Source organism: Mycobacterium riyadhense (assembly GCF_963853645.1).
Taxonomy (GTDB): domain Bacteria; phylum Actinomycetota; class Actinomycetes; order Mycobacteriales; family Mycobacteriaceae; genus Mycobacterium; species Mycobacterium riyadhense.
Window position 1 is genome coordinate 4,881,769 of record NZ_OY970456.1, and the last position, 57,671, is coordinate 4,939,439.

The following is a 57,671-nucleotide window of genomic DNA, read 5'->3' on the forward strand; positions in this document are numbered from 1 at the left end:
GGCGACACCCACACCATCGCTACTCTGAGTTGATTACATCGCAGTTGACGCGTGTTTGACGAATGTCAACGACGGGGACGTATACCCGACCGCCACCGCGTCTCGGCTTTTAGATGAGCATCGGCGATCGCGTCGGGTTGGGCGAAGATGGTGCGGACCGCAGCGGCGACCATCTCCGCAGACCCCTTGGGCACCTGGGCGAGCATGTTGGGCCGGAAATGAAACTTTTGCCGACGTTCGGATTATGCCGATCGACATTCGAGAAAGGCCCGCAACGCATCCGATGGGTCTGCGCTCGATCGCGTCGCGGCTCAAGGGTTTTCCGGTTCGCGTGAGAAGACTGGATCCGTTGGTTGCGGTGCAAGAAGCGAAAATTGGCCCCACCAACGACATTTCACACATCACAGCGCAGATCATCATCAGATGCGTCACAAACTTCCAGCTGCGCCGACTGTCGTAGGCGTGTCTCGTAGGACACCGAGATTTGTTTGGTGCATCCCGTGGGTCTGATGCGCCTACCGGGCACACCCGCAGCGGCAGTGTCGCCCTTGATCGGTAAGCCCTCCTGGCAGGAATCCCGAACGCCGGGCTTGTGGTTACCCGTGCGCGCCTGCTTTGCCGGCTGCGCCTTGAGCGCCGTGGGCGCCTTGGGCGCCGGCGGCCCCGGGGGCACCGGGGAGGGCCGTGCCGGAGGTGGCGCCCGCAGCTCCGGCGGCACCGCCTGCACCGCCGGTGCCGCCGGCCCCGGCGATTCCGGCGGCACCTCCGGCTCCGCCAACGCCCGTGGTGGGGCCAGCTCCGCCATGGCCGCCGTTACCGCCGTTGCCGGCTGCACCGCCGGCGGCGCCATAGCCGCCGTTGCCGCCATTGCCGCCGTTGCCGCTGTGGTTCGGGAAGATCGGATCCGTGGAGGTGCCGAAGCCGCCGTTGCCGCCGTTGCCGCCGGCGCCGCCGTCGGCGCCGTTGCCGCCGTTGCCGCCGACGCCACCGATGCCGCCGGCCCCGCCGGTGACGCCGGTCAAGTCACCGATCGTGCCCGCGGCCCCGCCCGCTCCACCGCCCCCGCCGTTGCCGCCGCCCCCGCCGGGGCCGAAGTCCGCCGTGGCGCTACCGCCGGCCCCTCCGTTGCCGCCGTGGCCGCCGCGACTACCCAAGTGGCTGTTGCCGACCCCCCCGGTGCCGCCGTTGCCGCCGACGCCGCCGGCACCGGCAGCACCGCCGTTACCGCCCGCGCCGCCGTCGCCCTGGGTAAACGACGTGTCTTGAATGCTGCCGCCGTTGCCGCCGTTGCCGCCATTCCCGCCGGAGCCCCCGGTGCCGCCGTCGCCGCCAGTACCCCCATGGCCGTTGGCGAAGTCACCGCCTCCTGCACTCTGAATGCCACCGCCGGTTCCGCCGAGGCCGCCATCGGCGCCGTTGCCGCCGGTTCCGCCTTGGCCGCCATTGCCACCAATCATGGTGCCTGAGGACCCAGGTGGTAGTGCTGCGGTGCCGCCGTGGCCGCCAGTGCCGCCGGTTGTCCCGGGCAAAATGCCGTTCACACCGGGCCCCCCGTTGCCGCCCTTGCTGACCCCGTCCGCGCCGGGGGTGCCGCTAGCTGCGGTGCCGTCCACATTGTGAACGGGGTTTGCACCGTTGGCGCCGTTGCCGCCGTTGCCGCCTTGGCCGCCTTGGCCGCCGTTACCGGCGGTGCCGAGGTGGCCGGCGGCGCCGCCGGCGCCGGCGGCGCCGCCTTGCCCGCCGTTGCCGCCGCTACCGCCGATACCGCCGGCGCCGCCGGCGCCGCCCCAGGAGCTGGGGAGGTTGGCAGGGGCGGATAAGCCGAGACCGCCTTGGCCGCCTTTGCCGCCGACGCCGCTGTTACCGCCGTTGCCGCCGTTGCCGCCTGTCCCGCCGGCCGCGCCGCCAACGCCCCCGTCGCCGGCAGCCCCGCCAGTGCCTCCGGCGCCCGCGTTGGGGTGGATGCCCTCACCGGCAGCACCCAGGCCACCAGTGCCGCCGTCCCCGCCGTTGCCGCCTTGGCCGCCGTTGCCGGCGTTGCCGCCGGCCCCGCCCGCGGCGCCGCCTTGACCGCCTTGGCCGCCAGCCCCGCCGGCGGTACCGGCGCCGCCGGTTCCGCCGGTGCCGAAGGTGCCGGTGGTGCCGGTGCCGCCGTTGCCGCCGGTGCCGCCGGTGCCGCCGAGTCCACCGTCACCGCCTTGGCCGGTGGCGCCGGTGACACCGCCCAAACCGCCGGAGGCACCGCCCTGGCCGGCTTGTCCGCCCTGTCCACCCTGCCCACCGGCCCCGCCGGTGGCGCCCGCCGCGGTGGCATCGCCAGCCACCCCGGAGCCACCGTGGCCACCGAGGCCGCCGGCACCGCCACGCCCACCCGCGCCGCCGTCGCCGGCGTTGTTGCCGCCGACGTCGAAGCCTCCTTGCCCGCCGGGTCCGCCCGCGCCGCCGGCGAATCCGGTGCCGCCCGTAGCGCCGCTGCCCGCCGAAGCGTCCATGCCGGCGCTGCCGGTCCCGCCGAGCCCGCCGGTGCCGCCGGTGCCGCCCGCCCCGGAATCCCCGCTGATACCGCCCTGGCCGCCGGTCCCCGCCGCGCCGCCGGCACCGGAGTTCCCGCCGGCACCACCGATACCGCCGGTGCCCCCGGCCGAGCCGGCCAGCGTGCCTGAGCCACCGGCACCGCCGTGGCCACCCTGACCACCCACGCCGCCGGCGCCGCCGGCGCCGTTGAAGCCGCCGGGTGCGCTGTCGCCGCCCTGCCCGCCCTGCCCGCCCGCACCGCCGGCGTAGCCGGTACCGCCTTGGGCGGCACTGTGGGCGAACCCATCCACGCCAGCGCTACCCACGCCGCCGGTGCCACCGCTACCACCGATGCCACCCCAACCGACACCGCCGTCACTGCCACCACTGCCGCCGGCGCCGGCCGCCCCGCCGATGCCCGCCGCACCACCTTGGCCGCCGTGTCCGCCGGTCCCACCGACCGAGCCGGCCAGGGTGCCCGAACCGCCAGTGCCGCCGTCGCCGCCGAAACCACCAACCCCACCCCGACCGCCGTCGCCGTTAACCCCGCCCGGGGCGGCATCCCCACCTCGGCCGCCGGTACCGCCCTGCCCACCGGCATACCCGGCGCCGCCCTGAGCACCGGTGGCCGCGGCCGCGTCAACCCCGGCGCTGCCGGCCCCGCCCTGGCCGCCCTGCCCTCCAGCACCACCGCTACCAGCCACACCGCTGATCCCCCCGACACCGCCGCTACCCGCCGCCCCACCGGCCCCGGCCGTCCCGCCCGTACCACCGATACCACCGACACCGCCAGCCGAACCCGCGACCGTGCCCGACCCACCGGTGCCGCCCTGTCCGCCGACACCCCCGCGGCCGCCGGACCCGCCATCGCCGTTGATCCCGCCGGCGTAGGTGCCACCACCTTGTCCGCCGGCCCCGCCGGTACCGCCGGTGTCGCCGGTGCCGCCCTGCGCGGCGCTACCCAGGCCGGCATCAAGACCCCCATCCCCAGCGCCGCCGGCACCGCCGGTACCACCGGTGCCGCCGACCCCGGCGCTACCGAGGCTGCCGCCGGCCCCGCCGGTACCGGCCTTACCGCCGGCCCCAGCGTGCCCACCGGTGCCACCGCTACCACCGGCCCCGGCGGGTCCGGTGTCACTGGACGCCCCAGCACCACCCACACCACCGGCGCCGCCCGCGCCGCCGAGCCCACCGGAACCGTTGATGCCGTCGGGGCCGGCGTCACCGCCCGCACCGCCGTCGCCGCCAGCCCCCCCGGCGAAACCGGTGCCGCCTTGATCACCACTGCCCACGACCGCGTCGACTCCCTGGCTGCCGGCCCCGCCCGCGCCGCCCTGCCCGCCAGTTCCTCCGGCGCCGGCCTTGCCCATCACACCGCCACTTCCGCCGGTGCCGGCCGCGCCGCCAGCGCCGGCCAACCCGCCTTGGCCGCCGGTGCCGCCGTGGCCGCCGACCGAACCCGCCAGGGTGCCCGAACCACCGGCCCCGCCGACACCACCGGCGCCGCCCGCACCGCCCAGGCCGCCGCTACCCCCGACCCCGCCGGCAAAACTGCTACCGCCCACACCGCCGACCCCACCGGCACCACCGGCGAAGCCGGCACCACCCACCTCGCCGGTGTTGGCCTGGGCGTCGAGGCCGTGGCTGCCGACCCCGCCATCCCCACCTTGTCCGCCGGTCCCGCCCGCACCCGCCGCCCCCGCCGCACCATCAAAACTCAACAATCCCCGTGCCCCACCGGCCCCACCGTGGCCGGCGTTTCCACCGGCACCTCCAGCACCGCCGGTGCCGCCGATACCACCCAAACCGGCCAGATCCCCGCTCACCCCGGTCCCGCCGGTGCCGCCGGCCCCACCGGCCCCACCCAGACCACCGGAACCACCAGCACCTAACAGCAGGGCGCCGGATCCGCCGGCCCCGCCGTCACCGCCGGACCCGCCCACACCACCGACCCCGCCCGGCGCCACAGCAGCCGCACCGGCACCACCCGCGCCACCGATACCGCCGGCACCGCCACCAGCCAACAAGCCGCCGGCACCACCAACACCACCCGCGCCACCCTCACCACCCGGGATCACCAGCGTGCCCGGGATCCCGGCCCCACCGGCACCCCCACTACCGCCCGCGCCGAACAACAACTCCGCACGCCCACCCGCCCCCCCGATGCCGCCACCGGCCCCGCCGGCGCCGCCGTCACCGCCGCCACCCCAGATCCAGCCACCGTTACCGCCAGCCCCACCCGTGCCACCCCCGACACCCCCGACACCGCCGACACCGCCCCGACCGAACAACCAGCCCCCGCCACCACCAGCCCCACCCATCGCACCCCCAGCACCACCAGCACCCCCGGTCCCGCCATTACCCCACAACCCCGCCGAACCACCAGCCCCACCAGCCTGCCCCGCAGCCCCCGCCGCCCCCGCCCCACCACTGCCCCACAACCACCCACCATCCCCACCCGCCCCACCCGGACTGCTCGCATTCGCCCCATCACCAATCAACGGACGCCCAAACAACCCCTGACTCGGCGCATTCACCAACCCCAACACCACCTGCGCCGCATTAGACGCCTCCGCCGACCCATACGCACCCGCCCCCGCACCCAACGCCTGCACAAACCGCTCATGAAACCCCGCCACCTGCACACTCAACGCCTGATACTCCACGCCATAGGCACCAAACAACGCCGCAATCGCCGCCGACACCTCATCACCGCCAGCGGCCACCACCGCCGTGGTCGACGACGCCGCCGCCACATTGGCCGCACTCACCGCCGCACCCACACCCGCCACCTCCCGGGCAGCCATCGCCAGCACATCCGGAGCAATCACCACATACGACATCAAGGACTCCTGCCATCTCACGGCGACACACACATCGCCACGCCACCATCCGCGGTGTCGACACACGCTCAACACATATATCGACGCGCGTAAACAATAAGAGCGTATTGCCCGCTCCCCCACCCTGTCCCCGTTTTCACCACAACAAGGAAAAGCCGGTGGTATTCGAACTTTCGCGGCGAAAACACGTGATATCGACGCGGGCGCGAGCATGGTGAGGCGGGGCCCGCGATCGAGCGCATGCGCCCCGCCGGGGCCAGGTTGTTCGCCGGCGCGGACGCCGCCGAGGGCGTGCAGGCGTTCGTTGCGCCGCCGCAGCCACACCACCAGGGCCGCTAGCCGTTTCCTGGCTCCCCGATACGCGACTGCATCGCAGTGTTCGGCCGAGACGTACTTCGCTGTCCACGGCGTAGCCCATCGACATCAGCACCCTCTACTGCCGGGTGAAGCGCTCGACGCCTTCTAGCCCATTCGCCCGGCCGACGCCGGAATTCTCGTAGCCGCCGAAGGGACAGCAGGGATCAAAAGCGCACCAAATTGTTCGAGCTAGTTACGGTTGCGGATCTTCTCCGCAATCTCGATGCCCTTGGGGATGCCGGTAGTCCAGACAGCGCCCGCCAGCCCGTACGCCGAATCGTTGGCGATGATCGCGTCCTCCTCGGTGTCGTAACCGATGGCGGCGAGCACCGTCCGACGATCTCCTCCGGCGCGATCGTCATCTTGGTGTCGGGGTCGGCGAAGACGGTGGGCTGCACGAAACAGCCGTTGTCCAGCCCTCGGGACGCCTGCCGCCGCATACCACCCGGCGCCCTCGTCGATGCCGTTGGCGGTGCAGCCCTCGACCGGGGCGCGCTGCCTCTGCCAGATCCGCGAGCCGATCTCCTCGTCGAGGATGCTGGCCGCCGATTTCCCGCCGAGCTCCAATGTGCACGGCTTAAGCAAGTCCGCGGCGCGCCGACGATCTCCGTGCCGACCGCCGAGCTGCCGGTTCACAGTCTGCGTTCAACGGTGTTTCGGCAGCCGACCTGAGCACCACCGTGCAGCTGGCCAGCAGCGCCGGGCCCAGCTTGTTGTTCACCAGCAACAGCGGCACATTCCAGGCCACGATCGCGCCCACCACACCGATCGGCTCGCGATGGACGATCGTCCGCACCGTCCATCACGGAGTTGTCGAAAACCAGCAGCGACCACGGCGCTACCACGTCGTCTACCAGGGGCACACCTTGGGCCTGCCGTCAGCGAAGCCGTGCCGCCGGAACTGGCCCGGGTCATCTCCGCTCCATACGCTGACGTTCTTCGACTGACCGCAGGACTGACTGCATCGGGCCGTTCGGCCCGTCAGACTCCGAAGCTGACGCCGGTGCTTTCGGAGACGATCCAGAGCCGGCGCCGCCGCTCCTCGTCGTGGGGCTGAGCGTTGGACTTGACGAGCTTGACGTGGCCCCGTCGCTCGTCGAAACCGGCGGGGCCGAAGCCACACCCCACCCGGGTTCTCCTCGCATACAGCTGATACGCCTGCTACCAACGTCTTGACCGGGTCTTGCTAGAGGATATGGCCGTCCTGCCCGTTGGCGCCCTGGTTACCGTCGTGGCCGCCGTCGTGGGCGAGCCCGGCGCTGCCGCCGGTGCCGCCGGGCCCGCCGGGCGCGGCCCTGCCGTCGCCGCCGTTGCCGCCATTGCCACCGTTGCCGCCGTTGCCGTCGATGACGCTGGCGCCAGTGCCGCCGATGATCCTGCCGCTGTTGCCGCCGCCTCCGCCGTTGCCACCGGCCCCGCCCGTACCGCCGGTACCGATGCCAGTCGGCGCGCCGCCGGCGCCGCCGAGGCCGCCGGTACCGCCGTTGCCGCCGGTGCCGCTCGTGCCCGACTTTCCGGAGCCCTCGCTGTCGAAGTTGCCGCCTTGGCCGCCCGCCCCGCCGGCGCCAGCAGCGCCGCCGTTGCCGGCGTTGCCGAAACTGGAAGCGCCTTTTCCTCCGCCGCCGCCGTTGCCGCCGCCCCCGCCAGCGCCGCCGTTGCCTTGTGCGAAGGCGGTGCCGCCCTGGCCACCGGCCCCACCCACGCCGCCCTGGCCGCCGCCCCCGCCGTTGCCTGCCTTGCCGGTGCCAGAGCCGGCAGCCCCGCCGTTACCCGCTAGACCGCCGGTGCCGCCGGCACCCCCGTGACCACCGTCCCCGCTGTTGTTGTCGCCGCCGACGCCGCCGTGGCCACCGGCTCCGCCGGCTCCGCCGGTGCCGCCGGCGCCGTTGGTTCCGCCAATAGCTGCCGCGCCGCCGGTGCCGCCGGTCCCGCCGACACCGCCGGTGCCGCCGTTGGCGCCGTTGCCGCCAGGGAGGTTGGTACCGTCGCCGCCGGTGCCGCCGCCGCCGGTCCCGCCTGCGCCGCCGGCGCCGCCGGCGCCGCCGGTACCGGTACCGCTGGCGTTGCCGCCCTGGCCACCCGCGCCTCCGTGGCCGCCGGCACCGGAGGTGCCCGGCGCTCCCCAGCCGATCCCGCCGTAACCAGCTTGTCCGCCGGCGCCGCCGGTGCCACCTTGACCACCGTTCCCGACGGAACCGACGCCCGCGGCGCCGGTACCGCCTTGACCGCCGACCCCGCCGCTGCCGCCGGCCCCGGAGGCACCGTTGGGTCCTCCATTGCCGTAGCCGCCGCCGCCGCCGCTGCCGCCGGTACCGCCGCTGCCGCCGGCGCCGCCGCTATGACCAGTGCCGGCCAGGCCGACCCCGCCGTTGCCGCCGTTGCCGCCGACACCGCCTGCGCCGCCTGCGCCGCCGCTGCCGAGGTGGCCACCGGTGCCGGCGTCGCCGCCTTGACCGCCGTGGCCCGCCGCGCCGCCGGCGCTCCCGGCGCCGGCGCCGCTCCCGTTGTCCGCGGCACCCGAGCTGCCGTTGCCGCCGTTTCCGCCAGTACCACCGACCCCGCCACTGCCGGCTGTGCCGTCTTTGACGGTGCCGGTGCTGGCATTGCCGCCCTTGCCGCCGTGGCCGCCGTGGCCACCCGCGCCGGCGGTAAACCCGTTGCCGCCGGCGCCGCCATTGCCGCCGTTGGCGCCCGCGCCGCCGTGGCCGCCCACGAGGGTCGACGGACCGCCGTTACCGCCATTGCCGCCGGTGCCGCCGTCTCCGCCGGCACCGGCGGTTCCGCCGACGCCGCCGGTGCCCGCGTTGCCGCCGGCACCGCCCTGGCCGCCGTCGCCACCACGGGTGCCGTTCCCACCGCTGAAGAAGTTGTCGCCGCCGTTGCCGCCTTGGCCGCCGACCCCGCCGTGGCCGCCCGCCCCGCCGTTGCCGTTGATTCCGCCAGCACTGGTCGCGCCGCCCGTGCCGCCGGTGCCGCCGGCTCCGGCCCTGCCGCCGTCTCCGCCGCCGTCGGAGCCTTTACCGGTACCACCGGTTCCGCCGTTCCCACCGACGCCAGCGTCGCCGCCGGCGCCGCCCGTCCCGGCCGTGCCTACCGTGCCGGTCGCTCCGCCGGTCCCGCCGTTACCGCCGTCACCACCATGACCGCCGGGTTGGGCGCCGAAGCCGTCGTCGTTGAAGCCCGAGCCGCCGTTGCCGCCGGTCCCGCCGTGGCCGCCGGCGCCGCCGTTGCCCCTAATACCGGCGGTGCCGCCGGCGTTGCCCCCGGTGCCGCCGTTGCCGCCGTGGCCACCTTGACGGCCGACATGACCAGAGCCAGCCTGGCCGGTGCCGCCCTGACCTCCGTTGCCGCCGGCGCCGGCGTTACCGCCGTTGCCCACGGTGCCGCCGCTGCCGCCCGCGCCGGTTGCTCCGCCGTTGCCGCCGTTGCCGCCCTGACCGCCGTTGCCGCCGTTGCCGGCGCCGCTGCCGGTGTCGGCGTGGCCGTTGCCGCCCTGTCCGCCTTTGCCGCCGTTGCCGGCGTTGCCGCCGTTGCCGCCGGTGCCGCCGCTGCCGATTGTTCCGGCTGCTCCGCCGGCGCCGCCGTCACCGCCGTTACCACCGGCGCCGCCGGCTGCGTCGATGCCCCCGGCGCCGCCGTTGCCGCCGTTGCCGCCGTGGCCCCCGGCCCCGCCGCTGCCGCTATTACCGGCCGCACCGCCGGCGTTTCCGCCGGTGCCGCCGGCACCGCCGTGGCCCGCGTTGCCGCCGGCGCCGCCGTTCGTGTTGTCGATGCCGTCACCGCCGGTGCCGCCGTTGCCGCCGACCCCGCCGTTGCCCACCTTTGCTCCGCTGCCGGCCGTGGCGGCGGTGCCGCCGGTGCCGCCGGTGCCGCCGGCGCCGCCGGCGCCTGCGCCGGCCGGGGCGTTGGGCAGGACGCTGCCGCCATGTCCGCCGTTGCCGCCGTTGCCGCCGTTGCTGCTGGTGCCTGCGATGCCGGTAGCGCCGCCGGCGTTGCCGCCTTGGCCGCCACGGCCGCCTTGGCCGCCGTTGCCGCCGGTGTGGCCGCTGCCAAGGGCGGCGTCGGCGCCTTGTCCGCCGTTACCGGCGGTGCCGGCGTTGCCGCCGCTGCCGACGGCGCCGCCGCTGCCGATGGTGCCGGCCGCGCCGCCGTTCCCGCCGCTGCCGGCGTTACCGCCAGCACCGCCGTTGCCGGCGCCGGTTCCGGTGTCGGCGTGGCCTGAACCGCCGTTACCGCCGGCGCCGCCGTGACCGCCGGCCCCTCCGTTGCCGCTGGTGCCGGTGGTACCGCCGGCGTTACCGCCAGTGCCACCGGCACCGCCCGCACCACCGTTACCGCCGGCCACGCCGGTGTGGTCGATGCCGTTGCCGCCATTGCCGCCGTTGCCGCCGACCCCGCCGTTGCCCACCTTTGCGCCGCTGCCGACCGTGGCGGCGGTGCCGCCGGCGCCGCCGTTGCCGCCAGCCCCACCGGCCCCACTACCGGCGAGCGCACCCCCCGTGCCGCCGGTGCCGCCGTTGCCCCCGGTGCCGCCATTGCTGCTGGTACCTGCGATGCCGGCAGCGCCGCCGGCGTTGCCGCCTTGGCCGCCGTGGCCGCCGGTGCCACCTTGGCCGCCGGCGTGACCGATGACGACGGCGCCGTCGGCGCCTTGTCCGCCGTTACCGGCGGTGCCGGCGTTGCCGCCGTTGCCGACGGTGCCGCCGCTGCCGATGGTGCCGGCCGCGCCGCCGCTGCCGCCATTGCCGGCGGTACCGCCGGCCCCGCCGTTACCGGCGCCGGTTCCGGTGTCGGTGCGGCCTGAGCCGCCAGTGCCGCCGTTGCCGCCTTGTCCGCCGTTGCTGCTGGTGCCCGCGGTGCCGGTAGCGCCGCCGGCGTTGCCGCCTTGGCCGCCGTGGCCGCCTTGGCCGCCGTTGCCGCCGGTGTGGCCGCTGCCAGGGGCGGCGTCGGCGCCTTGTCCACCGTTACCGGCGGTACCGGCATTACCACCGTTGCCGACGGCGCCGCCGCCGCCAATGCTGCCGGCCGCGCCACCGGTGCCGCCGCCACCGCCGGTGCCGCCGGCACCGCCGTTACCGGCGCCGGTTCCGGTGTCCGCGTGGCCCGAGCCGCCGTGGCCGCCGGCGCCGCCGTAGCCACCGTGTCCGCCGTTGCCGCTGGTGCCCGTGGCGCCACCGGCGCTTCCACCGGTGCCACCGGCACCGCCGGCCCCGCCATTACCGCCGGCCCCGCCGGTGTGGGCCCCACCATCGAGACCATTACCGCCGGCGCCGCCGTTGCCGCCGACCCCGCCGTTGCCCACCTTTGCCCCGCTGCCGACCGAGGCCGCGGTACCGCCGGTGCCACCGGCCCCGCCGGCACCACCGGCCCCAGCACCGCCCGGAGCACCCCCCGTGCCGCCGGTGCCGCCTTGTCCGCCGGTGCCGCCGTTGCTGCTGGTGCCCGCGATGCCAGCAGCGCCGCCGGCGTTGCCGCCTTGGCCGCCGTGACCGCCTTGTCCGCCTTGGCCGCCGGTGTGACCGCTGCCAACGGCGGCGTCGGCGCCCTGTCCACCGTTACCGGCGGTACCGGCATTACCACCGTTGCCGACGGCGCCGCCGCCGCCGATGCTGCCGGCCGCGCCGCCGCTGCCGCCGCCGCCGGCGTTGCCGCCGGCACCGCCGTTACCGGCGCCGGTTCCGGTGTCCGCGTGGCCCGAACCGCCGCTTCCGCCGGCACCGCCGGTGCCACCGTGTCCGCCGTTGCCGCTGGTGCCCGTGGCGCCACCGGCGCTTCCACCGGTGCCACCGGCACCGCCAGCCCCGCCATTACCGCCGGCCCCGCCGGTGTGGGCCCCACCATCGAGACCATTACCGCCGGCGCCGCCGTTGCCGCCGACCCCGCCGTTGCCCACCTTTGCCCCGCTGCCGACCGAGGCCGCGGCGCCGCCGGTGCCACCGGCCCCGCCGGCACCACCGGCCCCAGCACCGCCCGGAGCACCCCCCGTGCCGCCGGTGCCGCCTTGTCCGCCGGTGCCGCCGTTGCTGCTGGTGCCCGCGATGCCAGCAGCGCCGCCGGCGTTGCCGCCTTGGCCGCCGTGACCGCCTTGTCCGCCTTGGCCGCCGACGTGACCGCTACCAACGGCGGCGTCGGCGCCCTGTCCACCGCTACCCGCGGTGCCGGCGTTACCACCATTGCCGACAGTGCCGCCACCGCCGATGCTGCCCGCCGCGCCACCGCTGCCGCCGCCGCCGGCGTTACCGCCGGCACCGCCGTTACCCGCGCCGGCTCCGGTGTCCGCGTGGCCCGAACCGCCGTGGCCGCCGGCGCCACCGTGACCGCCGACCCCACCGCTGCCGCTGGTGCCAGAGGCGCCGCCAGCACTTCCACCGCTGCCACCGGCACCGCCGGCCCCGCCATTACCGCCGGCTACGCCGGTGTGGGCCCCACCATCGAGACCATTACCGCCGGCGCCACCGTTGCCGCCGACCCCACCGTTGCCCACCTTTGCCCCGCTGCCGACCGAGGCCGCGGCACCGCCGGTGCCACCGGCCCCGCCGGCCCCACCGGCCCCAGCACCGCCCGGAGCACCACCCGTGCCACCGATGCCGCCTTGTCCGCCGGTGCCGCCGTTGCTGCTGGTGCCCGCGATGCCAGCAGCGCCGCCGGCGCTGCCGCCTTGGCCGCCGTGACCGCCATGTCCGCCCTGGCCGCCGGTGTGACCGCTACCAACGGCGGCGTCGGCGCCCTGTCCACCGCTACCCGCGGCCCCGGCGCTACCACCATTGCCGACAGTGCCGCCGCCGCCAATGCTGCCCGCCGCGCCGCCGCTGCCGCCGCCGCCGGCGTTGCCGCCAGCACCGCCGTTACCCGCGCCGGTTCCGGTGTCCGCGCGGCCCGAGCCGCCGTGGCCGCCGGTACCACCGTGACCGCCGACCCCACCGCTGCCGCTGGTGCCAGAGGCGCCGCCAGCGTTACCACCGCTGCCACCGGCACCGCCGGCCCCGCCATTACCGCCGGCCGCGCCGGTGTGGGCCCCACCATCGAGACCATTACCGCCGGCGCCACCGGCCCCGCCGTTGCCGCCGTTGCCGGCAACCCCAGCTGCGCCGGTGCTGCCGCCGGTGCCGCCGGATGCTCCGCCGGCTCCCGCGAGCCCGCCTTTTCCGCCCGCGCCGCCTTGTCCGCCTTGTCCGCCGGCGGTGGTGGCGCTGCCGGTGGTGCCCGAGCCGCCGGCCCCGCCGTGTCCGCCGGTGCCGCCGGTCCCACCGGTGCCGCCGTCACCGTTGATGCCTCCGATGCCGGCGTGACCACCGGCGCCGCCGGCCCCGCCGGCCCCACCTGCAAACCCGGTGCCGCCGGTCGCGCCGGTACCCGCGGCGGCGTCGCTACCAACCGAACCGGCCCCGCCGTGACCACCGGTGCCGCCCTGACCGCCGGTGCCCGCATTGCCAGCCGTCCCGCCGATACCCCCGGTACCGACCGCACCACCCGCGCCAGCAGCCCCGCCGGTGCCGCCGATCCCGCCGACGCCACCGGCCGACCCACCGATGGTGCCGCTGCCGCCGGCCCCACCGGCACCGCCCGTCCCGCCGGTGCCGCCGGTCCCGCCGGTTCCGTTGATACCTCCAACCCCGGTGTTGCCACCGGCCCCACCGGCCCCGCCGGCACCGCCGGTATCACCGGTGCCGCCCTGTTCGGCGGAACCCGCAGCCGCGTCAAGACCGTGATCCCCGGTGCCACCGGTACCGCCCATCCCGCCAGTACCACCGGTGCCCGCGCGACCAGACGCCCCGCCCGAGCCGCCGACCCCGGCGGCGCCACCAGCTCCAGCGTCGCCGCCGACCCCGCCGACACCACCGACACCGGCCGGCCCGGTGACACTTGACCCGCCCGCTCCACCCGCTCCGCCAATGCCGCCGGCCCCGCCGAGACCACCAGAGCCGTTAATGCCCCCCACCGCGGCCTGACCGCCTTGACCGCCGGTACCGCCGGCCCCACCAGCAAACCCGGTGCCGCCGGTGGCGCCAGAGCCCGCGGCGGCATCCGAGCCTTGGCTGCCCGCCCCACCCTGACCGCCGACTCCCCCGACCCCGCCAGTGCCCGCACCACCGGCCGCGCCATTAGCGCTCAATAGCCCGCGAGCCCCGCCAGCCCCGCCATGACCGGCGCTGCCACCCGCACCGCCGGTGCCGCCGTCACCGCCGACGCCGCCCAGCCCAGCCACCGCGCCATCGGCGCCGGTCCCGCCGCCACCGCCGATCCCCCCGACTCCGCCGGTCCCGCCCTGTCCGCCGGCACCCAGCAGCAGCGCCCCGCCGCCCCCAACGCCGCCATTACCGCCGGCCCCGCCGACCCCGCCGGTCCCGCCGACCGCGGTGCTAGTAGTGCCGTTGCCGCCGACCCCGCCGGCCCCACCGGCCCCACCAGGGGCCAACAAGCCTCCAGCTCCGCCGGCCCCACCGTCCCCACCGGCCCCGCCGCTGGTGCCGGGAACAACCGCATCAAAACCCGCTCCGCCAGCCCCGCCGGCCCCGCCAGCACCGAACAGCCATTCCGCACGCCCACCAGCCCCTCCGGTCCCGCCACCGATCCCGCCGACACCGCCGACCCCGCCGCCGCCCCACACCAGCCCGCCGCTACCCCCGACACCGCCGGCCCCACCGCCGGCACCACCGGCACCACCGGCCCCACCAACCCCCAACAACCACCCGCCAGCCCCACCGGCCCCACCGGTCGCCCCACCAGCACCCCCAGCCCCGCCGGCCCCGCCATTACCCCACACCAGCCCGCCGTTACCCCCGATACCGCCGGTCCCGGCGCCGGTCCCGCCGGCCCCGCCTGTCGCACCGCCCGAACCACCGGCACCGCCGGCCCCCCCGTTACCCCACACCAGCCCGCCGCTACCCCCGATACCGCCGGTCCCGGCGCCGGTCCCGCCGGCACCACCGGCCCCACCAACCCCCAACAACCACCCGCCAGCCCCGCCGGCCCCACCGGTCGCCCCACCAGCACCCCCAGCCCCGCCGGCCCCGCCATTACCCCACAACCCCGCCGACCCGCCAGCCCCGCCGGCCTGCCCGACCGCCCCCGCCGCCCCGGCACCACCACTGCCCCACAACCACCCACCATCCCCACCCGCCCCACCCGGGGTGCTCGCATTCGCCCCATCACCAATCAACGGACGGCCGAACAACCCCTGACTCGGCGCATTAACCACACCCAGCACCACCTGCGCCGCGTTGGCTGCCTCCGCCGAACCATAAGCTGCGCCCCCAACCGCCAAAGTCTGCACAAACCGCTCATGAAACCCCGCCACCTGCACACTCAACGCCTGATACTCCACGCCATAGGCACCAAACAACGCCGCAATCGCCGCCGACACCTCATCACCAGCCGCAGCCACCAACACCGTGGTCGACGATGCCGCCGCCGCGTTCGCCGCACCCACCGACACACCAATACCCGCCACCTCCCGGGCAGCCATCGCCAGCACATCCGGAGCAATCACCACATACGACATCAAGGACTCCTGCCATCCCAGCGCGATACACACACCATTGCCACTCACCATCCGCGGTGTTGACACACGACTAACGCATATCTCGACATGCGTAAACAATAAGAGCGTATTGCCCGATCGCCCTTTACGTCACGGATTTCCAAATAACAAGGGAAAGTGCTAGTTGCTCGATCCTTCTGCAGCCGACACCGGTGGCGGGCGGCGCAAGCACGGGAGGTTCACTGCCAACGCCTCGAGCCAAGCGCTGCCCCCGGCCGCGAGTGATAGCTGGTGTTGTGAGTTGTCAGCGGCCAGGGGATTGGTAGGGAGCGTGACCGTGAAGCTAGAGGTTGCTCCCGTCCTGACCGTTGGCGCCCCGCTTACCGTCGTGGCCGCCTTGGTAGCCAGGCCCGCCGGTGCCGCCGGTGCCGCCGTGCCCGCCGGTCGCGCTCCTGCCGTTGCCGCCGTTGCCGCCGTGTCCGCCGTCGCCGCCGTCGCCGCCGTTGCCAGGGCCGCTAAGGACCTTGCCGCCGGCGCCGCCGCCGCCGCCGGAGCCGCCGGCGCCGCCGCTGCCGCCGGTACCGGTGCCAGTGGGCGCGCCGCCGGAGCCGCCGAGGCCGCCAGTACCGCCCGTGCCGCCGGTACCGGCCCTGCCCCCCTTTCCGGTGCCAAGGTCGTCGAGGTTGCCGCCGCTTCCGCCCGTTCCGCCGGCGCCGGCAGCGCCGCCGTTGCCGGCGTTGGCGTTGGTGCCCACACCGGCAGCGCCTTGCCCGCCGCCGCCGCCGGTGCCGCCGGTGCCGCCGGTGCCGGCGTTGCTGCCGCCATAGCCGTTGCCGCCGTGGCCGCCCGTCCCACCCATGCCGCCGTGACCGCCGGCACCGCCGCTGCCTGCTTTGCCGGCGCCGAAGCCAGCGGTCCCGCCGTTACCCGCTAGGCCGCCGGTACCGCCGGTGCCGCCTGCGGCGCTGTTGCCGCCGTCGCCGCCGGTGCCGCCGGTGCCGCCGGTGCCGCCGTTGCCGTTGGTGCCGCCACTAGCGGCTAGGCCGCCGGTGCCGCCGCGGCCGCCGGCACCGCCGGTGCCGCCGGAACTGCCCTGGTGGGAGTTGCCGAACGCGCCGTTGCCGCCGCCACCACCGGTGCCGCCGGTGCCGCCGGCACCGGCTGTGCCGGTACCGCTGGCGTTGCCGCCCTGGCCACCCGCGCCTCCGTGACCGCCAGTCCCGCTGGTGCCCGGCGCGCCGAAGTCGCCGCCGCCAATCGCGCCGTTACCCGCTTGTCCGCCGGTGCCGCCGGCGCCGCCGGCCCCGCCGTTACCAACGGATCCGATGCCTGCGGCGCCGGTACCGCCGGTGCCGCCGGCCCCGCCGTTGCCGCCGGTCCCGCCTTTGCCGTCGATTCCTCCATACCCGTCGCCGCCGACACCGCCGTGGCCGCCGGCGCCGCCGATGCCGCCGACACCGCCGCTGTGACCGGTGCCGGCCAAGCCGGCGGCGCCGTCGCCGCCGCTACCGCCCACACCGCCGGTGCCGCCGGCGCCGCCGCTGGCGGGGTGGCCGCCCTTGCCGGCGGTGCCGCCTCGGCCGCCGTTGCCGGCCGCGCCGCCGATGCCGCCGTTGCCGGCCCCGGCCCCGGTGTCCGCGGCGCCCGAGCTGCCGTTGCCGCCGTTGCCGCCGTTGCCGCCGGTGCCGCCGCTGCCAACGGTGCCGTCTTTGAGGACGCCGATATCGGCGTTGCCGCCGTTTCCGGCCGCGCCGCCGTTGCCACCCGCGCCCGCTATGAACCCGTTGCCGCCGTTGCCGCCGGAGCCGCCGGAGCCGCCATTGCCGGCGTCATAACCGTAACCAAGCAAGTTCGCAGTGCCGAGGCCACCGTTGCCGCCGTGGCCGCCGGTTCCGCCGGTCCCGCCGATTCCACCGGTCCCGCCGGTGCCCGCGTTGCCGCCGGCACCACCGTGGCCGCCGTCGCCACCACGGGCGCCCTGGCCGGCGTACGCAGCGTCGAATTCACCGGTGCCGCCGATCCCGCCTTGGCCGCCAGCCCCGCCGTTACCGTTGGTTCCACCAGCGTTGGCCGCGCCGCCCGCGCCGCCGGTGCCGCCGGCTCCGCCATTGCCACCGGCGGCAGTGGTTCCGTTAGCGCCGGCGCCTCCGCCGTTACCGCCAGCACCGGCGTTTCCGCCGGTACCGCCGGTCCCGGCCGTTCCTACCGTGCCGGCCGCTCCGCCGCTACCACCGTTACCGCCACTACCACCAGCGCCGCCGGGCTGGTCGTGGCTTCCAACGTCATAGCCAGCGGCGCCGTTGCCGCCGGCGCCGCCGTGGCCGCCGGCCCCACCGTTGCCCCTGGTACCGGCTGTGCCGCCGGCGTTACCGCCGGTGCCGCCTTGGCCGCCGTGACCACCTTGACCGCCGGCATGACTGAGGAAGTTGGTACCGCCGCCTTGGCCGCCGTTACCGGCGGCGCCGGCGTTGCCGCCGTTGCCGACGGTGCCGCCGCTGCCGATGGTGCCGGCCGCGCCGCCATTGCCACCGTTGCCGCCGTTACCCCCGACACCGCCGTTGCCGGCGCCGCTGCCGGTGTCGGTGCGGCCTGAGCCGCCAGTGCCGCCGTTGCCGCCTTGTCCGCCGTTGCTGCTGGTGCCCGCGGTGCCGGTAGCGCCGCCGGCGTTGCCGCCTTGGCCGCCGTGGCCGCCTTGGCCGCCGTTGCCGCCGGTGTGGCCGCTGCCAGGGGCGGCGTCGGCGCCTTGTCCGCCGTTACCGGCGGTGCCGGCGTTGCCGCCGTTGCCGACGGCGCCGCCGCCGCCAATGCTGCCGGCCGCGCCACCGGTGCCGCCGCCACCGCCGTTGCCGCCGGCACCGCCGTTACCGGCGCCGGTTCCGGTGTCCGCGTGGCCCGAACCGCCGTGGCCGCCGGCGCCGCCGTAGCCACCGTGTCCGCCGTTGCCGCTGGTGCCCGTGGCGCCGCCGGCGCTTCCACCTTGGCCGCCGGCACCGCCGGCCCCGCCATTACCGCCGGCTACGCCGGTGTGGGCCCCACCATCGAGACCATTACCGCCGGCGCCACCGTTGCCGCCGACCCCGCCGTTGCCCACCTTTGCCCCGCTGCCGACCGAGGCCGCGGCGCCGCCGGTGCCACCGGCCCCGCCGGCACCACCGGCCCCAGCACCGCCCGGAGCACCACCCGTGCCACCGGTGCCGCCATGTCCGCCGGTGCCGCCGTTGCTGCTGGTGCCCGCGATGCCAGCAGCGCCGCCGGCGCTGCCGCCTTGGCCGCCGTGGCCGCCTTGTCCGCCCTGGCCGCCGGTGCGCCCGCTGCCAGGGGCGGCGTCGGCGCCTTGTCCACCGTTACCGGCGGTACCGGCATTACCACCGTTGCCGACGGCGCCGCCGCTGCCGACGGCGCCGGCCTTTCCGCCGTTGCCGCCGCCACCGCCGGTGCCGCCGGCACCGCCGTTACCGGCGCCGGTTCCGGTGTCCGCGTGGCCCGAGCCGCCGTGGCCGCCGGCGCCGCCGTAGCCACCGTGTCCGCCGTTGCCGCTGGTGCCCGTGGCGCCACCGGCGCTTCCACCGGTGCCACCGGCACCGCCGGCCCCGCCATTACCGCCGGCCCCGCCGGTGTGGGCCCCACCATCGAGACCATTACCGCCGGCGCCGCCGTTGCCGCCGACCCCGCCGTTGCCCACCTTTGCCCCGCTGCCGACCGAGGCCGCGGTACCGCCGGTGCCACCGGCCCCGCCGGCACCACCGGCCCCAGCACCGCCCGGAGCACCCCCCGTGCCGCCGGTGCCGCCTTGTCCGCCGGTGCCGCCGTTGCTGCTGGTGCCCGCGATGCCAGCAGCGCCGCCGGCGTTGCCGCCTTGGCCGCCGTGACCGCCTTGTCCGCCTTGGCCGCCGGTGTGACCGCTGCCAACGGCGGCGTCGGCGCCCTGTCCACCGTTACCGGCGGTACCGGCATTACCACCGTTGCCGACGGCGCCGCCGCCGCCGATGCTGCCGGCCGCGCCGCCGCTGCCGCCGCCGCCGGCGTTGCCGCCGGCACCGCCGTTACCGGCGCCGGTTCCGGTGTCCGCGTGGCCCGAGCCGCCGTGGCCGCCGGCGCCGCCGTAGCCACCGTGTCCGCCGTTGCCGCTGGTGCCCGTGGCGCCACCGGCGCTTCCACCGGTGCCACCGGCACCGCCGGCCCCGCCATTACCGCCGGCCCCGCCGGTGTGGGCCCCACCATCGAGACCATTACCGCCGGCGCCGCCGTTGCCGCCGACCCCGCCGTTGCCCACCTTTGCCCCGCTGCCGACCGAGGCCGCGGTACCGCCGGTGCCACCGGCCCCGCCGGCACCACCGGCCCCAGCACCGCCCGGAGCACCCCCCGTGCCGCCGGTGCCGCCTTGTCCGCCGGTGCCGCCGTTGCTGCTGGTGCCCGCGATGCCAGCAGCGCCGCCGGCGTTGCCGCCTTGGCCGCCGTGACCGCCTTGTCCGCCTTGGCCGCCGGTGTGACCGCTGCCAACGGCGGCGTCGGCGCCCTGTCCACCGTTACCGGCGGTACCGGCATTACCACCGTTGCCGACGGCGCCGCCGCCGCCGATGCTGCCGGCCGCGCCGCCGCTGCCGCCGCCGCCGGCGTTGCCGCCGGCACCGCCGTTACCGGCGCCGGTTCCGGTGTCCGCGTGGCCCGAACCGCCGCTTCCGCCGGCACCGCCGGTGCCACCGTGTCCGCCGTTGCCGCTGGTGCCCGTGGCGCCACCGGCGCTTCCACCGGTGCCACCGGCACCGCCGGCCCCGCCATTACCGCCGGCCCCGCCGGTGTGGGCCCCACCATCGAGACCATTACCGCCGGCGCCGCCGTTGCCGCCGACCCCGCCGTTGCCCACCTTTGCCCCGCTGCCGACCGAGGCCGCGGCGCCGCCGGTGCCACCGGCCCCGCCGGCACCACCGGCCCCAGCACCGCCCGGAGCACCCCCCGTGCCGCCGGTGCCGCCTTGTCCGCCGGTGCCGCCGTTGCTGCTGGTGCCCGCGATGCCAGCAGCGCCGCCGGCGTTGCCGCCTTGGCCGCCGTGACCGCCTTGTCCGCCTTGGCCGCCGGTGTGACCGCTACCAACGGCGGCGTCGGCGCCCTGTCCACCGTTACCCGCGGTGCCGGCGTTACCACCATTGCCGACGGCGCCGCCACCGCCGATGCTGCCCGCCGCGCCGCCGCTGCCGCCGCCGCCGGCGTTACCGCCGGCACCGCCGTTACCGGCGCCGGCTCCGGTGTCCGCGTGGCCCGAACCGCCGTGGCCGCCGGCGCCACCGTGCCACCGCCGACCCGCCGCTGCCGCTGGTGCCAGAGGCGCCGCCAGCACTTCCACCGCTGCCACCGGCACCGCCGGCCCCGCCATTACCGCCGGCCCCGCCGGTGTGGGCCCCACCATCGAGACCATTACCGCCGGCGCCGCCGTTGCCGCCGACCCCGCCGTTGCCCACCTTTGCCCCGCTGCCGACCGAGGCCGCGGCGCCGCCGGTGCCACCGGCCCCGCCGGCACCACCGGCCCCAGCACCGCCCGGAGCACCCCCCGTGCCGCCGGTGCCGCCTTGTCCGCCGGTGCCGCCGTTGCTGCTGGTGCCCGCGATGCCAGCAGCGCCGCCGGCGCTGCCGCCTTGGCCGCCGTGACCGCCTTGTCCGCCTTGGCCGCCGGTGTGACCGCTACCAACGGCGGCGTCGGCGCCCTGTCCACCGCTACCCGCGGTGCCGGCGTTACCACCATTGCCGACAGTGCCGCCACCGCCAATGCTGCCCGCCGCGCCGCCGCTGCCGCCGCCGCCGGCGTTACCGCCAGCACCGCCGTTACCCGCGCCGGCTCCGGTGTCCGCGTGGCCCGAGCCGCCGTGGCCGCCGGCGCCACCGTGACCGCCGACCCCACCGCTGCCGCTGGTGCCAGAGGCGCCGCCAGCGTTACCACCGCTGCCACCGGCACCGCCGGCCCCGCCATTACCGCCGGCCGCGCCGGTGTGGGCCCCACCATCGAGACCATTACCGCCGGCGCCACCGGCCCCGCCGTTGCCGCCGTTGCCGGCAACCCCAGCTGCGCCGGTGCTGCCGCCGGTGCCGCCGGATGCTCCGCCGGCTCCCGCGAGCCCGCCTTTTCCGCCCGCGCCGCCTTGTCCGCCTTGTCCGCCGGCGGTGGTGGCGCTGCCGGTGGTGCCCGAGCCGCCGGCCCCGCCGTGTCCGCCGGTGCCGCCGGTCCCACCGGTGCCGCCGTCACCGTTGATGCCTCCGATGCCGGCGTGACCACCGGCGCCGCCGGCCCCGCCGGCCCCACCTGCAAACCCGGTGCCGCCGGTCGCGCCGGTACCCGCGGCGGCGTCGCTACCAACCGAACCGGCCCCGCCGTGACCACCGGTGCCGCCCTGACCGCCGGTGCCCGCATTGCCAGCCGTCCCGCCGATACCCCCGGTACCGACCGCACCACCCGCGCCAGCAGCCCCGCCGGTGCCGCCGATCCCGCCGACGCCACCGGCCGACCCACCGATGGTGCCGCTGCCGCCGGCCCCACCGGCACCGCCCGTCCCGCCGGTGCCGCCGGTCCCGCCGGTTCCGTTGATACCTCCAACCCCGGTGTTGCCACCGGCCCCACCGGCCCCGCCGGCACCGCCGGTATCACCGGTGCCGCCCTGTTCGGCGGAACCCGCAGCCGCGTCAAGACCGTGATCCCCGGTGCCACCGGTACCGCCCATCCCGCCAGTACCACCGGTGCCCGCGCGACCAGACGCCCCGCCCGAGCCGCCGACCCCGGCGGCGCCACCAGCTCCAGCGTCGCCGCCGACCCCGCCGACACCACCGACACCGGCCGGCCCGGTGACACTTGACCCGCCCGCTCCACCCGCTCCGCCAATGCCGCCGGCCCCGCCGAGACCACCAGAGCCGTTAATGCCCCCCACCGCGGCCTGACCGCCTTGACCGCCGGTACCGCCGGCCCCACCAGCAAACCCGGTGCCGCCGGTGGCGCCAGAGCCCGCGGCGGCATCCGAGCCTTGGCTGCCCGCCCCACCCTGACCGCCGACTCCCCCGACCCCGCCAGTGCCCGCACCACCGGCCGCGCCATTAGCGCTCAATAGCCCGCGAGCCCCGCCAGCCCCGCCATGACCGGCGCTGCCACCCGCACCGCCGGTGCCGCCGTCACCGCCGACGCCGCCCAGCCCAGCCACCGCGCCATCGGCGCCGGTCCCGCCGCCACCGCCGATCCCCCCGACTCCGCCGGTCCCGCCCTGTCCGCCGGCACCCAGCAGCAGCGCCCCGCCGCCCCCAACGCCGCCATTACCGCCGGCCCCGCCGACCCCGCCGGTCCCGCCGACCGCGGTGCTAGTAGTGCCGTTGCCGCCGACCCCGCCGGCCCCACCGGCCCCACCAGGGGCCAACAAGCCTCCAGCTCCGCCGGCCCCACCGTCCCCACCGGCCCCGCCGCTGGTGCCGGGAACAACCGCATCAAAACCCGCTCCGCCAGCCCCGCCGGCCCCGCCAGCACCGAACAGCCATTCCGCACGCCCACCAGCCCCTCCGGTCCCGCCACCGATCCCGCCGACACCGCCGACCCCGCCGCCGCCCCACACCAGCCCGCCGCTACCCCCGACACCGCCGGCCCCACCGCCGGCACCACCGGCACCACCGGCCCCACCAACCCCCAACAACCACCCGCCAGCCCCACCGGCCCCACCGGTCGCCCCACCAGCACCCCCAGCCCCGCCGGCCCCGCCATTACCCCACAACCCCGCCGACCCGCCAGCCCCGCCGGCCTGCCCGACCGCCCCCGCCGCCCCGGCACCACCACTGCCCCACAACCACCCACCATCCCCACCCGCCCCACCCGGGGTGCTCGCATTCGCCCCATCACCAATCAACGGACGGCCGAACAACCCCTGACTCGGCGCATTAACCACACCCAGCACCACCTGCGCCGCGTTGGCTGCCTCCGCCGAACCATAAGCTGCGCCCCCAACCGCCAAAGTCTGCACAAACCGCTCATGAAACCCCGCCACCTGCACACTCAACGCCTGATACTCCACGCCATAGGCACCAAACAACGCCGCAATCGCCGCCGACACCTCATCACCAGCCGCAGCCACCAACACCGTGGTCGACGATGCCGCCGCCGCGTTCGCCGCACCCACCGACACACCAATACCCGCCACCTCCCGGGCGGCCACAGCCAGCACATCCGGAGCGATCGACACATACGACATCAAGGACTCCTGCCATCCCAGCGCGATACACACACCATTGCCACTCACCATCCGCGGTGTTGACACACGACTAACGCATATCTCGACATGCGTAAACAATAAGAGCGTATTGCCCGATCGCCCCACCCGTCGCGGATTGCGGAATAACAAGGGAAAGTGTTCGACAGTTGATCCGGTAGCCGGTGCCGTTAGTCGTCAGCGCTCAGGGATGGTTTGGCAGCGTGTCGGGCGAGTGCGTGCAGCTAGAGGCTGTTGCCGTCCTGGCCGTTGGCGCCCCGCTTACCGTCCTGGCCGCCTGGTTGGGCGAGGCCGCCGGTGCCGCCGGCCTACCTCTGCCCCGTGCGTAAAGGTTGGGGCTCCCTCAAATGGCCGCAGGCGCCGGCCCAACACACTCGCCAACAGTGCGGAAGCCACAGGGATAATCCCGACCCGGACCCCGAGCGCTGCCCCAACCGGTCAGGACGCTGCCCACGTTCGCCGCCTCTACGGGCTCCTGCCATCCCGTGGCGACAGAACACCATCGCCAACTACCGCCCAACCTCGACATACGTCTTGATAAGCGCATTGACTCGTGTCAATTCGAAGAATCGTATGCCCGACCGGCGCCGGCGGATGGTTGTTGAGTTCTAGCGGCGCGGCCGGCGCGGCGGGCACCGGCGGGACCGGCGGGGTCGGCGGGGTGGGCAGTCAGGGCGCGGATGCCGCCGGTGGTTCGGGGGCTGATGGTGGTACCGGGTTTGCTGGTGGGGCTGGCGGGGTCGGTGGGGTTGGTGGGGCTGGCAGCAACACCGGTGCTGGTGGGATTAACGGTTCGGGCGGGGCCGGCGGTATTGGCGGTACCGGCGGGCAGCGGTCGCCGGGGCTGAAACGGCAGCGTCGGCGGGTAGAGGGCCCGACGAAATTCGAATTGTGTCTTTTGCCTGAAATCGTGACGTGTGGGGCGACGGGCAATATGCTCGTATTGTTTACGTGCGTCAAGGTATGTGTCAGTCGTGCGACGTTAGTCGAGACAGATGTCGAGATGCTCGTCAGTTTTGGTTGGGTCGGTAGGTGGTTGGCGAACGTTTTGGGAGGTCCCTGATGTCGTACGTGGTGGTCGCACCGGAGTTGTTGTCGGCCGCGGCTGGTGATGTGGCCGGTGTGGGATCGGTGCTGAGTAGTGCGGTGGCGGGGGCCGCGCCGGCGACGACGGGCGTGGCCGCTGCCGCAGCTGACGAGGTGTCAGAGGCGATTGCGGCGTTGTTCGGCAGCCACGGGCAGGAGTTTCAGGCGATCAGTGTGCGCGCGGAAGCGTTTCGTCAGCAGTTCGTGGCGGTGTTGAGGGCGGGTTCAGCGATCTATGGTGCCGCGGAGGCGGTCAATGTCGAGCAGGTGTTGTGGAGTGCGGTCAACGCTCCCACCCAGGCGTTGCTGGGCCGGCCGATCATCGGCAATGGCGCCGATGCCGCCACTGCGGGCGGGGCCGGCGGTGATGGCGGGTTGTTGTACGGAAACGGTGGCGCCGGCGCGGCAGGAGCTGCCGGGCAGGCCGGCGGTGCCGGGGGCTCGGCCGGCCTATGGGGCAGCGGCGGTACCGGCGGGGCCGGCGGGGCCGGCGCATCCGGTGGGGCTGGTGGTGCGGGAGGCTGGTTGTTCGGTCGGGGCGGTGTCGGCGGTGTCGGGGGTGTCGGGGGTGGCACGGGTGGGGCTGGCGGTAACGGTGGCTGGATCTGGGGTGGCGGCGGTGACGGCGGCGCCGGCGGGGCCGGTGGCGGCATCGGGGGGGCCGGTGGGCGTGCGGAGTTGTTGTTCGGCGCGGGCGGTAATGGGGGTGCCGGTGGGGCCGGGATCCCGGGCACGCTGGTGATCCCGGGTGGCGGCGGTGGTGCCGGTGGTGTTGGTGGTGCTGGCGGCTTGTTGGCTGGTGGCGGTGCCGGCGGTATCGGTGGCGCGGGTGGTGCCGGTGCGGCTGCTGTGGCGCCGGGCGGGGTCGGTGGTGTGGGCGGGTCCGGCGGTGACGGCGGGGCCGGCGGATCCGGCGCCCTGCTGTTAGGTGCCGGCGGTGCCGGCGGTCTGGGTGGGGCCGGTGGGGCCGGCGGCACCGGCGGGACCGGGGTGAGCGGGGATCTGGCCGGTTTGGGTGGTATCGGCGGCACCGGCGGTGCTGGAGGTGCCGGCGGAAACGCCGGCCACGGTGGGGCCGGCGGGGCACGAGGATTGTTGAGTTTTGATGGTGCCGCGGGGGCGGCGGGTGCGGGCGGGACCGGCGGACAAGGTGGGGATGGCGGGATCGGCAGCCACGGCCTCGACGCCCCGGCCAACACCGGCGAGGTGGGTGGTGCCGGCTTCGCCGGTGGTGCCGGCGGTGTCGGCGGTGCGGGCGGTAGCAGTTTTGCCGGCGGGGTCGGGGGTAGCGGCGGCCTGGGCGGTGCGGGCGGCGCCGGTGGTGTCGGCGGGGCCGGTGGTTCGGGCACCCTGGCGGGTTCGGTCGGCGGCCACGGCGGCACCGGCGGCCAAGGCGGGTTGGCCGGCGCTGGCGGCGCGGCAGGCACCGGCGCCAGCGGCGGTGTGATGGGCAAGGCCGGCGCCGGAGGAATCGGCGGGCAGGGCGGCGCGGGCGGGGCCGGCAGCCAGGGCGTCGACGCGGTCGTGGGCAGTGGTGATCAAGGCGGCACCGGTTTCGCCGGGGGGGCTGGCGGCGACGGCGGTGCGGGCGGTGACGCCGGCCCCGACGGCATCAACGGTTCCGGTGGGCTCGGCGGCGCGGGCGGCGCCGGTGGTATGGGTGGTGCTGGGGCGTCCAGTGACACCGGACTCGCCGGGGCCGGTGGTAGCGGTGGCACCGGTGGGCACGCTGGGGCCGGCGGTAAGGCCGGTACCGGCGGGGCCGGCGGCAGCCTCGGTAGCGCCGGGGTCGGCGGCACCGGTGGTACCGGCGGTGCCGGCGGCGCTGGGGATGGGGGTCTTGATGCCGGCCTGGGTAGCGCCGCGCAGGGCGGCACCGGCGACACCGGCGGTACCGGCGGGGCCGGCGGACAAGGTGGTGGCACCTACGCCGGCGGGATCAACGGCGACGGCGGGTCCGGCGGACGCGGGGGTGTCGGCGGACAGGGCGGCACCGGTGGCTCGGGCACCGTCGCGGGTTCGGCCGGCGGTGTCGGTGGTATCGGTGGTACGGGCGGGACGGCCGGGGCGGGCGGGGCGGCGGGTAGCGGCGGTGTCGGGGGGATCAGCGGTGTGGCTGGTAGCGGTGGTGCTGGAGGGCAGGGCGGCCAGGGCGGGGCCGGCAGCGCCGGGGTTGACGCGGCCGCGGCCACCGGTGCCCAGGGCGGAACGGGATATGCCGGTGGGCAGGGCGGTACCGGCGGCCGAGGTGGGGATGCCGCCCCGGGCGGGGTTAACGGCGACGGCGGTCGGGGTGGGGTTGGTGGTTTCGGCGGCGACGGCGGCACTGGCGGTTCGGGCACCCTGGCCGGCTCGGTCGGTGGGACCGGCGGACACGGCGGCCAAGGTGGTGCGGCGGGCATCGGTGGGGCGGCCGGCGTCGGCGGCAGTGGTGGCAGTGACGGCGGTGTCGGTTGGGGTGGCATCGGTGGTAGCGGTGGCACCGGCGGCGTGGGTAGCGCTGGCGTGGATGGGTTCGCCCACAGTGCCGCCCAAGGCGGTACCGGCTACGCCGGCGGTGCGGGCGGGCAGGGCGGGCAGGGCGGCGACAGCGCACCCGGCGGCTTCAACGGCGCCGGCGGCGCCGGCGGCGTGGGTGGTCAGGGTGGCCACGGCGGTGCCGGTGGCTCAGGCACCCTGGCCGGCTCGGCCGGGGGCACCGGCGGTATCGGTGGCGCCGGCGGGAACTCCGGTGCCGGCGGCGCGGCGGGGACCGGCGGCCTGGGTGGTATCAGCGGGGATTCCGGGGCGGGTGGCATCGGCGGCACCGGCGGCACCGGCGGCGCCGGTAGCGCGGGTATGGATGCTGCGGCGGGCAGCGGCGCCGCGGGCGATACCGGATTCGCCGGGGGTGCGGGCGGACCCGGTGGGCAGGGTGGCCTCGACGTCGGTGGCAACAACGCTGGCGACGGCGGTGTGGGTGGGCGTGGCGGTGTCGGCGGCCTCGGCGGCCACGGTGGCTCCGGGGTGGCGGGTGATGCCACCGCGGCGGGCAGCGACGGCGGTGTCGGTGGGCGGGGTGGCCAGGGCGGGCAAGCCGGCCAGGGCGGTGCCTCCGGCGGTTTGGGCGGTGTCACCGGCGCCACCGGCCAAGGCGGTGACGGTGGACTCGGCGGCACCGGCGGCACCGGCGGCAACGGCGGACACGGCGCCGCGGGTGGCACCGCGGTCAGCGGTGATGGTCTCCAAGGCGGCGCCGGTACCGCCGGCGGGGCTGGCGGCCAAGGCGGTCAAGGCGGCGCCGCGGGCGGGGCCGGCGGCACCGCCGGCAACGGCGGCCAAGGCGGCAACGGCGGCCAAGGCGGCACCGGCGGCACCGGCGGCAACGCAGCCGAGGTCACCGCCCTGGCCGTCGACGGCCACAACGGCGGGGCCGGCGGCGCCGGCGGGAAAGGCGGCGCCGCCGGAGCGGGCGGGGCCTCCGGCGGTAGCGGCGGCAGCACCGGCACGGCAGGCCTCGCCGGTGACGGCGGCACCGGCGGCACCGGCGGCAACGGCAGCGCCGGCCGCAACGGCCACGACGGTGGTCCCTCCTTCGGCCCAGGTGAACAGGGCGGCAAGGGCGGCTACGGCGGACAAGGCGGACAGGGCGGCGCGGCCGGCGGCACCGGCGCTGCGGCCGGTGACGGCGGCCAAGGCGGCAACGGCGCCAACGGCGGCACCGGCGGCAACGCCAGCGCCTCCATATACGCCGCCGGGAACGGCGGGGCCGGTGGCGCCGCCGGGGCCGGCGGGGCATCCGGAGGGAACGGCGGGGCCGCGGGCGAAATGGGCATCGGCGGCAACGGTGGCACCGGCGGCAACGGCGGCAACGGCGGTAGCGGCGCGGGCGGCACCGGCGGGAGCGGCGGCGACGGCGGCTACGGCGGCGGCCACGGCGGCAACGGCGGCAACGGCGGCGCCGGCGGCTTCGGCGACCACACCGTCGCCAGCAACGGCGGCAACGGCGGGGCTGGCGGCGCTGGCGGTGCAGCCAGCGGCCCCGACGCCGTGGCCGGCAACGGCGGACACGGCGGCAACGGCGGCACCGGCGGCAACGGCCTCTTCGGCAGCGACGCCGCCCCGGGCACCGGCGCCCAGGGCGGTACCGGCGCCGCCGGCGGCAAGGGCGGCGGCGGCGGAGTCGGCGGCGCCGCCGGCGGGACCGGCGCCCTGGCCGGCAACGGCGGCAACGGCGGGGTCGGCGGCACCGGCGGTACCGGCGGCAACGGCTCCGCAGGCAGTGGCCTCCTGGCCGGCGGCCACGGCGGAATCGGCGGGGCCGGGGGCGCCGGAGGGGCCGCAGGTGCAGGCGGGGCCACCCCATCCGGCGGCATCCCCGGCTCGGCAGGCAGCGCTGGCGCAGGCGGCAACGGCGGGCTTGGCGGTAACGGCGGGCTCGGCGCCACCGGCGGCAACGGCGCCGCGGGCAGCGGTAATCAGGGTGGCGCCGGCACCGCAGGCGGCAACGGCGGCGCCGGCGGAGTCGGCGGCGCCGCTGGCGGGACCGGCGCCCTGGCCGGCAGCGGCGGCCACGGCGGCAACGGCGGCGCAGGCGGCAACGGCGGCGACGGCGGCAGCGGCGCCGGGGGCACCTCTGTGCTGGCCGGCAGACCAGGCGGACAAGGCGGCAACGGCGGGGCCGGCGGGGTCGCCGGAGCGGGCGGGGCCGCCGGAGGTGCCGGCGGCACCACCGGCGCCGCCGGCACCTCCGGCAACGGCGGCAACGGCGGGCTCGGTGGCAACGGCGGGCTCGGCGGCAACGGCACCATAGGCGGGGCGACCGGGACCGCAGGCGGCAACGGCGGCGCAGGCGGCAACGGCGGCGCCGCCGGCGGCACCGGCGCCCTTGCCGGCAACGGCGGCCACGGCGGCAACGGCGGCACCGGCGGGCTCGGCGGCGCCGGCAGCGCCGGCACCGCGGAAACCGGTAACCACGGTGGGGCCGGGACCGCAGGCGGCAACGGCGGCGCAGGCGGCAACGGCGGCGCCGCCGGCGGCACCGGCGCCCTTGCCGGCAACGGCGGCCACGGCGGCAACGCCGGCAACGGCGGCCAAGGCGGCAGAGGCGGCGACGGCGGCAACATCCTCAACGCCGGCGCAGGTGGCCAAGGCGGGGCCGCCGGCAACGGCGGCATCGGTGGCGCGGCGGGCGGGGCTGGCGCCAGCGGCGGCCACGGCGGTAACGGCGGGGTTGGCGGCACGGGTGGCGCCGGCGGAAACGGCCAGACTCGCACCTTCGCTGGCGCCGCGGGCGGCAGCGGCGCGGCCGGCGGAACCGGCGGAGCCGGCGGCAACGGTAGTGCCGGTGGCGCGGGCAGCGGCGGCGGAGCCGCGGGCGCCATGGGCACCGCCGGCAACGGCGGCCAGGGCGGAGCCGGCGGCAGCGGCGCCCCAGGCTCCAATGGCGCCAATCCCCCCAACCTCTCGGGCTCGATCCACGGTCCCAACGGCACGGTTGGCCAAGACGGTAACCCCGTCGGCGGCAACGGCGGTCCCGGCAGCAACGTCATCTTGGGACCCGCCGGGACGGTCGGCGGCGCCGGCGGCAACGGCGGCACCGGGACGGCCAGCAACAGCGCAATGCCCGTCGGCGGCCAGGGCGGAGCCGGCGGCGACGGCGCCGTCAACGGCAACGGCGGCGCCGGCGGAAACGGCGGCAACGTCCAATATCAAGGTCCCGGAGTCCAATCCGGTCAAGGCGGCCAAGGCGGCAAGGGCGGAAACGGCGGCACCGGCGCCGACGGCGGCCGAGGCGGCGACGGCGGCAGCATCCTCAACGCGAATACGACCGGTGCGGCCGGCCGTGGCGGCAACGGCGGCAACGCCGGTGTCGGCGGCAACGGCGGCGAAGGCGGCAACGGCGGCACGAACGCCACCGGCGGTGCAGCAGACGGCGGCAGGGGCGGCAACGGGGGCGCCGGCGGCAACGCCGCCGGACCCACCAGCGGCGGCGGCAACGGCGGTTCCGGTGGGGCCGGGGGTAACGGTGGGGCCGCCGGTACGGTCGGCAACCTGACCGGTGTCGTCGGCGGCGCCGGCGGCGCGGGCGGGGCCGGGGCCAACGGAGGCATCGGCGCCAGCGGCGGCAATGGTGGCCACGGCGGCACCGGCGGCGACGTCGTCTCCGACTGGGCAGTTAAGAGCGGCAACGGCGGCGACGGCGGCAACGGCGGCAACGGCGCCAACGGTGGCGATGGCGGCGACGGCGGCGCGGGCGGCCACGGCGGCGCAGGCCCCGGCGCCACGGTCGGCGCCGGCGGAGCCGGCGGTGCGGCCGGTACCGGCGGATCCGGCGGTTCGGGTGGCGCGGGCGGGAGGGCCGGCGCCGCCGGTATCGCCATCGGCAGCGGCGGCATCACGCCCGGCAAGGCCGGCGACACCGGCGCGGCGGGCGCCGCCGGCCACACAGGCCTCAACGGAACCGCAGGCGCCCACGGATAGCCACAACTCTGGTTTTGCCGCAGCGGTCCCCTCACCCGCTGAGGCAGCAGTCCGGGCCCGCATCCCGGACCAAAACCAAGGCGCCGGTCCACCACTTCACCCGTGGATGCACCGGCGCCAGCGGCACTCACGACGCGCGGCACCCAGGGCTCCCACACCGCACAAGGCGCCGCCGGCAACGCCGGCACGCACGGGTAGCCAAGAAGTCCGGCCGCCTCAGCGTTTCCCTTGACCCGCGCGCGCTCCCTCCCGTCCGGTCCAACCCTGGGTGGTCCACGGCGTCGTATCCGCGCGGAACTCACCCGAGTTAGTTGAGTCCACATGCGTCTATCGTTCCGAAATCGGCGTCTTTGCGGCCTCGCAAGATTTGACCGATATCGGTTCGGCTATCAGGCAAACCCCTTGCATACAGCTGAGCCGTTGCGGGCTCCGCTCCTCATCAGGGCTTATTCGCCCGCAAGGCCGGCGGTAGCGGCAAACGGCGGGGCCGTCAAAGTTGGCAGAAACGGCGACGACAGTACACCGGAGGGGCTGGCCTCATCCCAGCTCCGGCTTTCCGGGATGCCCGGACCGCCGACCCCCACGGTGCGAGGGCGCCGCCAGCACAGCTCTGCGGACGGGTAGCCACATATCTCCTAGCGGTTCGGTCCCCTGCTGGGCGCCGGTCCGCACCGCACCTTGGCCAAACCCAGGCGGCACTGATCACAGCCCAGCGACCCTTCGAAGGCGGCGCCGGCGGCAATGGCGGCACGGCGCAAGCTGCGGATGCGTATCCTCACCAGGGCAAAGGCGGAAACGGTGGAAGCGGCGGGACCGGTGGCGCAGGCGGAACCGGCGGCGCCATCGAAAGCGGTTTCGGCGGGGCCGGTGGCAACGGCGGGAACGGCGGTAGCGGTGGCAACGGCAGCAAAGCGACCGGCGGGCACGCCAACCGGCAGCCCCGCCGTTACCGCGCGCTGGCCGTGCCTACGGTGCCGGTCGCGCCGCCGTTACCACCGCTACCGCCGGTACCGCCGTTACCGCCATTTTGGGCGTCGAAGCCAAATTCCTGGTGGTGGCCGGCGGCGCCGTTGCCCCTGATACCGGTGGCGCCGTTGCCACCGTGACCACCATTACGGCCGTCACGACCAAAGCCATCCTGGGGGGTGGCGCCGTGCCGGTGGTGCCGCCGGCGCCGCCGCATGCCCCGCCGGCTCCGGCGAGCCCGCCTTTTCCGCCGGTGCCGCCTTGTCCGCCTTGGCCGCCGTTGGTGTTGGTGGTGGTGGTCCCTGAGGTGCCGTTGGCGCCGTTGCCGCCGTGGCCGCCGTTGCGGCCGTTGCCGCCGAGTCCGCCGTCGCCGTCTTGGCCGGTGGCGCCGGCGCCGAACCGCCGCGCAAATAAGACACCTGACACCGCACTGCTCCGGCGCGCTTTCGCGTGGGCCAATAAAGCTAAGGCTCCCGGCCGTCAGCGACGGACCGGGTAGCCAGCCGGGGGTTGCACTCCTGAAGGTCATCGTCGGGGCCGGCGAAATTGGCTCCCGGGTAAGCATCAGCGCTGTATTGGCCGTAAGGGAGCGAATCAACAGAGGGAGATCCTCGCTGATGGGCTCGTCACGGCTGTGAACCCTGCACTACCGCGGGCCAAAAGAGAATTGATGGCCGCCAAATTTAGTCCCACTTGAAATCAAGCAAGTGCTGGCCATCGAGAATGGCTGCCACGAGGGAAATCGCTCGTTGTCGATCGGTCGCAGCATGATGTCGGTCTACCCACCCCTTTGCGAACTACGCCGCGACCGGCGCGTAGGCAGTGGTGCGCTGACGCGCGGGCGTCCGATGCCCTCGGCGACCGCGACCAGTTCAGCAACGGTCTTGGCAGACCTGTATTCGGAGCCCGCCCAGATCGTTGGCGCCGCCGTTGAGCATCACCTGGGTGCGTTCGATGCCTAGCTTCACCCAGCTGGTCTGAACGTGAGAAATCCGGCCGTGCAGCATGATCGCGCTCAAAAGGGGCCGACGCTGCACCATCGCCAACGAACAACCAACTTTCTCACCAACCTCTTGTACCCCAAGGGGCATGATCCGGGCCATTGACCGCGACCAATCCGCACTATGCCCGCGCTGCCGGCAACGGTTGATTAGGCGGCGGAGCCTCCGGACCCGGCAGTGCCGGCCTTGCCGCCATTGCCTCCGCTTCCGCCGGTGATACCGCTGGGACCGACCCCAGCAGATCCCGGGCCTCCCGCGGTCCCGCTGGTACCGGGATGGGCGCCACCATCGCCGGCACCGCCGCCGCCACCACCGCCACCGACACCGCCGACACCGCCGATTCCGCCAATTCCGGTGCCACCGCCATTGCCGCCCTTGCCGCCGGTGCCACCGATCGCCGCCACGCCGCCTGCGCCACCCTTGCCGCCGGTCGCACCCTGGCCGCCGGTGCCGCCGCTCCCGCCGACGCCGCCCGTGCCACCGTCGCCGCCCTTGCCGTTGGCGCCGCCGCCGTTGCCGCCGGTGCCGCCGCTGCCCGCAGCGCCCCCGCTGCCGCCGGTTCCGCCGGCGCTTCCGCCGATACCGCTTCCGCCGACGCCGCCGGTGCCGCCGTTGCCCGCAACGCCTCCGGTGCCTCCCGTACCGCCGCCGCTTCCACCGACGCCGCCGGTACCTCCTGTTCCACCAGCGCCGCCGACACCGCCAGCTCCCGTGCCGCCTCCGCCGACACCGCCGTTGCCGCCAGTGCCCGCGGCACCGCCGGCGCCGCCTGTGTGATCGGTACCAATCAAGCCGGCGGCGCCGTTACCGCCATTGCCGCCCGCGCCACCGTTGCCAGCGACGCCAGAGACGCCACCGGGCTTGCCACCGGTACCGACGGCGCCACCCGCACCACCGTTACCGCCGGCCCCGCCGGTGCCGCCCGCGCCAGCGCCGGCGCCGGTGTCCAGGGTGCCCGAGGTGCCGTTGCCGCCGCTGCCGCCGTTGCCGCCGTTGCCGCCGCTGCCGCTAACGCCGTCCCGGAAGGTGCCGCTGGTGGCGTTGCCGCCTTTGCCGGCTGCGCCGCCATTGCCACCCGCGCCGGCGATGAACCCGTTGCCGCCGTTGCCGCCGTTGCCGCCGTTGCCGCCGCGGCCGCCGTCGCGGCCGTAGAAGGGGTCGAGTTCGCCGTTGCTGCCGTTTCGGCCGTTTCCGCCGTTGCCGCCAGCGCCACCAGTTCCGCCGGCTCCGCCGGTGCCAGCGTTGCCGCCGTTCCCGCCGTCGCCGCCCCATCCGCCGAATTGGCCGTCTACGCCGACCGCGGCCTTGCCGCCGTTCCCGCCTTGGCCGCCGGCCCCGCCGTTGCCGTTGGTGCCGCCAGTACTGGCCGCGCCGCCCGTGCCGCCGGTGCCGCCGGTCCCGCCCCTGCCGCCGGTGCCAATCCCGCCAAGCTTGCTGCCGTCACCGCCTTGACCACCGTGACCGGCGGCGCCGCCGTTACCGCCGGTGCCCGCCGTGCCTACAGTGCCGGTCGCGCCGCCGTTACCACCGTTAGCACCGTTGCCGCCGTTACCGCCGTTACCGCCGCTGTGGGCGAGAGCGCCGTCGCCGCCGGTGCCGCCGGTGCCGCCGGCGCCGCCGTTGCCCCTAATACCGGTGGCGCCGCCGGCATTTCCGCCGGTGCCGCCGGTGCCGCCGTGACCACCATTACCGCCGTCACGACCAAAGCCGTCCTGGGGGGTGAGGCCGTGCCCGCCGTTGCCACCGGCACCGCCGTTGCCACCGTTGCCCACTGTGCCGCCGCTGCCGCCGGCCGCTCCGCCGGTACCGCCGTTACCGCCGTCACCGCCAGCACCGCCATTACCGGCACCACTGCCGGTGTCGGCGTGGCCGTTGCCGCCGTGCCCGCCGTTACCGCCGGTACCGCCGTTGCCGCCGCTGCCCACCGTGCCACCGCTGCCGACCGCACCGGCCACCCCACCGGCACCACCATTGCCGCCGTGACCACCGACACCGCCGGCTTTGTCGGTATCTCCCGCGCCGCCGTAGCCGCCGTTGCCGCCGTGACCACCAGCCCCACCGTTGCCGCTCTTACCGGCCGCACCACCGGCGCTACCACCGGCACCACCGGCACCCCCGTCGCCTGCATTGGCACCGGCCCCACCGTGCACGTTGTCCACGCCATCACCACCGGCACCCCCAGCGCCACCGCTGCCGCCAGCACCCACCGTCGCAGCACTGCCGACCCCGGCCGCGATGCCGCCGGCGCCACCGGCCCCACCGGTACCCCCGGCACCAGCCCCGGCCTGGGCACCGGGCAACACACTGCCGCCATGTCCGCCGTTGCCGCCGTTGCCGCCGTTGCTGCTGGTGCCTGCGATGCCGGTAGCACCGCCCGCGTTGCCACCTTGGCCGCCGCGGCCGCCTTGGCCACCTTGGCCGCCGGTGTGACCGCTGCCAAGCGCGGCGTCGGCGCCTTGTCCGCCGTTACCGGCGGCCCCGGCGCTACCGCCGTTGCCAACGGCGCCGCCGCTGCCGATGCTGCCGGCCGCGCCGCCGCTGCCGCCATTGCCGCCATTGCCGCCAGCACCGCCGTTACCCGCGCCGCTTCCGGTGTCGGCGTGGCCTGAACCGCCGTTGCCGCCGGCGCCACCGTGACCGCCGGCCCCGCCGTTACCGCTGGTGCCAGAGGCGCCGCCGGCGCTACCGCCTTGGCCGCCGTGACCGCCGAGGCCGCCCTGGCCGCCGGCGTGACCGCTGCCAACGGCGGCGTCCGCGCCTTGTCCACCGTTGCCCGCGGTGCCGGCGCTACCGCCGTTGCCGACGGCGCCGCCGCTGCCGATGCTGCCGGCCGCGCCGCCGGTGCCGCCAGTGCCGCCATTGCCGCCAGCACCGCCGTTACCGGCGCCGCTTCCGGTGTCGGCGTGGCCTGAACCGCCGTTGCCGCCGGTACCGCCGTGACCACCGGTCCCACCGCTGCCGCTGGTCCCGGTGGCGCCGCCAGCATTACCGCCGCTACCACCGGCACCACCCGCACCACCGTTACCGCCGGCCACACCGGTGTGGGCCCCGCCATCGAGACCATTACCACCCGCGCCGCCGTTGCCGCCGTGGCCGCCGTTGCCGGCGACCCCCGCTGCGCCGGTGCTGCCGCCGGTGCCGCCGGCTGCGCCGCCGGCTCCGGCGAGCCCGCCTTTCCCGCCGGCGCCGCCTTGTCCGCCTTGTCCGCCTTGTCCGCCGGCGGTGGTGGCGGTGCCCGTGGCGCCCGAGCCGCCGGCCCCGCCGTTGCCGGCGTTGCCGCCGTTGCCGCCGTGGCCGCCGTCGCCGGCGTGAGCGCCGGTGCCGCCGGCCACGCCTCCTTGGCCACCTTGTCCGCCGGCGCCGCCGGCGGCACCGGCACCGCCCTGGGCGCCGGTGCCCGGGGCGGCGTCGGTGCCGTTGCGGCCGGCGCTGCCGTTGCCGCCGGTGCCGCCGGTGCCGCCGTCACCGGCGAGGCCTGCCGTGCCGGTGCTGCCGCCGCTACCGCCGGAGGCCCCGCCCGCTCCGGCGGCGCCGCCTTTCCCGCCGGCGCCGCCGTCCCCGCCGTTGTGGCCGTCGACGGCCAGGGCGGTGACCTCGGCTGCGTTGCCGCCGGTGCCGCCGGTGCCGCCTTGGCCGCCGTTGCCGCCTTGGCCGCCGTTGCCGGCGGTGCCGCCGGCTCCGCCCGCGGCGCCGCCTTGACCGCCTTGGCCGCCAGCCCCGCCGGCGGTACCGGCGCCGCCTTGGAGACCATCACCGCTGACCGCGGTGCCACCCGCGGCGCCGTGTCCGCCGTTGCCGCCGGTGCCGCCGGTGCCGCCGAGTCCACCGTCACCGCCTTGGCCGGTGGCGCCGGTGACACCGCCCAAACCGCCGGAGGCACCGCCCTGGCCGGCTTGCCCGCCCTGGCCACCCCGCCCACCGACACCGCCGTTGCTGCCCGCCGCGGTGGCATCACCCGCCACCCCGGAGCCACCGTGGCCACCCAGGCCGCCGACACCGCCACGCCCACCCACACCGCCGTCGCCAGCGTTGTTGCCACCGACGTCGAGGCCACCTTGCCCACCGGGTCCGCCCGCACCCCCGGCAAATCCGGTACCGCCCGCGGCGCCGCTGCCCGCCGCAGCATCCATACCCGCGCTACCGGCGCCACCGGTGCCACCGACCCCGCCGATGCCACCCGCCCCGGAATCCCCGCTGATACCACCCAGGCCGCCGGTCCCCGCCGCGCCGCCGGCACCGGAGTTCCCGCCGGCGCCACCGGTACCGCCGGTGCCCCCGGCCGAGCCGGCCAGCGTGCCTGAGCCACCGGCACCGCCGTGGCCACCCTGACCACCCACGCCGCCGGCGCCGCCGGCGCCGTTGAAGCCGCCGGGTGCGCTGTCGCCGCCCTGCCCGCCCTGCCCCCCCGCACCGCCGGCGTAGCCGGTAAGGGCCCCGGCCCCACCGGCACCCCCACTACCGCCCGCGCCGAACAACAACTCCGCACGCCCACCAGCCCCACCAGTACCCCCACCAAAACCGCCCGCACCGCCGTCACCGCCGCCACCCCAGATCCAGCCACCGTTACCGCCAGCCCCACCCGTGCCACCCCCGACACCCCCGACACCGCCGACACCGCCCCGACCGAACAACCAGCCGCCGGCGCCCCCCGTCCCGCCAGCGGCTCCGCTCCCGCCGGCGCCCCCCGCCCCGCCGCTGCCCCATAGGCCGGCCGAGCCCCCGGCACCGCCGGCCTGCCCGGCAGCTCCTGCCGCGCCGGCGCCACCGTTTCCGTACAACAACCCGCCATCACCGCCGGCCCCGCCCGCAGTGGCGGCATCGGCGCCATTGCCGATGATCGGCCGGCCCAGCAACGCCTGGGTGGGAGCGTTGACCGCGCTCCACAACACCTGCTCGGCGTTGACCGCCTCCGCGGCTCCGTAGGTCGCTGAGCCAGCCCTCAACGCCGCCACGAACTGCTGACGAAACGCTTCCGCGCGGGCACTGATCGCCTGAAACTCCTGCCCGTGGCTGCCGAACAACGCCGCAATCGCCTCTGACACCTCGTCAGCTGCGGCAGCGGCCACGCCCGTCGTCGCCGGCGCGGCCCCCGCCACCGCACTACTCAGCACCGATCCCACACCGGCCACATCACCAGCCGCGGCCGACAACAACTCCGGTGCGACCACCACGTACGACATCAGGGACCTCCCAAAACGTTCGCCAACCACCTACCGACCCAACCAAAACTGACGAGCATCTCGACATCTGTCTCGACTAACGTCGCACGACTGACACATACCTTGACGCACGTAAACAATACGAGCATATTGCCCGTCGCCCCACACGTCACGATTTCAGGCAAAAGACACAATTCGAATTTCGTCGGGCCCTCTACCCGCCGACGCCGCCGTTTCAGCCCCGGCGACCGTTGCCCGCGTGACGCCGGGTCCCCTCAATCACAGAATTGATTGCCCACCCACCTCACATGTCGCGGATTTCCAAATAACTTCCAAATAACGAGGAAAGCGTTTGGCTGAATTACGGGTTTGTGACGCCCTACGGGCGGTTGGCGACAAAGCCAAAAAGCAGTGCCGCCAGATGACTAGTTACAGCGGCCCGGTGATGCCGTCCAAGCCCGCGATACCGTCGGGATCGCCGGATCCGCCGGCTCCGCCAATCCCCTCGGTGGCATTAGCCGGATAAACATGTGCGTAGGCGTTGCCGCCGTCGCCGCCGTCACCGCCGTTGGCGCCTACCCCCGAGCTGTTGCCGCCCGTGCCGCCAACACCGCCGGTGGCGAGTCCGTTTCCATAGCCGAACGCGGAACCGCCTGAGCCGCCGCTACCACCGTGGGCGCCGTCGCCGCCGTCCCCGGCGAAGCCGCCGGTGGCGTTTCCGTTGCCATGGTTGATCGCCATCCCACCCGACCCGCCGCTTGCGGCAAACGTGGTGGCGTTGCCGCCGGCCCCGCCGGCGCCGCCGATGGCGTTAACCGTTGAGCCGGCGCTGGTGATGGTCGCGGTCCCGCCGTCGCCGCCGTTGCCGAAACCGCCGTCAAGCTGGTTCAAGCCGGTGCCGCCCGCTCCGCCATTGCCGCCGGTGATGTCGTGCCCGTAGGCGTCGTTATCGATTTCCACATTGCCGCCTTCGCCGCCACTCCCACCGCCGCCGGTGCTGCCGGTGCCCCCATAGCCGCCGTTGCCGGCCGTGACGTTTCCGGTTCCCTGGGTGTATGCCCAACCGCCGTAACCGCCGGACCCGCCGCTGGTGCCGTCGCCACCGTTGCCGCCGTCGCCGGCGGTCGCGGTAGCCGTAGACGCGCTGTTCAAGATGCGCGCGTCGCCGCCGCCACCACCCGCCCCGCCGACGCCGCTGGCGCCCACGCTGGTGCCGGGCGCGCCGGCGTGCCCGGTGGCGTCTCCCGTTCCGAGTGCGTACGCGGCACCTCCTTGACCGCCGTCCCCGCCGGCCGGGCCTGCGCCCCCGGCGCCCGGGGTTCCGCCGAAGGCGCTTCCGGCGCCGGAATTGAACGCGTCACCGCCCGCCCCGCCGATGCCGCCGGTGCCGGTGCTGGCGCTGCCGCCCGCTCCGCCGGTGCCGCCGATGGCCTTGGCCGTTGAGCCGGTGTTGTCGATAAACGCGTCGCCGCCGGACCCGCCATGTCCGGCTTCGGTAAAGCCGGAGTTGTCAATGCCGTCGCCGCCCGCTCCGCCGGTGCCGCCGACAGCGACAACCGTTGAGGCGCCGTTTGCGATCTGCGCTCCGCCGCCGTCGCCGCCGCTGCCGCCGCCGAAGGTGGTGCCGGTGCCGCCATGTCCGCCGGTGCCGGGGGTGACGTTTCCGATTCCCTCGGTGTATGCCCACCCACCGTCGCCGCCGTTGCCGCCGCTGGCGCCGTCGCCTCCGGCGCCGCCGTTGCCGCCGGTGGCAACGGCCGTAGAGGCGTCGTTGAAGATCTTCGCGTCGCCGCCGACGCCCCCGAAACCGCCGACACCGGTGGAACCACCGGCGGCGCCGGCGCCCCCGGTGCCGCCGACGGCATTTGCGGTTCCGGTCACCAGATGATGGCCGCCGGTGCCGCCCCAGCCGCCGCTGCCGCTGCCAGCGCCGACGCCGCCGTCGCCGCCGTCGCCGCCGGCGCCTCCCATCGAACCCCCGAACCCGCCGTCGCCACCTCGCCCGCCGTTGCCGTCGCCCGCGGCGGCGCCGCCCGCCCCGCCGGTGCCGCCAGTGCCGTACCTGCCGCCGGACCCGCCGGACCCGCCGGATCCGCCGTGGCCGCTGCCCGTGGCGTTGAAACCGGCGCCGCCGTGGCCGCCATTGCCGCCGTTGCCAGCGATGATGCTGCCGTCCGTGCCCGTCGCGCCGGCGCTGGCACCGACACCACCGGCCGCGCCACCGGTGCCGCCGACACCCACGCCGCCCGGGTCGCCGCCGTTGCCGCCCATACCTCCCGGGGTGCTTGCGTCGCGGCCAGCCGCACCGTCGGCGCCGTTACCGGGGGCCCCAGCGTCGCCGCCGGCACCGCCGGCTCCGCCGTTACCGTTGGCACCCGCGGTGCCGAACAAGGCCGATCCCCTACCGCCGGCCCCGCCCATGCCACCGTCGCCGCCATTGCCGCCGGTGCCGCTGTCGCCGCCATCGCCACCGGCCTGGCCCAACCTCGTGGGCTCACCACCGGCCCCGCCGGCTCCGCCGGTCCCGCCGGCCCCGCCGACCCCGCCCTGGCCGCCGTCTCCGCCGGCACCGAACACCAGCCCGCCGTTACCGCCGGCCCCGCCGTTCCCGGCGGTACCGCCGTCGCCGCCAACGCCGCCAGTACCGCCCGCAAAAACCGTAGTGCCCGGAGTGCCCGCGTCGCCGACCGCGCCAGCCGCACCGGCCCCACCGACACCTCCAAACCCGCCGTTGCCGAACAACAGCGCGCTGCCACCCACACCGCCAGCCCCGCCGTTCACGCCCAGGCCACCGACCCCGCCCGCACCGCCGGCCCCACCGTTACCCCACAACCACCCACCGGTGCCGCCTACCCCGCCGGACCCACCACCGATCCCGCCAGCCCCGCCGGTGCCGCCACTGCCCAGCAACCCCGCGGAACCCCCGGCACCGCCGGCCTGCCCGGGCGCACCCGAACCGCCACTGCCGCCATTGCCCCACAAGATTCCGCCGGCCCCACCGGCATCCCCGGTCCCCGCCGCCCCGTTGCTGCCGTCGCCGATGACTGGGCGTCCCAACAGCACGTTTGTGGGGGCGTTGATCACCGCCAGGATGTCGTCCACGAGCGTCTGCAGTGGGGCGCCGTTGGCCGCCTCGGCGGCCGCATACGCGCCCCCTGCGTTATTTAAAGCCTGCACAAATTGAGCATGAAACTCCGTCGCCTGGGCGCTGAGCACCTGATACTGCTGGGCGTGGCTGGAAAACAGCGCCGCGATGGCCGCCGACACCTCATCACCGCCGGCGGCCAACACCCCGGTGGTTGAGGCGGCGGCCGCCGCGTTGGCCGCGCTCAGTGACGAGCCAATGCCAGCCATATCGCCGGTGGCGGCCGCCAACATGTCGAGTTCTGCCAGTACGTACGACATCGCGGCCTCCCGAGGCTCGGTTTGACGCGTGTTTTGATGAGCGTCAAGTTGTGAAGATGCTTATGGGTACCACGATGTGGTCGCATGATTTGGGGTTTTGACCAAACTGCGGCGCCCGCGCCCTTGCGTAATGTCCACCCGAGCCGGATCGCTTCCTGGGCGACGGCGGGCGCAACGCGGTCAGCATCGCCCCAGACTGTGTCAGCCAGCGCCGAGCGTCTGGTTGACGGTTGCGACATCGAGGTCGGGCGCACCAGCGGCCCGCGCGGGCGCGGGCCGCCCGGGATCGCACCATGGCCATAACCGTCGGCCTTCGGCACGGCCAGTACCAGCGCACTGACGGAGTGTTCGGGCATCAGCCGCACGTTGCGCCCAATGGCCGCCAGCTACAGCGACTCGATCCGGGGAGCCAGTTCAGGGGCGATGGAACGAATACTCAGCCATACGGACCGGCCGAAGGTCGAGTTTGCCCGAAATGCCTTGGTCATTGAGGGAAACTGCTCCCTCGACGATTCCGCAGCCCCTGCGACCACACGCTGCGGCTTTTGGGGGAACTCGCGGTGCGTGGCTAGCATCCTCGGCCATGCACAATTTGCGACGACGCGCGGTATTGATCGGTGCCGGGGTTCTGGCGGGCATGGTTGGCGGGCCCGTCATGCGGGCCAAGCCGGCGGGCGCCGAACCGCCCGCAGGCGAGGCGCCCGACCTTGCACTGCTCCGCCGCACCTTCGCGTTGGCCAATGAAGCCAAGGCGAGTGGCAACACCCCGTTCGCTGCCCTGGTCGCGGACGCCGGCGGCAACGTGATCGTTGAACGAGGCAACCAATCGGCGCCTCCCGACGGTGACCCGACGCGACACGCAGAGGTAGTCACCACTGCGGCCGCGTGGCACGTGTTGGGTACCGACGGGATGAATCAAGCCACCCTGTACAGCAGCGCCGAACCGTGCCTGATGTGCGCGGGCGCGGCGTACTGGACGGGCATCGGCAGGATCGTCTATGGCATGTCTGAACATCGACTGCTCGAATTGACCGGCAGCAATCCGGAGAACCCGACCTTTGCGCTCCCCTGTCGCGAGGCTCTTGCACACGGACAGCGTGCAATTACGATCATCGGCCCATTGCTCGAAGATGAAGCAGCACAACCTCATGAGGGCTATTGGCGCTAGGACTCCCGGCCGTCAGCGACGGACCGGGTACCTGACATAGCGGGGCCGGCATACCACGCCACGACCGGGCCCTCGAGCTCCAGGTGTCCGCGGCTCAGTGTCCTCTTTATTCGTCCTCATTCGTCGGCGATCTCCCGCGCCTTGACCATCGCCACTTCGACTCCGTCGACCAAGGTCGTCCTCGACCACGAGGCTTCGCCGGTGAGTCGTGTGTGATCGACTGGTGCGTCGTCGGTTGGGTGTCGCACCAGCGCTAGAGGCGATATCGACGGCGCAACCCCGGTTGGCGGTGTTGAGGGGTCACCCTCTTTGGATCCCGACCGGATCGGCTCCGAGGCCGCCTTCGCCGGCACTGTACGGTGTCGCCCCCCGTCCCGGCCCAGCGCCAAAACCAGTTGCCGTTGCACATGATGATTTCCGGCACCGGGCTCCTAACATACCCGAGAACGGTTGTCTCCCAAAGACATCCGCAGCGCCCGAATCGCTACCTTGCCCGACAGGTATATACGCCCCTCACCAGCACAAACACCGAACGAAAGGAAGGTCCCCACAGCGGCTTCACAACCATAGGAGCATCGGGACAGTTCAACAGTCCGGAGTAATTGACTAGTGCTTGATCAAGCGTCTTGACAGATGTTTGACATCTGTTTGACAGGTATCCACGTCGGGTGTAGCGTCCCAGAGGCTGCTGATCAGGACGCAGCAGAATGGGGAAGGAACCATGAGAGGCAATATCAATACCTTGGCTGCAGCGGCACTGGCGATCGGTCTAGTCGTATCAGCGTGCAGTAGCTCTCCCTCCTCAAGCACCACGGCGACAACCCAAGGGATGATCGACGGTGCAACGACGTCGTCGCAAGCCACGGCATCAACGCCGACGAGCAACGGCGCACAGTTGCAGTCGTTGATCCCCACACCGGCCAAAAGTCAACGCACCGACGGTCCCGATCCCATCGACAATGGCATCCATCTGCACTTTGTCGTCAATGGATCTCCGAGCGAGGTGATGGCCGCGTACAAAACAGCGCTCGAAGGCAAGGGCTGGTCAGTGACTGTGAAGGACTCACATGGCGGCGGCGGAGGTGGCGGGGCAACCTACACCGGGAACAACGCCGGCGCGTACGGCGTGTTCACGGGCGGGGGCTACGGCAGTGTGACCGACATCGATGCCTGCGCGTGGTCATCACAGAGTTCAAGCACTGATTGCGGTCGCCACAGCGGACGGTAACGACGACCAGTTCAGGGAGTATCAAAGTCCCGAGTTTTGGTGACGCCGCGACCCACCAAGCTAAGGCGCGTAACACAGTCAGGCGCCACACGATGATCGATCAGCCGCCGAAAATGCCCGCGCCCGCTGTGGGATAAGGCTGCTGCGCGACGGTTGGCCGAGACGTTCACCGCGGAAAGGTCGGATTCGCTGATCAAAGATGCGGTGAAATCCGGGCCCCCGATCGACCGTGCGGACGGTTTGGCTCAACGAATTGATCAAGGCGGTGCTAGAGCGGGCTCTGAATTCGGGGCTGACGCATCAGCCTGGCTATGAATCGTAGGATCCGGCCGAGCGAGGGTCGGGCAATTCTCGGCAACGGCTCGCCGCCGAAATCCGTTGCCACGGTCAACGGCCCAATCGAGATCAAGGTGCCGCGTGATCGCAACGAATCGTTCCAGCCGGCGATTGTGACGAAGAGGCCCGCCGGCTCAACAACGCCAATTCCGCGGTGTGGTCTCTGTATTCGCACGGCATGACTACCCGCGATGTTGAGGCACACCTCGAGGTGGTGTACGGGGCGAGCGCGTCACGGCGTGGTCCCGTCTTGTCCGTTGGCGCCGGTCTGGCCGCTGTCTCCGGCAACACCGGAGACGCCGGTGAGGCCGACGCCGCCGGGACCGGTGCCCGCACTGCCGCCGGCGCCAAGGCCACCACCGGGACCGCCGGGGCCGCCGAAGCCGCCGTGGCCGCCGCTTTCGCCGGCCCATGGGTCCGTGGCGTTGCCGCCGTCGCCTCCGTTGCCGCCGTCGCCGCCACTACCGCCGTCGCCTCCGTTGCCGCCGTTGCCGCCGCTGCCGGTGGCGGCGTTGCCACCGCGACCACCCGTGCCGCCGGCGGCGCCCCCACCGCCGGGGTGGTCGCTAAAGAAGCTGCCGCCCCCACGGCCGGGGACCACGCCGTCGGCGCCGCGACCGCCGTTGCCGCCAGCGCCACCCGTGCCACCGACCCCAGCGTCGCCCCCGTTGCCGCCATTGCCTGAGCCCAGCGCGTCACCGCCGGCCCCACCGTTGCCGGCGACCCCGCCGTCGCCGCCAACGCCGCCCTTAGCGCCCCGGCCACCCCACACATTCAAGGGCGCGTTCCCGGCGCTGCCACCGTTGCCGCCGTCGCCGCCGTTGCCGGCCACCCCGGCATCTCCGCCGTTACCGCCATTACCTGAACCCAGGGTCGCACCGCCGGCTCCGCCGGTGCCGGCGGCCCCGCCCCTGCCACCGGCGCCGCCGTTGCCGCCATCCACTCCCCTGTCGGCGAGGCCGCTGGTCCCACCGTCGCCACCGCGACCGCCACTGCCGCCGTCGCCGGCGGCCCCGCCCGCACCGCCGTCGCCTGGACCTTGGGCTGCCCCGCCGGCTCCGCCGTTGCCGGCTGCCCCGCCCATGCCGCCGGTCCCGCCGGCACCGCCGAGCCCGGCGGGAGGGGTGAGATGAACTGCGTCGAACCCGGTGTCGCCGCCGATGCCGCCGGTGCCGCCATTCCCACCACTACCGCCATTGCCCGCGGACCCGCCGATGCCGCCGTTGCCTGAACCCCTGGCTTCGCCACCCACTCCGCCGGAACCGGCGGTGCCGCCGTTGCCGCCGCTACCCCCTTTGCCGCCGGTCCCGCCACCCATCAATAGAGGTATGTCGCCATCCGCACCGGTACCACCGCTGCCGCCGGCTCCGCCGTTGCCGGCCAGGCCGCCGGCGCCGCCCTGGCCGCCGTCACCTGACCCCAGGGCCAGGCCGCCGGCCCCGCCAGTGCCGCCATTGCCGCCGGCCCCGCCGTTGCCGCCGGCCCCGCCCGCCGGTGCAGTGAGGTTGTCTTGCAGCGCGAGGCCTGCCTCGCCGCCGGTCCCGCCAGAGCCGCCGTTGCCGGCGCGCCCGCCGGCTCCGCCCTGGCCGCCGTTGCCTAAGCCTGCCGCCGTGCCGCCGGCCCCGCCGGAGCCGCCGCTGCCGCCCATGCCGCCGTTGCCGCCAGATCCGCCAACCTGGTCGGTGGCACCTTTCGCCCCGGTGCCGCCGTTGCCGGCATTGCCGCCGGTGCCGCCGGCGCCGGCATCGCCGGCATTGCCGCCGGTGCCGCCGATGCCGGCCGAGCCGCCGTCACCGGCATTGCCGCCCGCCCCCCCATCGCCGCCGTCGCCGCCGGCGCTGCCCGCGATGGTGGCCGAGCCGCCGTTGCCGGCGTTGCCGCCGTCACCGCCATCACCGCCGTGACCGCCGCTGCCATTGGTGCCGCCGGAGCCGCTGTTGCCGCCGGCCCCACCAGCACCACCGGACCCGCCCGCGAAGCCGTCGGCCCCGGCGGCGCCGCTGCCTGCGGCAGCGTCAGCGGCCACAGGGGTGCCATCGGCGCCATCACCGCCGTGGCCTCCGTTGCCGCCGACGCCGGCGCTGCCGCTGGTGCCGCCGGTCCCGCCGGTACCGGCCGCTCCGCCGGTACCAGCGTTGCCGCCAGCCCCGCCGGCGCCGCCATCGCCGCCGTTGCTGCCCGCGATGGTGCCCGAGCCGCCGTTGCCAGCGTTGCCGCCGGCCCCGCCATCACCGCCGTGACCGCCAGTGCCGTTGATACCCCCGGAGCCGCTGTTGCCGCCGGCCCCACCAGCACCACCGGACCCGCCGGCGTAGCCGTCGTGGCCGTCGGCGCCGCTGCCTGCCGCGGCGCTCGGGGCTACGGGGGTGGCGTCGGCGCCATCACCGCCATCGCCGCCGTTGCCGGCCGTGCCGGCGCTGCCTGCGTTGCCTCCGGTGCCGCCGGTGCCGGCCGCACCACCCGCGCCGGCGTTGCCGCCGGCCCCGCCATCACCGCCGGACCCGCCGTTGCTGCCCGCGACGGTGGCTGAGCCGCCGTCGCCGGCATCGCCGCCGTCGCCGGCATTACCGCCGTGGCCGCCGGTGCCGTTGGTGCCGCCGGCGCCGCTGTTGCCGCCGGCCCCGCCATCGCCGCCGGACCCGCCGGCGTAGCCGTCGTGGCCGTCGGCGCCGCTGCCTGCCGCGGCGCTCGGGGCTACGGGGGTGCCATCGGCGCCATCACCGCCGTGGCCGCCGGCCCCGCCGGTGCCGGCGGCGCCTGCCTTGCCTCCGGTGCCGCCTTTTCCGGCCGCACCACCGGCACCGGCGTTGCCGCCGGCCCCGCCATCACCGCCACCGCCGCCGTCGCTGCCCAGGATTTGGGCCGACCCGCCGGTACCGCCGTTGCCGCCGGCGCCGCCCTGGCCGCCTTTGCCGCCGTCGCCATTGATACCACCGACGGCGCTGCCGCCCTGACCGCCCTGGCCACCCTTACCGCCAACACCGCCCGTCTGACCGTCGGCGCCGCTGAACAGGCCGCCGTTGGCGCCTTTGGCGCCGGCGGCGCCGGTGCCGCCGGTGCCTCCGGTGCCGCCGGTGCCGGTGCTGCCCGCCGCGCCCCCGGTGCCCCCGGTCCCGGCAGCACCACCGGTCCCGGCGGCCCCGCCCTTGCCGCCCACGCCGCCATTACCGCCGTCGAATGTGCCGGTGCCGCCGGTGCCGCCCTGGCCGCCCATACCGCCCTGCCCGCCGAGCCCGCCTGCCCCGTTGATGCCGCCGGCGCCGGTGTTGCCGCCTTGGCCACCCTGGCCGCCTTGGCCGCCGGCGAAGCCGGTTCCGCCGGTGCCGCCGGTAAACCCGCCACTGCTGCCGGTGCTACCGATCATCCCGGCGCCACCCTGGCCGCCTTGGCCGCCGGTGCCGCCGGTGCCGGCATCACCGGTAGCACCCGTGGCGCCGCCGATACCGCCGCTGCCCGCCGCGCCGCCGGCCCCACCGGCCCCGGCGGTTCCACCGGTGCCGCCTTTTCCGCCGACGCCGCCGATACCGCTGCCGGTGGTGCCGGATCCGCCGGTCCCACCGGTGCCGCCCTGGCCGCCGACCCCGCCGGCTCCGCCAGTGCCGTTGATACCGGTTGCGCCGGTGGTGCCACCCTGCCCCCCTTGTCCGCCCTGGCCGCCAGCGAAGCCGGTGTTTCCGGTTGCGCCGGTGCCCGCGGCGGCGTCGGCGCCGGTGCTGCCAGCACCGCCGGTGCCGCCAGTGCCGCCGGTGCCGCCGGTGCCCGCGTTGCCGGTGGTGCCGCCGATACCGCCGGTGCCTGCGGCACCGCCGGTGCCGGCTTCGCCGCCGGTGCCGCCGGTGCCGCCCTGACCGCCGACGCTGCCGGCCAGGGTGCCCGATCCGCCGGCACCGCCGGTGCCGCCCACACCGCCGGTGCCACCGGCACCGCCGGAGCCGTTGATGCCGCCCGTGGTGGCGTTGCCGCCTTGACCGCCGGACCCGGCGGTGCCGCCTTTACCGCCAGCGAAGCCGGTGGCGGCGCTGTTAGCCGCGGCATTGCTGCCGGTGCCGCCGGTACCGCCTTGCCCGCCGGTGCCGCCGGTGCCCGCGGTACCCGCGGTCCCTGCGGTGCCGCCGGTACCTGCAGCCCCGCCGGCGGCGCCTTGGCCACCGCTACCGCCGGTGCCGCCTTGGCCGCCAACGCTGCCTGCCAGGGTGCCCGACCCGCCGGTGCCACCCTTACCACCCACGCCGCCGTCGCCGCCGGCACCGCCGGAGCCGGCGATGGCACCCGCGGTGGCGTTACCGCCGGCGCCGCCGACGCCAGCTTGGCCGCCCGCGCCGCCAGCAAAGCCCGTGGCGGCGCTGTTGGCGGCGGCGTTGCTGCCGGTACCGCCGGTACCGCCGTCGCCGCCTTGGCCGCCGTTGCCCGCATTGCCAGCGGTACCGCCGACACCACCGGTACCGGCCGCCCCGCCGGCCCCGCCCTTGCCGCCGCCACCACCGCCGCCGCCGGTGCCCCCGACGCTGCCCGCGAGGGTGCCCGACCCCCCGCGACCACCTGTTCCGCCGGCCCCGCCGTCGCCGCCGGCCCCGCCGTCACCGTTGATGCCGCCGACCGCGGAGCCGCCGTTGCCGCCGTTGCCGCCGGTGCCGCCCTCGCCGCCAAACCCGCCGATCTGGCCGGTGTTGGCGGCGGCGTCGCTGCCCACGAAACCGGCACCGCCGGTGCCGCCCTTGCCGCCGGTGCCGCCGGTCCCCGTGCTGCCCGCCGTGCCGCCGCTGCCACCGGTGCCGGCCGCACCGCCGGCGCCGGCGGCCCCACCGGTACCGCCCACGCCGCCTTTGCCGGGGAAGAGTTGGAAGGTACCGGTGCCGCCGGTACCGCCCTGGCCGCCGACGCCGCCCTCCCCGCCGCGCCCGCCAGAGCCGTTGATACCGGTCGCGCCGGTGGTTCCGCCCTGCCCACCCTGGCCGCCGGCGCCGCCGGCGAACCCGGCGCCGCCGGTGCCGCCGGTCGTGCCGGTAGTGCCGCTGTTGCCGGCACCCCCGGTACCGCCCTGGCCGCCGGTGCCGCCGGTCCCGGCGTTGCCGGTGGTGCCCGCTTGGCCGCCGGTGCCGCCGCTGCCCGCGGCCCCGCCGGCCCCGCCGGCCCCGGCAGCACCGCCTTGACCTCCGGTCCCGCCGACACCGCCGTCGCCGCTGCCGGTAGTGCCAGACCCGCCAACACCGCCGGTGCCGCCGCTACCGCCTTGGCCGCCGGACCCGCCGGCGCCATTGATACCGCCGGTCCCGGTGTCACCGCCCTGACCGCCCTGGCCACCAGCACCGCCGGCGAACCCGGTGCCACCGACGGCACCCGAACCCGCCGAGCCGTCGGCCCCGGACCCGCCGGCACCGCCTTGGCCGCCGGTGCCGCCGGTGCCGCCGATCCCGGCGTTGCCCGCAGTACCGGTGGTGCCCCCTTGGCCGCCGCTGCCCGCCAGACCACCAGCCCCGCCCGCGCCCGCGGTGCCACCCTGGCCGCCGGTGCCGCCGGCGCCGCCCACACCCGTGGTGCTATCCGCCCCCGAACCACCGGTCCCGCCGGTCCCGCCGTGACCCCCGACCCCGCCGGCCCCGCCGGCCCCGTTGACACCACCGGCTCCGCTGTTGCCGCCCTGACCGCCCTGCCCACCAGCACCGCCGGCGAACCCGGTGCCACCGACGGCACCCGAACCCGCCGAGCCGTCGGCCCCGGACCCGCCGGCACCGCCGGCACCACCCGTGCCGCCCGTGCCGCCGATCCCGGCGCTACCCGCAGTACCGGTGGTGCCCCCGGTGCCGCCGCTGCCCGCCACACCACCAGCACCGCCGGCCCCGGCGGTGCCGCCCTGGCCGCCGGTGCCGCCGTCGCCGCCCATACCCGTGGTGCTATCCGCCCCCGAACCGCCGGCACCACCGGTACCGCCTTTGCCGCCGACGCCGCCGGCGCCGCCAGCGCCGTTGATACCACCGGCCCCGGTGTTGCCGCCCTGACCGCCCTGGCCACCAGCACCGCCGGCGAACCCGGTACCACCGATGGCACCCGAACCCGCGGCGGCGTCGGCGCCGTCTGAGCCTGTTCCGCCGGCACCGCCTTGGCCGCCGGTGCCGCCAGTCCCGGCGTTGCCGGTTGCACCTGTGGTGCCGCCGGTGCCGCCGCTACCCGCCGCACCGCCGGCCCCGCCGGCACCGGCGGTTCCGCCGGTGCCGCCCTGGCCGCCGTAGCCGCCGGTGGTGTCCCAACCAGGGACGCTGTCCGCCCCTGAACCGCCGGCCCCACCGGTACCGCCTTTGCCGCCGACGCCGCCGGCCCCGCCGGCGCCGTTGATACCACCGGCCCCGCTATCGCCGCCCTGACCGCCCTGGCCACCAGCACCGCCGGCAAACCCGGTATCACCGATGGCACCCGAACCCGCGAGAGCGTCGGCGCCCGTCGCGCCGCCCCCGCCGGCGCCACCCGTGCCGCCGGTGCCGCCGGTGCCGGCGTTGCCGGTGGTGCCCGCTTGGCCGCCGGTGCCGCCGCTGCCGGCCGCCCCACCAGCCCCGCCCGCACCCGCGCTGCCACCCGTGCCCCCGGTACCGCCGTCAGCGCCGACACCGGTCGAGCTGTCCGCCCCCGAACCACCGGTCCCACCGGTACCGCCGTGGCCACCTTGGCCACCGGCGCCGCCGGTGCCGTTGATGCCGCCGGCCCAGGTGTTGCCGCCGGTGCCGCCTTGGCCGCCGGTGCCGCCGGCGAACCCGGTGCCACCGACGGCGCCCGAACCCGCCGCGGCGTCAGTGCCGTCTGCGCCTGCTCCGCCGGCCCCACCCGTACCGCCGGTGCCACCGATGCCGGCATCACCGGTTGCACCTGTGGTGCCGCCGGTGCCGCCGCTGCCCGCCACACCACCAGCCCCGCCCGCCCCCGCGCTGCCACCCTGACCGCCGGTGCCACCGACGCCGCCCACACCGGTGGAGCTGTCCGCCCCCGAACCACCGGTCCCACCGGTCCCGCCGTGACCCCCGACCCCGCCGGCCCCGCCGGCCCCGTTGACACCACCGAACCCGGTATTGCCGCCCTGACCGCCCTGCCCACCAGCACCGCCAGCGAACCCGATGCCACCGACGGCACCCGAACCCGCCGCGGCCTCGGCCCCGCTCGCGCCGCCCCCGCCGACACCACCCGTGCCACCCTGGCCGCCCGTCCCGGCGCTGCCCGCAGCGCCGATGGTGCCCCCGGTGCCGCCACTGCCCGCCACACCACCAGCCCCGCCCGCCCCCGCGCTGCCACCCTGGCCGCCGGTGCCGCCGACGCCACCCACACCCGTGGTGCTATCCGCCCCCGAACCACCGGTCCCGCCCGTACCGCCGTGACCCCCGACCCCGCCGGCCCCGCCGGCCCCGTTGACACCACCGAACCCGGTATTGCCGCCCTGACCGCCCTGACCACCAGCACCGCCAGCGAACCCGGTACCACCGGTCGCACCCGAACCCGCCGCGGCCTCGGCCCCGCTCGCGCCGCCCCCGCCGGCGCCGCCTTGGCCACCGGTGCCACCGATCCCGGCGTTGCCGGCAGCGCCGGTGGTGCCCCCTTGGCCGCCTTGGCCCGCCGCGCCACCAGCCCCGCCCGCCCCCGCGGTGCCCCCCTGGCCGCCGGTGCCGCCGACGCCACCCACACCCGTGGTGCTATCCGCCCCCGAACCACCGGTCCCGCCCGTACCGCCGTGACCCCCGACCCCGCCGGCGCCACCGGCGCCGTTGATACCACCGGCCCCGCTGTTGCCGCCCTGACCGCCCTGACCACCAGCACCGCCGGCGAACCCGGTGCCACCCTCGGCACCGGAACCCGCCGCGGCCTCGGCCCCACTCGCGCCGCCCCCGCCGGCACCGCCTTGGCCACCGGTGCCACCGATCCCGGCGTTGCCGGTCGCACCTGTAGTGCCGCCGGTGCCTCCGCTGCCCGCCACACCACCAGCACCGCCGGCCCCCGCGGTGCCGCCCTGGCCGCCGGTGCCGCCGTCGGCGCCCACACCGGTGAGGCTGTCCGCCCCCGAACCACCGGTCCCACCGGTACCGCCGTGACCACCGACCCCGCCGGCGCCACCGCCGCCGTTGACACCACCGGCCCCACTGTTGCCGCCCTGACCGCCCTGACCGCCCTGGCCGCCGATACCGCCGGCGCCGCCGGCCCCAGCATTAACCCCACCAACACCACTGGCCCCAGCCACGCCGTCGCCGCCATCACCACCGGCCCCACCAGCGCCACCAGCCCCGGCATTGCCGCCACTGCCGGAGATCGCGCCGCCCAAACCACCATTGCCGCCAGCGCCACCGGCACCGCCCGCACCGCCGTCAAACCCGGAATCACCCGGATTGACACCATTCGGGCCATTAAAGCCGAACGCCCCATTGCCGCCAGCCCCACCGGCGCCGCCGTTGCCATAACTGCCACCGTTGCCACCCGCGCCGCCGTTACCCCCGTTAGCGCCTGCGGTGGTGGCGTCAAACCCATCCCCACCGCTGCCGCCGTTGCCGGCCGTCCCGGTGGGTGTTGCGCCGGCCGCGCCGGCGGCGCCGGCACGCGAGCCCGAACCACCCAGACCCCCGGCACCACCGGCGCCGGCGTTACCGCCGTTGCCGCCGGCACCACCGTCGGGGTTGGCGGCGGTGCCAGCCGCACCGGCTCCACCGTCACCGGCCGTGCCACCCATGCCGCCCTGACCTCCCGCCCCGCCGGCGCCGCTGAAGCTCAGCAGTTGTCCAGCGCCGCCGGCCCCGCCCTGGCCGCCGGCCCCGCCCTGGCCGCCGTCTCCACCGGAGCCGCCGATGCCTGCCAAACCAGCAAGAGTGCCGTCGAAGCCGGTGCCGCCGGTGCCGCCGACTCCACCGGCCCCGCCAAGACCACCCTGGCCCCCGACGCCCAAGAGCAGCGCTCCCGCGCCTCCGACGCCTCCGGCGCCGCCGGTGCCGCCGGTGCCGCCGGTGTCACCGATTGTGCCGTTGCTGCCGGCCCCGCCAGCTCCGCCGTTACCTCCGGTCCCGCCGCCGGCCAACAATCCCCCGGCGCCGCCGGCACCACCGTTACCGCCCGTCCCGCCGGTGATGCCGCCAGGGAGGATGTCGTAACCGGCCCCGCCAGCTCCACCGCTCCCGCCGGCGCCGAACAGCAATTCGGCGCGCCCACCCATCCCGCCGGCACCGCCACCGAACCCGCCGGCCCCGCCGTCACCGCCGCCGCCCCACACCCATCCACCGGCCCCTCCAGACCCGCCAGTCCCGCCGGTGCCGCCGGCCACCCCGGCCCCGCCGGTTCCGCCAATGCCACCTTTGCCGAACAACAAGCCGCCAGCTCCGCCGCCCCCGCCCGTGCCGCCACCAACCCCACCGGCCCCACCAGCGCCGCCGCGGCCCCACAACCCCGCAGAGCCGCCCGCCCCGCCGGCCTGACCCGCCGCCCCAGCAGCACCGTTGCCGCCGTTGCCAATCAGCAGCCCACCATCCCCACCGGCTCCACCGGGAGTGCTCGCGTTAGCGCCATCACCGATAATCGGACGACCAAACAACGCCATTGTGGGCGCATTGATCGCGCCCAAGACATTCTGCTCGGCATTAGCCACCTCAGCTGCCAGGTACGAACCCGCCCCGGCATCCAGCGTGTGCACGAAGTGCTGATGGAAATTCGCCGCCTGCGCACTGATCGCCTGATACTGCTGGCCGTGCTCAGAGAACAACGCCGTAATCGCCGCTGACACCGCATCAGCAGCCGCCGGTGCCATTCCCGTCGTCGCCGATGCTGCCGCCGCATTAGCCGCACTCACCGCCGAACCGATAGACGCCAAGTCCCGCACGGCCGCTGAGATCAAGTCCGGTGAGACCACCACGTACGACATCGATTACCCCTATCTCACGGCGAGAGCACAGCTGTCGCAGCCACCATCGGAAACAGAATTTGACAAATGTTTGACATTCGTCGGTTCAAGCGTCAAGGGTATCGGCGGGTGGCTAGTAACGTCTGGGGTTTTCGCAAATCGCGCGGAAACCGAGCACCTGTTCCTAAGATGAACGCCCGCGAAGAACGTGGTGCCCGCAAAAGTTCGGGCGTCGCCGCCCTGTGACCGGGGTTGGCAGGGTTCGTCGAGCCCGGTTCAATCTGCTGGAATACGCGCGTGGCACGGGCGTGAAGAAATCCGGAAGCACATCGGCGTCGGCCGCAACGTGTTAACCGCCTCCGGTCGCTACGGCCGCCCATCGATTCAGTCGGTGTCCAACGGCAGCCCGCCGGCGCCACCGCCCGGTGACGCCAACCCCATCAACCGAGTTCGCCTCGCGGCGTTGGCTGTGCTTGGTGCCGAGCCGACGCCGACAAAAACCTTTGCAGCGTCCCAAGAAAGTTGTTGAGATCGCGCAATATTCACGCGAGTCAGCCCGGTTGGCGAGCCCGGCCGTGGGCGCCAGAGGCGCCGTTTGCCACCGGGGACACCGTTGACATTGCCCGTTCCGCCAGGGCCATATTTTGACAGATGTCGCAACTACCAGGGAAAAGGCGCGTCAATTTATGTTTGGCGTGGCGTCGAACCTAGCAATTACCTCATGCACGACACGGCTGCGCTGGTTACCGGGAGGGCCACAGCGCGTTGAGCCACATCTGCTCGAGCACCCGCACTCGGCGGGCCAGCTCATCGTCGCGGCCGACAAAAAGCGGGTCACCGGTAAGCATCAGCGCGGTGTAGGCCGTCAAAGAGCGAATCAGCACAGGGAGATCCTCACTGATGGGGTGCGCGGTCCCGGCACTCACCTCGGCCTCGACAAGCCCCACAAGCTGGGACACGACTCCATCAAACAGCTGTTCGAGAATGTCCCAGAGCTCACGGTCGCTGTGCCGGGCCGAATTACAGGCCGTCATGACGGGATGATTGTGTGCGTAGACCAGGGCGACAGCGCCGACCATCCGCTTGGTGAACTCCTCGGGCGACTCACCTGGCTGACGGGAAGCGAAATACTGCGTGAGCTCCGTGAGATCCGCAGCTGCCTCGGCCATGATCTGGGTTAGCACCGAGAACTTCGATTCGAAGTAAAAGTAGAATCCAGATCGGGTCACTCCGGCTCGGTCAGTGATCGTGGTGACCGACAGCTCCGCAAAGGGCACCTCGGCCAGTAGTTCACGAACCGCCTGCAAAATCGCCTGCCGCTGTTTGTCCCCACGCCGTTTTGAAGTTGGCAGGACATAATTCCGAGGAGCAGCCTCGCGGGCGTCGTCCGGTCTCTCCACGCTATGACTTTGCACCATAGCGGGCCAAAAACAAATTTGACAGGAGTCAAAGTTCAACACTGAAAATGGATTTAAGTACTCGCGTTGGCTGTAAACGCCTTCTTCGAAATCGGGCTGGCCAATCTGCAGGCCGAGGACAGTGCAGTCCTGCTGGATGGCCACTGCCAGGTGAGCGCGATTCGGAGTTGCGCGCCCGTCCCGAACCGGCGGAATGGGTTCAGCACCGTTGCCGGATCGCGCGCACCGGTTTAGTCGTCAGTTGACCGGAGTGCCCGGACGGCTGTGGCAGCGACCTATGAATGCCCGTGTGAGCAGGGCGGAAAAGTTGAAGCGGCCAGTTGTGTGGGTTCCGCTTGTGGTGGTCATCGCGTTGGCGGTGGGGCTATCGGGACGTATCTCGTGCTCAACGGCGACAAAACACACGGGGCCGCAAAGGGCGCCGTCACCACCACGACTCAGCCCGTACAGCGGCAAGTCATCGGGCGTGGGACTATCACTGCCTCGGTGATTGAATCGTCGTGGCCGGTGGAGGTTGCCGCCGACGCGCGCGGAGTCGCGCGGCACGGGTGCTAGAGCTAAGCCCAGCGGTGTGAGTGAGCGCCCAGCGTTGTCCGGCGACAAGCGGCGACACCAGCATCAGACACTGGTACCGCCCTTCCCGTCCTTGCCTTCCAGACCGGGGCCGCCACCGGGTGGCATGCCGGCCCCAGCGACGCCGCGGGTACCGCCCGACCCGCCGGCCGCGCCGGTGCCGTTACCGCCGTTGCCGCCGTCGCCGCCGTCGCCGCCGTTGCCACCCCTGCCGCTGCCGCTGGCCAGACCGCCGGTTCCGCCGCCGCCGCCATCGCCTCCGGCCCCGCCCTTCCCGCCGGCGCCGGTGCTAGGGTGCGCGCCGCCGTTGCCGCCGAGCCCGCCGTTGCCGCCGTGGCCGCCGGTGCCGCCGTTGCCGGTGCCCCTACCACTGCCACCTTGGCCGCCCCACCCACCGGCGCCAGCAGCGCCGCCGGCGCCACCGTTGCCGCCGCTACCGCCGGTGCCGCCACCGCCGCCGGTCCCGCCGATGCCACCGGAGCCACCGTTGAAGTTGGTGGCACCGGCGCCGCCGGCGCCGCCATGGCCGGCCGCGCCGCCATGGCCGCCGGCCCCGCCGGTACCCGGCCTCCCGTCGCCGGAGCCGGCGGCTCCGCCGTTACCGGCTTGGCCGCCGTTGCCGCCGGCGCCGCCATGGCCCCCGATACTTCCGACGCCCTCGACACCGTGGCCGCCCCAGCCGCCCGCCCCGCCGTTGCCGCCGGCCCCGCCGTTGCCGTTGGCTCCAGCGGATGCGGAGCCGCCGCCGGGATGGCCGCCGGCGCCGCCGCTGCCGCCGTGACCACCGGTGCCGCCGCTGCCGCCGTTCTGGCCGGTGCTGTCCGAGCCGGCGGCACCTTTGCCGCCGGTGCCGCCGACACCGCCGTTTCCGCCGCTGCCGGGCTGGCCGCCCGGGCCGTCGCCGGCGTTGCTGCCCTTGCCGCCGTTCCCGGCGTTGCCGCCGCTGCCGCCGTTGTGACCGGTGCCGGTCAAGCCGTCGGCGCCGTTTCCACCGTTGCCGCCGACGCCACCGGCGCCGCCGTTGCCACTGCTGCCGTTGTGGCCATAGGGGATCTGCGTGCCGCCGCGGTCGCCGCCGGCGCCGCCGTTGCCGCCGTTGCCGCCGGTTCCGCCGGCGCCGGCGCCATTCCCGGTGTCGGGGGTGCCCGAGCTGCCGTTGCCGCCGGTCCCGCCGGTCCCGCCGTTGCCGCCGTTGCCGTTATTGCCGTCTCGTATGAAGCCGCTGCCGGCGTCGCCGCCGTCACCAGCCCCGCCGCCGTCGCCACCATTGCCGCCGATGAACCCGGTGCCGCCGTTGCCGCCGGCACCGCCGTCGCCAGCGCGCCCGCCGTCGCCGGCGAGGCCATACCTCGAACTACCGCCGGTACCACCCCAGCCGCCGTCGCCGCCCGTGCCGCCGCCGCCACCGGTTCCACCGATGCCACCGGTACCGGCGTCACCACCGGCACCGCCGTGACCACCGTGGCCGGCATTGCCGCCGTTGCCGCCGAGGGCGTCGCCGTGGGTCCCGTTGCCGCCGCTGCCGCCGCGGCCGCCGGCCCCGCCGCCCCCGCCGTTGCCGTCGGTTCCGCCGTTGCCGCCGGTGCCGGCGTT

General features: G+C 75.5%; 19 protein-coding genes and 3 pseudogenes (2 of these 22 only partly in view). 7 read left to right on the forward strand and 15 right to left on the reverse strand.

The features are described 5' to 3' along the window. A protein-coding gene (locus AADZ78_RS21575) for a hypothetical protein (protein WP_204806093.1) crosses the window boundary here: on the reverse strand, window positions 1–8 show its 5' end (the start). It extends 145 nt beyond the left edge of the window; only the first 8 of its 153 coding nucleotides appear in the window; it begins with the start codon at window positions 6–8; the stop codon falls past the left edge of the window. A 57-nt stretch (window positions 9–65) separates the two neighbouring features. Beyond that, window positions 66–194: a hypothetical protein gene (locus AADZ78_RS29235; RefSeq protein ID WP_372510536.1), complete on the reverse strand. Its 129-nt coding sequence runs from the start codon at window positions 192–194 to the stop codon at window positions 66–68. 50 nt (window positions 195–244) lie between these two features. Between AADZ78_RS29235 and AADZ78_RS21585 the strand changes: the two genes are divergently transcribed. Further along, on the forward strand, window positions 245–460 hold the full coding sequence (locus tag AADZ78_RS21585) for a hypothetical protein (protein ID WP_139828758.1): 216 nt from the start codon (window positions 245–247) through the stop codon (window positions 458–460). A 136-nt stretch (window positions 461–596) separates the two neighbouring features. Here the strand turns inward: AADZ78_RS21585 and AADZ78_RS21590 are convergent, their stop codons facing one another. Together AADZ78_RS21590 and AADZ78_RS21595 are read right to left on the reverse strand one after the other, a co-directional pair. After that, a complete protein-coding gene (locus AADZ78_RS21590) occupies window positions 597–5,357 on the reverse strand; it encodes a PE family protein (RefSeq protein ID WP_204903343.1) in 4,761 nt (1,586 codons plus the stop codon). 433 nt (window positions 5,358–5,790) lie between these two features. Then, window positions 5,791–6,507, reverse strand: a pseudogene (locus AADZ78_RS21595) (aldehyde dehydrogenase family protein); the annotation flags it as partial. On the opposite strand from AADZ78_RS21595, the gene AADZ78_RS29240 reads away from it, so the two are divergent. Then, entirely contained in the window at window positions 6,395–6,661 is a 267-nt protein-coding gene (locus tag AADZ78_RS29240; protein ID WP_372510565.1) for a hypothetical protein, read from the forward strand. The pseudogene AADZ78_RS21595 and the gene AADZ78_RS29240 overlap by 113 nt on opposite strands. Window positions 6,662–6,695: 34 nt before the next feature. Here AADZ78_RS29240 and AADZ78_RS21605 read toward each other — a convergent pair whose 3' ends face one another. From AADZ78_RS21605 to AADZ78_RS29245, 4 genes are all read right to left on the reverse strand, one after another. Further along, window positions 6,696–6,842 (reverse strand): hypothetical protein, encoded by a 147-nt coding sequence (locus AADZ78_RS21605; protein ID WP_169726290.1) that lies wholly within the window; start codon window positions 6,840–6,842, stop codon window positions 6,696–6,698. Window positions 6,843–6,900: 58 nt separating this feature from the next. Then, window positions 6,901–15,216, reverse strand: coding sequence for a PE family protein (locus AADZ78_RS21610; RefSeq protein WP_341343617.1), 8,316 nt, complete (start codon window positions 15,214–15,216; stop codon window positions 6,901–6,903). Between the two features lie 322 nt (window positions 15,217–15,538). Beyond that, a complete protein-coding gene (locus AADZ78_RS21615; protein WP_423752187.1) occupies window positions 15,539–20,536 on the reverse strand; it encodes a hypothetical protein in 4,998 nt (1,665 codons plus the stop codon). After that, the gene (locus tag AADZ78_RS29245; RefSeq protein ID WP_423752176.1) at window positions 20,421–23,405 is read right to left on the reverse strand and encodes a PE family protein; all 2,985 of its coding nucleotides are present in this window, start codon (window positions 23,403–23,405) and stop codon (window positions 20,421–20,423) included. The genes AADZ78_RS21615 and AADZ78_RS29245 overlap by 116 nt, the downstream gene beginning before the upstream one ends. A gap of 571 nt (window positions 23,406–23,976) precedes the next feature. Between AADZ78_RS29245 and AADZ78_RS21620 the strand changes: the two genes are divergently transcribed. Together AADZ78_RS21620 and AADZ78_RS21625 are read left to right on the forward strand one after the other, a co-directional pair. Then, complete coding sequence (locus AADZ78_RS21620) at window positions 23,977–24,486, forward strand: hypothetical protein (protein ID WP_204903339.1); 510 nt, start codon at window positions 23,977–23,979, stop codon at window positions 24,484–24,486. Beyond that, window positions 24,486–30,971 carry a PE family protein gene (locus AADZ78_RS21625; protein WP_341343619.1) on the forward strand — a complete coding sequence of 2,162 codons (6,486 nt, stop codon included), beginning with the start codon at window positions 24,486–24,488 and terminating at the stop codon, window positions 30,969–30,971. The genes AADZ78_RS21620 and AADZ78_RS21625 overlap by 1 nt, the downstream gene beginning before the upstream one ends. Window positions 30,972–31,937: 966 nt before the next feature. Here AADZ78_RS21625 and AADZ78_RS21630 read toward each other — a convergent pair. The 4 genes and pseudogenes from AADZ78_RS21630 to AADZ78_RS21645 all read right to left on the reverse strand — a co-directional run bounded on the left by AADZ78_RS21630 (window position 31,938) and on the right by AADZ78_RS21645 (window position 41,502). Next, the gene (locus tag AADZ78_RS21630; protein WP_085251335.1) at window positions 31,938–32,363 is read right to left on the reverse strand and encodes a hypothetical protein; all 426 of its coding nucleotides are present in this window, start codon (window positions 32,361–32,363) and stop codon (window positions 31,938–31,940) included. Window positions 32,364–32,734: 371 nt separating this feature from the next. Beyond that, window positions 32,735–32,956 (reverse strand): annotated as a pseudogene (locus AADZ78_RS21635) (hypothetical protein); the annotation flags it as partial. Between the two features lie 131 nt (window positions 32,957–33,087). Further along, window positions 33,088–38,118, reverse strand: a complete 5,031-nt coding sequence (locus AADZ78_RS21640; protein WP_341343620.1) for a PE family protein — start codon at window positions 38,116–38,118, stop codon at window positions 33,088–33,090. Between the two features lie 408 nt (window positions 38,119–38,526). Then, entirely contained in the window at window positions 38,527–41,502 is a 2,976-nt protein-coding gene (locus AADZ78_RS21645; RefSeq protein ID WP_085253052.1) for a PE family protein, read from the reverse strand. A 583-nt stretch (window positions 41,503–42,085) separates the two neighbouring features. Between AADZ78_RS21645 and AADZ78_RS21650 the strand changes: the two genes are divergently transcribed. The 3 genes and pseudogenes from AADZ78_RS21650 to AADZ78_RS29250 all read left to right on the forward strand — a co-directional run. Next, on the forward strand, window positions 42,086–42,670 hold the full coding sequence (locus tag AADZ78_RS21650) for a nucleoside deaminase (RefSeq protein WP_085253051.1): 585 nt from the start codon (window positions 42,086–42,088) through the stop codon (window positions 42,668–42,670). 829 nt (window positions 42,671–43,499) lie between these two features. Beyond that, entirely contained in the window at window positions 43,500–43,898 is a 399-nt protein-coding gene (locus AADZ78_RS21655; protein ID WP_239656695.1) for a hypothetical protein, read from the forward strand. A gap of 153 nt (window positions 43,899–44,051) precedes the next feature. Continuing rightward, window positions 44,052–44,472 (forward strand): annotated as a pseudogene (locus tag AADZ78_RS29250) (transposase); the annotation flags it as partial. Here the strand turns inward: AADZ78_RS29250 and AADZ78_RS21660 are convergent. From AADZ78_RS21660 to AADZ78_RS21670, 3 genes are all read right to left on the reverse strand, one after another. Further along, entirely contained in the window at window positions 44,467–54,108 is a 9,642-nt protein-coding gene (locus AADZ78_RS21660) for a PE family protein (RefSeq protein WP_204903534.1), read from the reverse strand. The pseudogene AADZ78_RS29250 and the gene AADZ78_RS21660 sit on opposite strands and share 6 nt — an antisense overlap. Before the next feature lie 722 nt (window positions 54,109–54,830). After that, the gene (locus AADZ78_RS21665; protein ID WP_085252922.1) at window positions 54,831–55,505 is read right to left on the reverse strand and encodes a TetR/AcrR family transcriptional regulator; all 675 of its coding nucleotides are present in this window, start codon (window positions 55,503–55,505) and stop codon (window positions 54,831–54,833) included. A gap of 618 nt (window positions 55,506–56,123) precedes the next feature. Continuing rightward, a protein-coding gene (locus AADZ78_RS21670) for a PE family protein (RefSeq protein ID WP_204903336.1) crosses the window boundary here: on the reverse strand, window positions 56,124–57,671 show its end. 4,830 nt of this gene lie beyond the right edge of the window; only the last 1,548 of its 6,378 coding nucleotides appear in the window; its start codon lies off the right edge, out of view; its stop codon occupies window positions 56,124–56,126.

What these genes read in the sequence shown, in the direction of transcription:
- AADZ78_RS21585 (WP_139828758.1), top strand. Translation starts at nt 245, where the DNA reads ATGCCGATCGACATTCGAGAAAGGCCCGCAACGCATCCGATGGGTCTG.
- AADZ78_RS21590 (WP_204903343.1), bottom strand. Translation starts at nt 5,357, where the DNA reads ATGTCGTATGTGGTGATTGCTCCGGATGTGCTGGCGATGGCTGCCCGG.
- AADZ78_RS21610 (WP_341343617.1), bottom strand. Translation starts at nt 15,216, where the DNA reads ATGTCGTATGTGGTGATTGCTCCGGATGTGCTGGCGATGGCTGCCCGG.
- AADZ78_RS29245 (WP_423752176.1), bottom strand. Translation starts at nt 23,405, where the DNA reads ATGTCGTATGTGTCGATCGCTCCGGATGTGCTGGCTGTGGCCGCCCGG.
- AADZ78_RS21625 (WP_341343619.1), top strand. Translation starts at nt 24,486, where the DNA reads ATGTCGTACGTGGTGGTCGCACCGGAGTTGTTGTCGGCCGCGGCTGGT.
- AADZ78_RS21640 (WP_341343620.1), bottom strand. Translation starts at nt 38,118, where the DNA reads ATGTCGTACGTGGTGGTCGCACCGGAGTTGTTGTCGGCCGCGGCTGGT.
- AADZ78_RS21645 (WP_085253052.1), bottom strand. Translation starts at nt 41,502, where the DNA reads ATGTCGTACGTACTGGCAGAACTCGACATGTTGGCGGCCGCCACCGGC.
- AADZ78_RS21650 (WP_085253051.1), top strand. Translation starts at nt 42,086, where the DNA reads ATGCACAATTTGCGACGACGCGCGGTATTGATCGGTGCCGGGGTTCTG.
- AADZ78_RS21655 (WP_239656695.1), top strand. Translation starts at nt 43,500, where the DNA reads ATGATCGACGGTGCAACGACGTCGTCGCAAGCCACGGCATCAACGCCG.
- AADZ78_RS21660 (WP_204903534.1), bottom strand. Translation starts at nt 54,108, where the DNA reads ATGTCGTACGTGGTGGTCTCACCGGACTTGATCTCAGCGGCCGTGCGG.
- AADZ78_RS21665 (WP_085252922.1), bottom strand. Translation starts at nt 55,505, where the DNA reads ATGGTGCAAAGTCATAGCGTGGAGAGACCGGACGACGCCCGCGAGGCT.